At 70.9% G+C, this 53,406-nt stretch carries 60 protein-coding genes and 2 pseudogenes (2 of these 62 only partly in view); 39 read left to right on the top strand and 23 right to left on the bottom strand.

Annotation, left to right across the window (positions count from 1 at the left end; genetic code table 11):
- Positions 1-867: the 5' portion of a phenylacetate--CoA ligase PaaK gene (paaK, locus tag SACTE_RS01210; protein WP_014044197.1), read on the bottom strand. 423 nt of this gene lie to the left of the window's left edge; only the first 867 of its 1,290 coding nucleotides appear in the window; the start codon lies at positions 865-867; its stop codon lies beyond the left edge, outside the window.
- Positions 868-1,052: 185 nt separating this feature from the next.
- On the opposite strand from paaK, the gene SACTE_RS34795 reads away from it, so the two are divergent.
- The gene (locus tag SACTE_RS34795; protein WP_019992939.1) at positions 1,053-1,262 is read left to right on the top strand and encodes a hypothetical protein; all 210 of its coding nucleotides are present in this window, start codon (positions 1,053-1,055) and stop codon (positions 1,260-1,262) included.
- 11 nt (positions 1,263-1,273) lie between these two features.
- Here SACTE_RS34795 and SACTE_RS35540 read toward each other — a convergent pair.
- A pseudogene (locus SACTE_RS35540) lies at positions 1,274-1,810 on the bottom strand (alpha/beta fold hydrolase); the annotation flags it as partial.
- 151 nt (positions 1,811-1,961) lie between these two features.
- Positions 1,962-3,596 (bottom strand): FAD-dependent monooxygenase, encoded by a 1,635-nt coding sequence (locus SACTE_RS01200; RefSeq protein WP_014044196.1) that lies wholly within the window; start codon positions 3,594-3,596, stop codon positions 1,962-1,964.
- Positions 3,597-3,865: 269 nt separating this feature from the next.
- On the opposite strand from SACTE_RS01200, the gene SACTE_RS01195 reads away from it, so the two are divergent.
- The 7 genes from SACTE_RS01195 to SACTE_RS01165 all read left to right on the top strand — a co-directional run bounded on the left by SACTE_RS01195 (position 3,866) and on the right by SACTE_RS01165 (position 9,126).
- Entirely contained in the window at positions 3,866-4,984 is a 1,119-nt protein-coding gene (locus SACTE_RS01195) for a TcmI family type II polyketide cyclase (protein ID WP_014044195.1), read from the top strand.
- Positions 4,985-5,059: 75 nt separating this feature from the next.
- On the top strand, positions 5,060-5,512 hold the full coding sequence (locus SACTE_RS01190) for a cupin domain-containing protein (RefSeq protein WP_014044194.1): 453 nt from the start codon (positions 5,060-5,062) through the stop codon (positions 5,510-5,512).
- Positions 5,509-6,777 carry a beta-ketoacyl-[acyl-carrier-protein] synthase family protein gene (locus SACTE_RS01185; RefSeq protein WP_014044193.1) on the top strand — a complete coding sequence of 423 codons (1,269 nt, stop codon included), beginning with the start codon at positions 5,509-5,511 and terminating at the stop codon, positions 6,775-6,777. The genes SACTE_RS01190 and SACTE_RS01185 overlap by 4 nt, the downstream gene beginning before the upstream one ends.
- Positions 6,774-8,024, top strand: a complete 1,251-nt coding sequence (locus tag SACTE_RS01180) for a beta-ketoacyl synthase N-terminal-like domain-containing protein (RefSeq protein ID WP_014044192.1) — start codon at positions 6,774-6,776, stop codon at positions 8,022-8,024. Before SACTE_RS01185 ends, SACTE_RS01180 begins: the two co-directional genes overlap by 4 nt.
- A gap of 15 nt (positions 8,025-8,039) precedes the next feature.
- Positions 8,040-8,294: an acyl carrier protein gene (locus SACTE_RS01175; RefSeq protein ID WP_014044191.1), complete on the top strand. Its 255-nt coding sequence runs from the start codon at positions 8,040-8,042 to the stop codon at positions 8,292-8,294.
- 1 nt (position 8,295) lies between these two features.
- A complete protein-coding gene (locus tag SACTE_RS01170; protein WP_014044190.1) occupies positions 8,296-8,775 on the top strand; it encodes an SRPBCC family protein in 480 nt (159 codons plus the stop codon).
- Between the two features lie 18 nt (positions 8,776-8,793).
- Entirely contained in the window at positions 8,794-9,126 is a 333-nt protein-coding gene (locus SACTE_RS01165) for a TcmI family type II polyketide cyclase (RefSeq protein ID WP_014044189.1), read from the top strand.
- A gap of 70 nt (positions 9,127-9,196) precedes the next feature.
- Here SACTE_RS01165 and SACTE_RS01160 read toward each other — a convergent pair whose 3' ends face one another.
- Positions 9,197-10,291: a methyltransferase gene (locus SACTE_RS01160; RefSeq protein WP_014044188.1), complete on the bottom strand. Its 1,095-nt coding sequence runs from the start codon at positions 10,289-10,291 to the stop codon at positions 9,197-9,199.
- Between the two features lie 34 nt (positions 10,292-10,325).
- Positions 10,326-11,405 (bottom strand): right-handed parallel beta-helix repeat-containing protein, encoded by a 1,080-nt coding sequence (locus SACTE_RS01155; RefSeq protein WP_014044187.1) that lies wholly within the window; start codon positions 11,403-11,405, stop codon positions 10,326-10,328.
- A 158-nt stretch (positions 11,406-11,563) separates the two neighbouring features.
- Here SACTE_RS01155 and SACTE_RS01150 point away from each other — a divergent pair, with 158 nt between their 5' ends.
- Positions 11,564-11,962, top strand: coding sequence for an ACT domain-containing protein (locus SACTE_RS01150; RefSeq protein ID WP_026359063.1), 399 nt, complete (start codon positions 11,564-11,566; stop codon positions 11,960-11,962).
- A gap of 107 nt (positions 11,963-12,069) precedes the next feature.
- On the top strand, positions 12,070-12,570 hold the full coding sequence (locus SACTE_RS01145; protein WP_019992943.1) for a hypothetical protein: 501 nt from the start codon (positions 12,070-12,072) through the stop codon (positions 12,568-12,570).
- Here SACTE_RS01145 and SACTE_RS01140 read toward each other — a convergent pair.
- The gene (locus tag SACTE_RS01140; protein WP_014044184.1) at positions 12,533-14,770 is read right to left on the bottom strand and encodes a family 2 encapsulin nanocompartment cargo protein terpene cyclase; all 2,238 of its coding nucleotides are present in this window, start codon (positions 14,768-14,770) and stop codon (positions 12,533-12,535) included. The two genes, SACTE_RS01145 and SACTE_RS01140, sit on opposite strands and share 38 nt — an antisense overlap.
- A gap of 236 nt (positions 14,771-15,006) precedes the next feature.
- On the opposite strand from SACTE_RS01140, the gene SACTE_RS01135 reads away from it, so the two are divergent.
- Positions 15,007-16,341, top strand: coding sequence for a peptidoglycan recognition family protein (locus tag SACTE_RS01135; protein ID WP_019992944.1), 1,335 nt, complete (start codon positions 15,007-15,009; stop codon positions 16,339-16,341).
- A 107-nt stretch (positions 16,342-16,448) separates the two neighbouring features.
- On the opposite strand, the gene SACTE_RS01130 is transcribed toward SACTE_RS01135, so the two are convergent.
- Complete coding sequence (locus SACTE_RS01130) at positions 16,449-17,576, bottom strand: aminoglycoside phosphotransferase family protein (protein ID WP_014044182.1); 1,128 nt, start codon at positions 17,574-17,576, stop codon at positions 16,449-16,451.
- A gap of 231 nt (positions 17,577-17,807) precedes the next feature.
- Between SACTE_RS01130 and SACTE_RS01125 the strand changes: the two genes are divergently transcribed.
- Positions 17,808-19,301, top strand: coding sequence for a hypothetical protein (locus SACTE_RS01125; RefSeq protein ID WP_014044181.1), 1,494 nt, complete (start codon positions 17,808-17,810; stop codon positions 19,299-19,301).
- 60 nt (positions 19,302-19,361) lie between these two features.
- Here the strand turns inward: SACTE_RS01125 and SACTE_RS01120 are convergent, their stop codons facing one another.
- On the bottom strand, positions 19,362-20,792 hold the full coding sequence (locus tag SACTE_RS01120; RefSeq protein WP_014044180.1) for a SpoIIE family protein phosphatase: 1,431 nt from the start codon (positions 20,790-20,792) through the stop codon (positions 19,362-19,364).
- A 385-nt stretch (positions 20,793-21,177) separates the two neighbouring features.
- Here SACTE_RS01120 and rpmG point away from each other — a divergent pair, with 385 nt between their 5' ends.
- Positions 21,178-21,342, top strand: coding sequence for a 50S ribosomal protein L33 (rpmG, locus tag SACTE_RS01115; protein WP_014044179.1), 165 nt, complete (start codon positions 21,178-21,180; stop codon positions 21,340-21,342).
- 211 nt (positions 21,343-21,553) lie between these two features.
- Here rpmG and SACTE_RS01110 read toward each other — a convergent pair whose 3' ends face one another.
- Complete coding sequence (locus SACTE_RS01110) at positions 21,554-22,054, bottom strand: tetratricopeptide repeat protein (RefSeq protein WP_014044178.1); 501 nt, start codon at positions 22,052-22,054, stop codon at positions 21,554-21,556.
- A 62-nt stretch (positions 22,055-22,116) separates the two neighbouring features.
- Here SACTE_RS01110 and SACTE_RS01105 point away from each other — a divergent pair, with 62 nt between their 5' ends.
- Positions 22,117-22,770: a VanZ family protein gene (locus SACTE_RS01105; protein WP_014044177.1), complete on the top strand. Its 654-nt coding sequence runs from the start codon at positions 22,117-22,119 to the stop codon at positions 22,768-22,770.
- Here the strand turns inward: SACTE_RS01105 and SACTE_RS01100 are convergent.
- Entirely contained in the window at positions 22,767-24,527 is a 1,761-nt protein-coding gene (locus SACTE_RS01100) for a glycoside hydrolase family 6 protein (protein ID WP_014044176.1), read from the bottom strand. The two genes, SACTE_RS01105 and SACTE_RS01100, sit on opposite strands and share 4 nt — an antisense overlap.
- Before the next feature lie 1,056 nt (positions 24,528-25,583).
- Here SACTE_RS01100 and SACTE_RS01095 point away from each other — a divergent pair.
- From SACTE_RS01095 to SACTE_RS01060, 8 genes are all read left to right on the top strand, one after another.
- On the top strand, positions 25,584-28,421 hold the full coding sequence (locus tag SACTE_RS01095; protein WP_226995138.1) for a glycoside hydrolase family 48 protein: 2,838 nt from the start codon (positions 25,584-25,586) through the stop codon (positions 28,419-28,421).
- A 107-nt stretch (positions 28,422-28,528) separates the two neighbouring features.
- A complete protein-coding gene (locus SACTE_RS01090) occupies positions 28,529-29,044 on the top strand; it encodes a DinB family protein (RefSeq protein ID WP_014044174.1) in 516 nt (171 codons plus the stop codon).
- A gap of 79 nt (positions 29,045-29,123) precedes the next feature.
- Positions 29,124-29,822, top strand: coding sequence for a DUF4230 domain-containing protein (locus SACTE_RS01085; protein WP_014044173.1), 699 nt, complete (start codon positions 29,124-29,126; stop codon positions 29,820-29,822).
- Between the two features lie 88 nt (positions 29,823-29,910).
- Positions 29,911-30,333, top strand: a complete 423-nt coding sequence (locus SACTE_RS01080; RefSeq protein ID WP_014044172.1) for a nuclear transport factor 2 family protein — start codon at positions 29,911-29,913, stop codon at positions 30,331-30,333.
- Between the two features lie 70 nt (positions 30,334-30,403).
- A complete protein-coding gene (locus SACTE_RS01075; RefSeq protein ID WP_014044171.1) occupies positions 30,404-31,081 on the top strand; it encodes a TNT domain-containing protein in 678 nt (225 codons plus the stop codon).
- Positions 31,082-31,087: 6 nt separating this feature from the next.
- Positions 31,088-31,321, top strand: a complete 234-nt coding sequence (locus SACTE_RS01070; RefSeq protein ID WP_014044170.1) for a hypothetical protein — start codon at positions 31,088-31,090, stop codon at positions 31,319-31,321.
- A gap of 109 nt (positions 31,322-31,430) precedes the next feature.
- Entirely contained in the window at positions 31,431-32,438 is a 1,008-nt protein-coding gene (locus SACTE_RS01065) for an alpha/beta hydrolase (RefSeq protein WP_014044169.1), read from the top strand.
- Positions 32,439-32,512: 74 nt separating this feature from the next.
- Positions 32,513-33,022, top strand: a complete 510-nt coding sequence (locus tag SACTE_RS01060) for a DUF664 domain-containing protein (RefSeq protein WP_014044168.1) — start codon at positions 32,513-32,515, stop codon at positions 33,020-33,022.
- On the opposite strand, the gene SACTE_RS01055 is transcribed toward SACTE_RS01060, so the two are convergent.
- Positions 32,983-33,819: an AraC family transcriptional regulator gene (locus SACTE_RS01055; RefSeq protein ID WP_014044167.1), complete on the bottom strand. Its 837-nt coding sequence runs from the start codon at positions 33,817-33,819 to the stop codon at positions 32,983-32,985. The two genes, SACTE_RS01060 and SACTE_RS01055, sit on opposite strands and share 40 nt — an antisense overlap.
- Positions 33,820-33,909: 90 nt before the next feature.
- On the opposite strand from SACTE_RS01055, the gene SACTE_RS01050 reads away from it, so the two are divergent.
- On the top strand, positions 33,910-34,341 hold the full coding sequence (locus SACTE_RS01050; RefSeq protein WP_014044166.1) for a DUF2000 domain-containing protein: 432 nt from the start codon (positions 33,910-33,912) through the stop codon (positions 34,339-34,341).
- 122 nt (positions 34,342-34,463) lie between these two features.
- Positions 34,464-34,751 carry a hypothetical protein gene (locus SACTE_RS01045; protein ID WP_014044165.1) on the top strand — a complete coding sequence of 96 codons (288 nt, stop codon included), beginning with the start codon at positions 34,464-34,466 and terminating at the stop codon, positions 34,749-34,751.
- 16 nt (positions 34,752-34,767) lie between these two features.
- Here the strand turns inward: SACTE_RS01045 and SACTE_RS01040 are convergent, their stop codons facing one another.
- A complete protein-coding gene (locus tag SACTE_RS01040) occupies positions 34,768-35,208 on the bottom strand; it encodes a protein-tyrosine phosphatase family protein (protein ID WP_014044164.1) in 441 nt (146 codons plus the stop codon).
- 108 nt (positions 35,209-35,316) lie between these two features.
- Complete coding sequence (locus SACTE_RS01035) at positions 35,317-35,568, bottom strand: DUF6296 family protein (RefSeq protein ID WP_014044163.1); 252 nt, start codon at positions 35,566-35,568, stop codon at positions 35,317-35,319.
- 271 nt (positions 35,569-35,839) lie between these two features.
- Between SACTE_RS01035 and SACTE_RS01030 the strand changes: the two genes are divergently transcribed.
- A complete protein-coding gene (locus SACTE_RS01030; protein ID WP_014044162.1) occupies positions 35,840-36,085 on the top strand; it encodes a DUF5133 domain-containing protein in 246 nt (81 codons plus the stop codon).
- Positions 36,086-36,298: 213 nt separating this feature from the next.
- The gene (locus tag SACTE_RS01025; RefSeq protein ID WP_014044161.1) at positions 36,299-37,120 is read left to right on the top strand and encodes a PepSY domain-containing protein; all 822 of its coding nucleotides are present in this window, start codon (positions 36,299-36,301) and stop codon (positions 37,118-37,120) included.
- 94 nt (positions 37,121-37,214) lie between these two features.
- Here SACTE_RS01025 and SACTE_RS01020 read toward each other — a convergent pair whose 3' ends face one another.
- The gene (locus tag SACTE_RS01020; RefSeq protein WP_014044160.1) at positions 37,215-37,715 is read right to left on the bottom strand and encodes a GNAT family N-acetyltransferase; all 501 of its coding nucleotides are present in this window, start codon (positions 37,713-37,715) and stop codon (positions 37,215-37,217) included.
- 341 nt (positions 37,716-38,056) lie between these two features.
- Here SACTE_RS01020 and SACTE_RS01015 point away from each other — a divergent pair, with 341 nt between their 5' ends.
- The 3 genes from SACTE_RS01015 (at position 38,057) to SACTE_RS01010 (ending at position 40,233) form a co-directional block, all read left to right on the top strand.
- Complete coding sequence (locus SACTE_RS01015) at positions 38,057-39,169, top strand: hypothetical protein (RefSeq protein ID WP_014044159.1); 1,113 nt, start codon at positions 38,057-38,059, stop codon at positions 39,167-39,169.
- Positions 39,170-39,522: 353 nt separating this feature from the next.
- The gene (locus SACTE_RS34485) at positions 39,523-39,699 is read left to right on the top strand and encodes a hypothetical protein (protein ID WP_014044158.1); all 177 of its coding nucleotides are present in this window, start codon (positions 39,523-39,525) and stop codon (positions 39,697-39,699) included.
- A gap of 162 nt (positions 39,700-39,861) precedes the next feature.
- Positions 39,862-40,233: a VOC family protein gene (locus SACTE_RS01010; RefSeq protein ID WP_014044157.1), complete on the top strand. Its 372-nt coding sequence runs from the start codon at positions 39,862-39,864 to the stop codon at positions 40,231-40,233.
- 57 nt (positions 40,234-40,290) lie between these two features.
- Here SACTE_RS01010 and SACTE_RS01005 read toward each other — a convergent pair whose 3' ends face one another.
- Positions 40,291-41,304, bottom strand: a complete 1,014-nt coding sequence (locus tag SACTE_RS01005; protein WP_014044156.1) for a zinc-binding dehydrogenase — start codon at positions 41,302-41,304, stop codon at positions 40,291-40,293.
- Positions 41,305-41,420: 116 nt separating this feature from the next.
- Between SACTE_RS01005 and SACTE_RS01000 the strand changes: the two genes are divergently transcribed.
- Entirely contained in the window at positions 41,421-42,014 is a 594-nt protein-coding gene (locus SACTE_RS01000; RefSeq protein ID WP_026359065.1) for a TetR/AcrR family transcriptional regulator, read from the top strand.
- A 54-nt stretch (positions 42,015-42,068) separates the two neighbouring features.
- On the opposite strand, the gene SACTE_RS00995 is transcribed toward SACTE_RS01000, so the two are convergent.
- The gene (locus SACTE_RS00995) at positions 42,069-42,467 is read right to left on the bottom strand and encodes a VOC family protein (protein WP_014044154.1); all 399 of its coding nucleotides are present in this window, start codon (positions 42,465-42,467) and stop codon (positions 42,069-42,071) included.
- Between the two features lie 94 nt (positions 42,468-42,561).
- Between SACTE_RS00995 and SACTE_RS00990 the strand changes: the two genes are divergently transcribed.
- Complete coding sequence (locus SACTE_RS00990; RefSeq protein ID WP_014044153.1) at positions 42,562-43,578, top strand: YafY family protein; 1,017 nt, start codon at positions 42,562-42,564, stop codon at positions 43,576-43,578.
- Positions 43,579-43,706: 128 nt separating this feature from the next.
- Here SACTE_RS00990 and SACTE_RS00985 read toward each other — a convergent pair whose 3' ends face one another.
- Together SACTE_RS00985 and SACTE_RS00980 are read right to left on the bottom strand one after the other, a co-directional pair.
- Positions 43,707-44,597 carry an LLM class F420-dependent oxidoreductase gene (locus tag SACTE_RS00985; RefSeq protein ID WP_014044152.1) on the bottom strand — a complete coding sequence of 297 codons (891 nt, stop codon included), beginning with the start codon at positions 44,595-44,597 and terminating at the stop codon, positions 43,707-43,709.
- A 128-nt stretch (positions 44,598-44,725) separates the two neighbouring features.
- Complete coding sequence (locus SACTE_RS00980) at positions 44,726-45,619, bottom strand: NADP-dependent oxidoreductase (protein WP_014044151.1); 894 nt, start codon at positions 45,617-45,619, stop codon at positions 44,726-44,728.
- A gap of 70 nt (positions 45,620-45,689) precedes the next feature.
- Between SACTE_RS00980 and SACTE_RS00975 the strand changes: the two genes are divergently transcribed.
- The gene (locus tag SACTE_RS00975) at positions 45,690-46,277 is read left to right on the top strand and encodes a TetR/AcrR family transcriptional regulator (RefSeq protein ID WP_014044150.1); all 588 of its coding nucleotides are present in this window, start codon (positions 45,690-45,692) and stop codon (positions 46,275-46,277) included.
- Positions 46,278-46,310: 33 nt separating this feature from the next.
- Here SACTE_RS00975 and SACTE_RS00970 read toward each other — a convergent pair whose 3' ends face one another.
- Entirely contained in the window at positions 46,311-46,862 is a 552-nt protein-coding gene (locus tag SACTE_RS00970) for a hypothetical protein (RefSeq protein ID WP_014044149.1), read from the bottom strand.
- A gap of 149 nt (positions 46,863-47,011) precedes the next feature.
- On the opposite strand from SACTE_RS00970, the gene SACTE_RS00965 reads away from it, so the two are divergent.
- The 3 genes from SACTE_RS00965 (at position 47,012) to SACTE_RS00955 (ending at position 48,518) form a co-directional block, all read left to right on the top strand.
- Positions 47,012-47,524: a VOC family protein gene (locus SACTE_RS00965; protein ID WP_014044148.1), complete on the top strand. Its 513-nt coding sequence runs from the start codon at positions 47,012-47,014 to the stop codon at positions 47,522-47,524.
- 89 nt (positions 47,525-47,613) lie between these two features.
- Positions 47,614-47,880: a hypothetical protein gene (locus tag SACTE_RS00960; protein ID WP_026359066.1), complete on the top strand. Its 267-nt coding sequence runs from the start codon at positions 47,614-47,616 to the stop codon at positions 47,878-47,880.
- A gap of 107 nt (positions 47,881-47,987) precedes the next feature.
- Entirely contained in the window at positions 47,988-48,518 is a 531-nt protein-coding gene (locus SACTE_RS00955) for a GNAT family N-acetyltransferase (protein ID WP_014044146.1), read from the top strand.
- Positions 48,519-48,545: 27 nt separating this feature from the next.
- Here SACTE_RS00955 and SACTE_RS00950 read toward each other — a convergent pair whose 3' ends face one another.
- A complete protein-coding gene (locus tag SACTE_RS00950; protein ID WP_014044145.1) occupies positions 48,546-49,163 on the bottom strand; it encodes a TetR/AcrR family transcriptional regulator in 618 nt (205 codons plus the stop codon).
- A gap of 188 nt (positions 49,164-49,351) precedes the next feature.
- Here SACTE_RS00950 and SACTE_RS00945 point away from each other — a divergent pair, with 188 nt between their 5' ends.
- Positions 49,352-50,113: a glucose 1-dehydrogenase gene (locus tag SACTE_RS00945; RefSeq protein WP_014044144.1), complete on the top strand. Its 762-nt coding sequence runs from the start codon at positions 49,352-49,354 to the stop codon at positions 50,111-50,113.
- Between the two features lie 120 nt (positions 50,114-50,233).
- Positions 50,234-50,368, top strand: a complete 135-nt coding sequence (locus SACTE_RS35355) for a hypothetical protein (protein WP_256059287.1) — start codon at positions 50,234-50,236, stop codon at positions 50,366-50,368.
- 26 nt (positions 50,369-50,394) lie between these two features.
- Here the strand turns inward: SACTE_RS35355 and SACTE_RS00935 are convergent, their stop codons facing one another.
- Positions 50,395-51,039, bottom strand: a complete 645-nt coding sequence (locus tag SACTE_RS00935; RefSeq protein WP_014044143.1) for a dihydrofolate reductase family protein — start codon at positions 51,037-51,039, stop codon at positions 50,395-50,397.
- 23 nt (positions 51,040-51,062) lie between these two features.
- On the opposite strand from SACTE_RS00935, the gene SACTE_RS00930 reads away from it, so the two are divergent.
- Positions 51,063-51,953 (top strand): NAD(P)-binding domain-containing protein, encoded by an 891-nt coding sequence (locus tag SACTE_RS00930; protein ID WP_343236533.1) that lies wholly within the window; start codon positions 51,063-51,065, stop codon positions 51,951-51,953.
- A gap of 114 nt (positions 51,954-52,067) precedes the next feature.
- On the opposite strand, the gene SACTE_RS00925 is transcribed toward SACTE_RS00930, so the two are convergent.
- Positions 52,068-52,388 carry a DUF2795 domain-containing protein gene (locus tag SACTE_RS00925; protein WP_014044141.1) on the bottom strand — a complete coding sequence of 107 codons (321 nt, stop codon included), beginning with the start codon at positions 52,386-52,388 and terminating at the stop codon, positions 52,068-52,070.
- A gap of 334 nt (positions 52,389-52,722) precedes the next feature.
- Between SACTE_RS00925 and SACTE_RS00920 the strand changes: the two genes are divergently transcribed.
- A complete protein-coding gene (locus SACTE_RS00920) occupies positions 52,723-53,229 on the top strand; it encodes a DinB family protein (RefSeq protein ID WP_014044140.1) in 507 nt (168 codons plus the stop codon).
- Positions 53,230-53,247: 18 nt separating this feature from the next.
- On the opposite strand, the pseudogene SACTE_RS34480 reads toward SACTE_RS00920, so the two are convergent.
- Positions 53,248-53,406: pseudogene (locus SACTE_RS34480) on the bottom strand (IS5/IS1182 family transposase); its annotated part runs 6 nt beyond the window's last position; the annotation flags it as partial.

Genomic DNA, 53,406 nt, shown 5'->3' with positions numbered 1-53,406 from the left:
GAGCGAGGTGAACACCAACTCGCCCTCCTCCCCGTCCGGCAGCACCTCCCCGGTGAACGGATCGACGACCTCGGGATAGAAGTGGTCCTCCCAGACGTGCAGACCGTCCTTCGTCTCGACGCACTCCTGCGCCACACCCGGGCCCATCACCTCGGACAGCCCGTAGATGTCGACGGCGTCGATCGCGAACCGCTCCTCGATCTCCTCCCGCATCCCCTCGGTCCACGGCTCGGCCCCGAAGATCCCCGTCCTCAGCGACGTCGAACGGGGATCGACCCCCTGACGCTCGAACTCGTCCAGCAGGGTCAGCATGTACGAGGGCGTGATCATGATGATCTCGGGCCGGAAGTCCTGGATCAGCTGCACCTGACGGGACGTCATCCCCCCGGACGCGGGGATCACGGTGCAGCCGAGCCGCTCCGCGCCGTAATGGGCCCCGAGGCCGCCGGTGAACAGCCCGTACCCGTAGGCCACATGGATCTTCTGGCCCGGCCGCCCCCCGGCCGCCCTGATCGACCGGGCGACCACATCGGCCCAGATGTCCAGGTCCCGCTCGGTGTACCCCACCACCGTGGGCCGCCCGGTGGTGCCGCTGGACGCGTGGATCCGCCGGATCCTCTCCTCCGGGACCGCGAACATCCCGAACGGGTAGTTGTCCCGCAGATCCGCCTTGACGGTGAACGGGAAACGGGCGAGATCGGCCAGGGAACGGCAGTCCTCGGGCCGCACCCCGGCCTCGTCGAACGCCTTCCGGTAGAAACCGACGTGGTCGTACGCGTGCCGCAGCGTGGCTCTCAGCCGCTCCAGCTGCAGCGCCTCCAACTCCTCGCGACCGAGCCGCTCGGCGTCGTGCAGCAGCGGCGTCATGCGGATGCTCCTCTCCCCGAAAACGGACGACCGATCATTCGGTCGATCTTCCTGAGAGCAGTAATTCAGGACGAGAGTCTTCCTGGCAAGGGGGAGGGCGGCACCTGTGGAAAACTTCGCGTGCCTCTCCCCTTCGCTGTGCGCGTACGCCGCCGACGGCCGGACCGCCTGTTTGGACAGCGGTCATGCCGACCCTCAGCGCGTACGACGGATACGAACTCGCCTACCACCTCGTGTGGGAGGGCGAGCCGCTGATCTGTCTGCCCGGTGGCCCCATGCGGGCGTCCGCCTACCTGGGCGCCCGCGGAGATCTCTCCCGCGTGCGCCGACTGGTCCTGCTCGACCTGCGCGGCACCGGCGGATCCGCGGTCCCCGGCGTAGGTCCTGGTCGGTGACGGGGAGCCCGACCGCGCGTGTCCCCGGGGGTGACGAGTGTGAGGGAGCGCAGCCGCTGAGGGTGGGCCGCCGCGTAGAGCGCCGCCGAGTTCCCTGCGGTGGAGTGGCCCAGCAGGTCGATCCGTTCGAAGCCGAGGTGGGTGCGGAGCGCCTCGATGTCGTCGACGAGCCGGTCGCACCGGTAGGACGAGGGGTCCGACACCGTTACGGCACACGCCCACGAACCCTGGTACCCCGACGCCTGAGCCGCACCGGAAGAACTCCTCGCCGGGCGGGCCACGGCCGGGGCCCGGCCTGAACGCCGCTGTCCTACGGCCGCTGGGACGCGAAGGCCCAGGCGCACGCCGCCACACAACCCGCCGAAGACGCCGCCGCTCTCTTCCACCCGGGTGAAGGCTTCGATCCAGCCCCCCACCGTCGCCGCCCTGAGGAATGTGACGGCACCGGTGCTCGTCGTCGGAGGGCCCGCAGCCACGTCGACCAGCGGCAACTGGCCTGGCTCGCGGAGCAGACAGGCGGGCGGTACGTCCCGGTCGACGCGAACCATCTTGTGCACACCGACAACCCGGACGGGTTCCTCACCGCGCTGCACGCCTTCGGAACCGGCTGAGACCCAGGCCCGCCGCCGCACCCGGTGCGCCGGACGGCCGGCCCGGCGTGTCGCCCCGCGAGCCGGGCCGCGCCCGGGGTCCGGCGGGTCAGGCCCGGTGCAGCAGAGCCGTGAGAGCGTCGCGGAGCACGGCGTCCGCGTCCGGCACCGCGCCCGGCGATCGCCAGGCCACGAAGGCGTCGGGCCGCACCAGCACGGCGCCCTCCGCACCCGTGCCGTGCGCGGCCGCCCAGTCCGCCCCGTCCTCGGTCACCAGATCGGCCCCGGGGCCCGGACCGACGGTGTACGCGTCCAACCGGACGCCCATCCGCTCCGCGACCCGCTCCGCCGCCGCCCGCCACCGGTCCTGCCCGGCGCCGCAGAGCAGCACGAACGACCGCTCGTACAGATCCAGGGTCGACACCCGCGCCCCGCCCCGGCTCACCCACAGATGCGGGGCGCGGGTACCGGGCTCGCCCGACAGGTCCATGCCCTCGGGTACCACCGGCCGACCCGGATCCACCCCCAGTACCGCACCCCGCGCATACCGGTAACCCAGGGCCACCGTGAGCATGCCGCCCTTGCGCCCGCCGACCGGGCCCGGCGTCCCCGCGTACCCCGGATGGCTGTGCTCCTGCGACCGGGCCGACGCCCGCGCGCTCGTCGCGCGCGCCACCGGAAGCCGTTCCGCCTCGTACGTCTCCAGAAGCCCGGGACCGGCCTCCCCGGCCACCACGGCGGCCAGCTTCCACGCCAGGTTGTGCGCGTCCTGGATACCGGTGTTGGAGCCGAACGCCCCGGTCGGAGACATCTCGTGGGCGGAGTCGCCCGCCAGGAAGACCCGGCCCGCGCCGTACCGCTCGGCCACCCGCTCCGCGGCGTGCCACGGCGCCTTGCCCGTGATCTCGACATCGAGACCGGGCGCACCGACCGCCTTGCGGATGTGCTCGGCGCACCGCTCGTCGGTGAAGTCCTCCAGCGTCTCGCCGAGGTCCGGCTTCCACGGCGCGTGGAACACCCAGCGCTCCTCGTTGTCCACCGGCAGGAGCGCCCCGTCCGCCTCCGGGTTCGTCAGGTAGCAGACGATGAACCGCCGATCGCCGACCACCGACGCCAGGTCCCGGGACCGGAAGGTGATGCTCACGTTGTGGAACAGGTCCCCGGGACCCGACTGCCCGATCCGCAGCTGCTCCCGGATCGGGCTGCGCGGTCCGTCGGCCGCCACGAGGTAGTCGGCGCGCACCGTGGTGTGCTCCCCGGTCTCCCGGTCCTTCACGACGGCGCTCACGCCCTCAGGGTCCTGGTCGAAGCTGAGCAGCTCGGCGGAGAACCGCAGGTCGCTGCCCTGAGCACGCGCGTGCTCCACCAGTACGGGCTCCAGGTCGTTCTGGCTGCACAGGCACCAGCCGCTCGGGCTGAACCGGGCCAGCCCGCCGCCCGGGTCGATCTCCTTGAACAGCCACTCCTGGTCGTCCCCGGTGAGCGAGGCCGCCTGCAGGATGCCGTGGTTGTCCGCCAGCACCGAGGCGGCGTCCCGGATCAGCCGCTCCGCCCCCGCGGTCCTGAAGAGCTCCATCGTGCGGACGTTGTTCCCGCGTCCCCGCGGGTGGGTCGAGGTGCCCGCGTGCTTCTCGACCAGGAGATGGCGGACGCCGAGCCGGCTCAGGAAGAGGGAGGCGGACAGGCCCACCAGGGAGCCGCCCACGATGAGGACCGGTACACGGTGGTCGACGTTCTCGTTCATCAGTTGCTCCAGCTCGGACGCAGGACGGATGCAGTGTCCATGCCCTCGTACGAGGGCTTCGGCGACCTCCTCACCTGAACGGTTCATAAATCTCGCGCGGCCCGTGACGGCGTTCCACGATCAGTCGCGGGAGCGATGCTCGCGATGCCGGGGCGGAGACGAACGCATCAGCGGGGAGGACCCTGCTCCGCTTCCACTCCACCGATACCGACGGATGACGACAGACCACCGGACGTGGCCGTACGCACCGTCTCGAAGGAGAGCGAAAGATGACAACCCTCTCGGAACGCATATCGCAGTCCGCCTTCGACGGTTCCAGGCTCCGGGTCATACTCCTGCTGGATCTGCACGACGGCGCTCAGAACCAGTTCCTCGAGGCGTACGAGCACATGCGCAACCAGGTGGCGTCGGTTCCCGGACACATCAGCGACCAGCTCTGCCAGTCCATCGAGAACCCCTCGCAGTGGCTCATCACCAGCGAGTGGGAGAGCGCTCCCCCCTTCCTCGCGTGGGTCAACAGCGAGGAGCACGTCAAGACGGTCCAGCCCCTGCACAGCTGCGTACGCGACACCCGTTCGCTCCGCTTCAGCGTGCTGCGCGAGACCGGTGCCGCGTTCGAGAACGCGCCCGAACCCGTCAAGGGCCGCCTCCAGTCCGCCCCGCGCCTGGGAGACGGCATCGTCCGCCACGCGCTCACCTTCACGGTGAAACCCGGCACCGAGGACATCGTCGCGAAGATCCTCGCCGACTACGACTCCCCGCAGGCACGGGTCGACGAGAACACCCGGCTGCGCCGCACCTCGCTCTTCATGTACGGCAACCGCGTCGTGCGGGCCGTCGAGGTCGAGGGCGACCTGATGGCCGCGCTGCGCCACGTCTCCCGCCAGCCCGAGGTCAGGGCCGTCGAGGAAGCCATCAACCCGTACCTGGAGCAGGACCGGGACCTGTCCGACCCGGACTCCGCCCGGATGTTCTTCACCCGGGCCGCCCTGCCGACCGTCCACCACGTGAAGGCGGGACGGCACGCCGCGACCGAGGTCCAACGGCACGCGCTCTTCTACCAGGCGAAGGAAGGCTGCGGCATGGCTCTGGCCCGGCTGCTCGCCGGCCAGGACGAGGAAGCGGCGGAGGACGTCGCCGGCCCCATCGAGAGCAGCACCATCTTCCAGCGTGACGACGTGGTGGTGCGCCTGCTCGAAGTCAGTGGCCCCCTCGACGCGCAGCCCGCGCAGGCGCTCGGTATCGGCGGTCCCCGCAAGGCTGCCATGCTCGGCCGGCTCCTCGAAGGCGGCGCGAACGGCCTGCCGACGACCGATCCGGAGGCCGCCCGGTTCCTCGCCCAGTCGGAGATGGACCTGATCACCGACCGTCGGGCCACCGAGTCCTGACGTGTCCCACCGGCAGCCCCGGGCACGGGCCCGCGCTGCCGTCACCTCGCACAACGCGCCCGGAGGAGAGCAGTCATGACCACGCACCGGCCTCGCATCGTGGACCTCAGCGAGACGCAGCCCAACCGCAGGCGCGGAGGGGATCTGCGCGCCCTGCTCACACCAACAGCAGTGGGAGCCACCAGCGGCTTCATGGGACTGGCCATCGTCCGCCCCGGTGAGCGCATCGGTGAGCATTACCACCCGTACTCCGAGGAGTTCGTGTACGTCGTGGACGGCCTCCTCGAGGTCGACCTGGACGGCGAGGCGCACGCCATGCGGCCCGACCAGGGGCTGCTCATCCCGCCGCACGTACGCCACCGCTTCCGCAACGTGGGTGACGTGGAGGCGCGCATGGTCTTCCACCTCGGACCGCTCGCCCCGCGCCCGGAACTCGGCCACGTGGACACCGAGGTCACGGACAGCGCCGAGACCGTACAGGCCGCCGAGCGCGGAGCACCGCCAGAACGAACGGGGGCCGCGTCGTGAGCCGGCGTGTCGCCGTCACCGGAGTCGGCGTCGTCGCACCCGGCGGCATCGGGACCCGGGCGTTCTGGGACCTGCTGTCGAACGGCCGCACCGCCACACGCGGCATCACCCTGTTCGACCCCGCGCCCTTCCGTTCACGTATCGCCGCCGAGTGCGACTTCGACCCGGCCACACACGGCCTGGACGACGAACTGGTCGCACGTTCCGACCGGTACATCCAGTTCGCCCTGGTGGCGGCCAGGGAAGCGCTGGGCGACGCCGGCCTCGACCTCGAGAAGGAAGACCCCTGGCGCATCGGGGTCTCCCTGGGCACCGCGGTCGGCGGCACCACCCGCCTCGAACACGACTACGTCGCCGTCAGCGACAGCGGGGCGCGCTGGGACGTCGACCACCGGCCGGCGGGCCGCCACCTGGAACGGGCGTTCTCGCCCAGCACCCTCGCCTCGGCGGTCGCCGAGGAGGTCGGCGCGCACGGACCCGTGCAGACCGTCTCCACCGGCTGCACCTCCGGCCTGGACGCGATCGGTTACGCCTTCCACTCCATCGAGGAAGGGCGGGTCGACGTCTGCGTCGCCGGCGCGTCCGACACCCCGATCACCCCGATCACCGTCGCGTGCTTCGACGCCATCAAGGCCACCTCCGCGAACAACGACGACCCGGAGCACGCCTCCAGGCCGTTCGACGCACGCCGCGACGGCTTCGTCATGGGCGAGGGCGGAGCCGTCCTCGTGCTCGAGGAGCTGGAGCACGCGCGGGCCCGCGGGGCGACCGTCCTCTGCGAGATATCGGGCTACGCCACCTTCGGCAACGCCTACCACATGACCGGGCTCACCAGCGAAGGCCTCGAAATGGCAGAAGCCATCAACACGGCACTCGCGCACTCCCGTATCGACCCCACACGGATCGACTACGTCAACGCGCACGGCTCGGGCACCAAGCAGAACGACCGGCACGAGACCGCCGCGGTGAAGAAGGCCCTGGGCTCACACGCGTACAAGGTGCCGATGAGCTCGATCAAGTCCATGGTCGGTCACTCGCTCGGTGCCATCGGGGCGATCGAGATAGCGGCGTGCGTCCTGGCGCTGAAGCACCAGACGGTGCCCCCGACGGCCAACTACGAGACCGCGGACCCCGAGTGCGACCTCGACTACGTGCCGCGCACCGCACGGCCCCTCAAGCTGCGCAGCGTGCTCTCGGTGGGCAGCGGGTTCGGCGGGTTCCAGTCCGCCGTCGCCCTCACCCGACCAGGCGGGAGGACACCATGAGCAACCCGGCACACCGGCGGTCCGTTATCACGGGCATCGGCGTCGTCGCCCCCAACGGGACAGGCACCGGTGCCTTCTGGAAGCAGACCCAGGAAGGGGTCAGCGTCCTCGACCGGGTCTCCCGCGAGGGTTGTGAACACCTACCGCTGCGGGTCGCGGGCGAGGTCCGGGACTTCGACCCGGTCGCCTCCGTGGAGGAGCGCTACCTCGTCCAGACCGACCGGTTCACGCACTACGCGATGGCCGCCGCCGACCTGGCCCTGGACGACGCGCGGCTCGGCCGCGCCGACTACCAGGACACGCCGTTCAAGGTGGGTGTGGTGACGGCCGCCGGGTCGGGCGGCGGGGAGTTCGGCCAGCGCGAGCTGCAACGGCTGTGGGGTCAAGGATCCCGGTTCGTCGGCCCCTACCAGTCCATCGCCTGGTTCTACGCCGCCAGCACCGGCCAGATCTCCATCCGCGGCGGATTCAAGGGACCGTGTGCCGTCGTGGCCAGCGACGAGGCCGGTGGCCTGGACGCGCTCATGCACGCCGCGCGGTCCGTCCGGGGTGGCACGGACGCCGTGGTCGTCGGCGCCGCCGAGGCACCCCTGGCCCCGTACTCGGTCGTCTGCCAGCTCGGCTACGAGGACCTCAGCGTCTGCGACGAACCGACCCGCGCCTACCGGCCGTTCACCGCGGACGCCTGCGGCTTCGTGCCGGCCGAGGGTGGTGCCATGCTGGTCGTCGAGGAGGACACGGCGGCCCGCGCGCGCGGTGCCCGGGTCCGCGCCGAACTCGTCGGCCACGCCGCCACCTTCACCGGCGCCGGCCGCTGGGAGCAGTCCCGCGAAGGGCTGGCCCGGGCCATCGAGGGTGCACTGCGCGAGGCGGACTGCGCGCCCGAGGAGATCGACGTCGTCTTCGCCGACGCACTCGGCGTGCCCTCGGCCGACCGGGCCGAGGCGCTGGCACTCGCCGACGCGCTGGGCACCCACGGCCGACGCGTCCCCGTGACGGCGCCCAAGACCGGTATCGGCCGGGCCTACTGCGGAGCGCCCGTGCTGGACGTCTCCGCGGCGGTGCTCGCCATGGAGCACGGCCTGGTCCCGCCGACGCCCAACGTCTTCGAGGTGTGCCACGACCTCGACGTGGTCACCGGCCGCGCCCGCCCCGCGGAACTGCGGACGGCGCTGGTGCTGAGCCGGGGCCTCATGGGGTCGAACTCGGCCCTCGTGCTGCGGCGCCCCACCGACACCCCCGACTGACAAGGAGCGACTCTCATGTCCGACCGACTGACGTACGAAGAGCTGGCCGTGCTGATGAAGAACGGCGCGGGCCTCACGGTCGACCCGTCCGAGATGGAGAGCAGTCCCGGCTCCGCCTTCGAGGAGTACGGCCTCGACTCGCTCGGCCTGCTCGGCATCGTCGCCGCGCTCGAGAACCGGTACGGGCGCCCGCTGCCGGCCGACGCCGACCGGTGCAAGACGCCCGGGGAGTTCCTCGACCTCGTGAACAACACCCTGACAGGAGTCTGACGTGTCCGGACACACCGAGAACGAGATCACCATCGCCGCGCCCCTGGACCTGGTCTGGGACATGACGAACGATCTCGAGAACTGGCCCCAGCTGTTCAGCGAGTACGCGGCCGTCGAGGTGATCGACCGCAAGGGCGAGACGACCACCTTCCGGCTCACGATGCACCCGGACGACAACGGCAAGGTGTGGAGCTGGGTCTCCGAGCGCACCACCGACCGCCGTACGCGCACCGTGAACGCGCGGCGCGTGGAGCCGGGCCCGTTCCAGCACATGGACATCCGCTGGGAGTACGCGGAGGTCCCCGGCGGCACCGAGATGCGCTGGCGCCAGGACTTCGCCATGCGGCCCGACGCCCCGGTCGACGACGCGTGGATGACCGACAACATCAACCGCAACTCCCGCGTCCAGATGGAGCTCATCCGCGACAAGATCGAGCAGCGGGACCGGGAGCGGCGCTCCGCCTCTGTCCCCGCCAACTGAGGCCCGAAAGGCAACCGGATGCACCACGCACTGATCGTCGCCCGGATGGCGCCCGAGTCCGCCCCGGACATCGCCGAGCTGTTCGCCGCCTCCGACAACACCGAACTGCCCCACCTCGTGGGGGTCAACAGGCGCACCCTGTTCCAGTTCGGGGACGTGTACCTGCACCTGATCGAGTCCGAGCAGCCGCCGGGGCCCGAGATCGCGAAGGTCACGGAGCACCCGGAGTTCAAGGCCATCAGCGACCGGCTGACCGCCTACGTGAGCCCGTACGACCCGCAGACCTGGCGCGGTCCCAAGGACGCGATGGCGCAGCAGTTCTACCGGTGGCAGCGGGACGGCTCCGCCTGACGCACCGACGTGTCGCCCCGGGCCCGGCACCTGAGTGCCGGGCCCGGGGCGGTCGTCGTACCTGAGGAGATCAGTCCGGGACGACGCACTCGAACGCGTGCAGGTACGGGTTGACCGGCCGGACCTCGCCGATCTCCAGACCGGCGTCCGCGATCCGGGTCACCAGGCTCTCCCTGGTGTGTTTGGCCCCGCCGACGTTGAGGAGCAGCAGGAGGTCCATGGCGGTGGTGAACCGCATGGAGGGCGTGTCGTCGACGAGATTCTCGATGACCACCACCCGGGCGCCGGGGCGGGCCGCAGCCATCACGTTGGCCAGCGTCCTGCGGGTGCTCTCGTCGTCCCACTCGAGAATGTTCTTGATGATGTAGAGATCCACTTCGAACGGGACGCCCTCACGGCAGTCACCGGGCACGATCCGCACCCGGTCGGCGAGCGCGCCGCCCTCGCGCAGCCGGGCGTCCGCCCTCGCCACCACGCCGGGCAGGTCGAGGAGGATGCCGCGGACCGAGGGGTGCTTCTCCAGCAGGCTCGCCAGGACGTGCCCCTGGCCCCCGCCGATGTCGGCGACCGAGGACACCCCGGTGAGGTCGAGCAGTTCGGCGACGTCCCGGGCCGACTGCACGCTGGACGTGGTCATGGCCCGGTTGAACACCTGGGCGGACTCGCCCGCGTCCTGGTGGAGGTAGTCGAAGAAGCCCTTGCCGAACGCGTCGGGGAAGACGCTCGAGCCGGAGCGCACCGCGTCGTCGAGCCGCGGCCAGACCTCCCAGGTCCAGGGCTCGGTGCACCACAGGGAGATGTACCGCAGGCTGTGCGGGTCGTCCTCGCGCAGCAGCCGGGACATCTCCGTGTGGGCGAACGTCCCGTCCTCCGTCTCGCTGAAGACGCCGTGGCAGCACAGCGCGCGCAGCAGTCGGCGCAGCGGTACCGGATCGGTCCGTACGGCCTGGGCGAGCTCCTCGGCCGAGGCAGGCGACTCGCCGAGCGCGTCGGCGACACCCAGTCTCGCCGCCGCGCGTACGGCCGCGGCGACAGCCGCTCCGAACGCGAGCTCCCTCAGCCGCATGGCGGGCGGCGGGGCCTGAGCCGTCACGGAGGCTGCCGTGGGGGTGGTGACGGGTGTGGTGAGGGTGGTGGTGTCGGGGGTGGGACTCACGGTGGTCATACCGTCTCGATTCTCCTGGTGCGGCGGGGAGCCGTTACTCGGCACACATCCCGGCGGGCACGGACGTCCCGCACTCGTTGCTGACGAAGGTGTTGCCCGTGCCGGAGGTGTCCCGGTCGGCCAGGTCGGCCGGCCGGTTGTCCCGCACGAGGTTGCCGCTGATGGTGTTGCCCGTGTTGAGGGCGCCCACGAAGCTCTTGAACAGCACGATCCCGCCGGAGTGGGGGGTGGTGCCCACGTTGCCGCGTACGACGTTGTCGCGGACGACGGTCTTCTCGCTGCCGGTGAGCACGACACCGGAGCCCTGAAGGGCCGTCAGCCGCTCCGTGGCCGCGCAGAACTTGTTGTTCTCCACGATCTCGTTGCCGGTGACCGTCATCGCCCCGGCCGCGGGCTTGGACTCGTCACCCACGACGAAGACACCGCTGCAGTTGCCGGTGATGTGGTTGCCGCCGATCACCAGGTTCCTGACCCGCCGGGCGGTGACCCCGATGCGGTTGTCGCTCAGTGTGTTCTCGGTGACCCGGGTGCCCTGTGTGTCGGTGGCCCCGCCCTCCTCGCTGACCGAGTTCGCGACGAAGATCCCGGCGTCACCGTTGCCGGTGGCGGTGTTGTGCCGGAAGTCGCCACGCGTCGAGCGCTCCTGGGCGATGCCCCAGGTGCCGTTGTCGCTCGCTGTCACCTCGCTGACGGAGAGACCGTCGGTCCAGGACGCCCAGACACCGTTCCCGGAGAACCCGGAGACCGTGAGCGAGCGGATGGTGACGTCGTCGACCGTGCGGCTCGCGCTGCCGACCACGCAGATCCCGTTGCCGCCCGTCGCGCACGCGTGGGCGGTCTTCGCCCCGGCGGCCGGCGGCGTGATCACGGTGCGCCCGCCGGTACCGCGCAGGGTCAGGCCGGGCTTCGTGATCTGGACGCTCTCCCGGTAGGCGCCGGGCAGGACGACGACGGTGTCACCGGGGGCCGCCGCGTCCACCGCGCGCTGGATCGATTCGCCGGGGCGCACCACGTGGTGGCCCGGTACGGACGCGGAGGAGGGGACCGCCGCGAGACCGAGGGCCGCCGTGGCGACGGTGACGGCCGCCGAACAGGTGATGTGTCTTTTCCTCATGAGCCGAAGCTAGGGGCGATCACCGGGCACTGCCACGCAAGGTGAGCGTGTGCACACATGGCGTGCCTGAATGGCTTACGGCGGTACGGGGGCCTACCGCCCGGACGCGGGAGGCCCGTAACGGCGCGGCGGCCCGGGAGAGCCGTAACGTGGCCCCCATGACGGGCGAACGCGATCTTCGAACACTGCTGCGCGGCATGCGGCCGGAGCTGAATCCCGGCCGCTTCGTCTTCACCACCCTGCGCGGCGTCGAGACGCCACCGGGCGTCACTCCCGTGGTGACCGTCGTCGAGCCCGAGGGGCTGACGCTCGTCCTGCCCGAGGCCCAGGCGGTCGAGTCGCGGCTCGCGTACGACTTCGTGGCCGGATGGATCACGCTCCGCGTCCACTCCTCCCTGGACGCCGTCGGACTGACCGCGGCGGTATCCCTCGCCCTCACCGATGCCGGGGTGAGCTGCAACGTGGTCGCGGGACACCACCACGACCACCTGTTCGTCCCGTACGAGCGGGCGGCCGAGGCCGTCAGGGTGCTGGAGGCGCTCGCCCGGGAGTCCTGAGCCCTTCTCGGGGCGGGCCGCGCCCGCTCGGGGCGGGCGCGGCCCGCCCCGAGGCACCGGGTCCGCCCGGCTCCGCAACGTGAGCCGGGCCACGTAACATGGCACCCATGTCCTTCCTCCGCCGCCGCAGCGCCGCCACACCCGCGGGCCCGGACTTCGATGTCCTGGCCATGGACCCCGGGGACTGGCCCGGCAACCTCGGCGCCGGTCTCCTCCCCGCCCCGGACGGGAGCTGCCAGGGCGTCTTCCTCCGCTACGACCTGTACGGCGGCCGCGGCCCGGCGATGATCATCGGCAACCTCCCGGAGGGCTCGCCCGCCCGCGAGACCGAGGAGGGCCAGGTTCCCTTCGAGGTCGCCCAGCTCCTCCTCGCCCTGGAGAACGACGAGCCGGTCGAGGTGACCGCCACCGAGGACGTGCCCGTCATGCAGGGTGACAGCCTCCTGATCGTCCGCCGCGTCAAGCTCTCCGAGAGCCGTATCTCCTGCGTTCAGTTCGACCGGAGCGACGGTGTGCTGGTCACCATCGCCAGCTGGGACCGGCCGATCACCGACGACCTGTACGCACTGCTCAAACCGCTGCCGGCCGAGCTGTTCCAGCAGGGCTGAAACGTCCCTGCGTCAACAGCCTGGTCACCTGCGCCGCCGACGTACCGAACCCCGTGGGGCCGCTGAGGTGCCACGGGGTTCCCGTTCCCCGCCGCAGATCCTCCTCGCGGTAGCGACGGCAGTCCCGGTGCCAGATCAGGATGCCGGCCAGCCAGTGCTGGAGCTCCACCACATAGCCCGCCAGGATCTCCCGCGCCTCCGCGTCCAGCCCGAAGTCGTCGTACAGCACGGGCAGCTCGTGCTCGGCCACGTGCTGGAACTGGCGCATCCGGCCGTTCATCAGGTCGTGCACGATCGCCACGCCCGTCGGGTAGTCCACCCCGAAGAAGTTCTGCACGACCAGGACGCCGTTGTGCACCTCACCCTCGTACTCGATCTCCTTCTGGTACGAGAACAGGTCGTTGAGCAGGCACGCGTAGTCCGCCGCCGCGTTCTCCAGGGAGCGCAGCGGACCGCTGCGGTAGACCGCCTCGGGCACCTTCCTGCCGTGCCCCAGCCGGCACAGGCTCATCGTCAGGTCCGAACCGAAGGTCGCGCGCCGCATCTCCACGTAGTCCACCGGGTCCGGGATCCGGTTCTGCGCCTGGTTCGCCAGCTCCCACAGCCAGCTCGCCGTCATCGACTCCACGGCCTCCCGGAACGTACGGCGAGCGCTCTCGTCCATCGGGCCCGCGGTACGCCGCCACAGGTCGGCGAGCCCGCGCTCCAGCGCGTTCACCGGCTCCGGCACCGATGTCCCGTCCAGCGGCATGAACAGCGACAGCCGCTCGTTGGCCAGCCGCGCCCCGGCCAGGTCACGGGAACGGCCGTGCACCACCGGGAACCAGTCGTCGCCGTACGTCCCCCACGTCAGCCACCCCGAGGACAGATCCAGCTCCTCCGGCGTCGCGTCCGGATGCAGCCCCGCCGCGCACAGCGGCAGATCGGTGGCGATCAGCCGCTCCTCGTCCCAGATGTGCGAACCCGGCACCCCCGGCTGCGCCTCCAGCAGCCCCATCCGCCGCGACCAGTCCACGATCCGCACCCGCGCCCCGTCCAGGTACGGACTCAGGGTCGTGGAGAACGGCATCTCGAAGTCGGGCAGCAGCGACGGGCCCACGTGCTGGTAGGGGACGTGGGTGTGGCTGCGCAGCCTGGCCGACTCCGACCGGGGGGTGAAGCGGATGGATGCCGCCGCCATCGCGAAACCGGGCGCCGCCTGGGCCGCGCCGCCGTCGTTCATGTAGCGGCTGGAGCGCATGTGCCACTCGTGGCCGCCGGACTGCCAGTCCTGCAGGCCCTTGACGTACGCCATGACGGCGACCGTCTCGTCGGGGCTGAGGCCCTTCTCCGCGCACAGCGGCGGCAGTTCGGTCAGGGCGGTGTTCTCGAACTGCTGGAGACGAGAGGTCAGCAGGTCGTTGACCGCATCGGCGGCCTCCTGGGTGGAGCACCCCAGGAACCTCTCCAGCACCAGCACGCCGTTGCTGTTCTCGCCCTCGTCCTCGACCTCGCGCTGGTACGAGAACAGGTCGTTGCGCAGATGCACGCCGTCCGAGAAGGCGTCCCGCAGCACCCGCAGAGGGCGCGCGTCGGCCAGCGAGGCGGGCACCTCGGCGTGCGCCGCGTACTCCACCAGACCCGCCGACCACGGCGCGCCGCCCACCTTGCGCCGCATCTCGATGTACTCGACGGGGTTGGCGATCCGCCCCTCGTTGATGTTCGCGAGCTCCCACAGGGACTCGTTGAGCAGGTTCTCCGTCGCCTCGGCGAACCTGGCCCGCCAGGCGTCCGACATCGCCGGGACCGTCCTCGCCCAGAGGTCGGCCAGACCCGCCTCGACCGGGTTGGTGGGCTCCGGTGTCGGGGCGCCCCGCTCCATCGGCATGAACGCGGGCAGCCGGTCCAGGTACCGCTTCCCGCCCTCACGGTCGGGCGTGCGCTTGAACAGCTCCAGGAAGTGGTCGTCGAAGAAGAAGACCCACACGTACCAGTCGGTGACCAGGGAAAGGGCCTCGTCCGAGCAATCGGGATGCGTGTACGCGCACAGCAGCGCGTAGTCATGGGACTCGAGGTCCTTCTCCTCCCAGATCCCGGAACCCTCCAGCATCCCCATCCGCCGGGCCCACGCGCGGGTGTGAGTCCGGGCCGCCTCCAGATGGGGGTTGAGACGTGCCGGGTACGGCACGTAGAAGTCCGGCAGGGTGAAGGGCTGTGCCATGTACGTCCGGCCTTTCCGAGAACTCCGCGCGTTGCACGCGGATCGGTGCTGTCGGCGCCAGCACTACCCCTCCGCCATTCGGGGCACGCATCGCGCGAATTAGTCACACAAGCTCAGGGGGCTGTGGACAACGCTCTTGACGCACCATCACCCTCGGTCACAGAGTGTGCGCGGACGACGGAACGATGAGATCACCCCAGGAACGGGCCGGTGCCACCGGTCCAGAAAGGGTCGCCATGAAGCCCGACCAGAGGACCAGGACCGCGCTCGCCCTGATCAGCGCGGGCGTGCTGGGCGTCGCCCTGCTCACCCCCTCCGCCGAGGCCGGCGCCGAGACCGTACGGCCCGAATGCCCCCGCGGACTCGCCTGCGACTGGGTCCCCGCGGCCTACCGGCAGACCGGCGATCCGGCCGACAAGGAGGCGTACGGCAACTACGACACGGCCGACCGGCCCCGCAGCAACGCCGTCGAGTTCATCGTGCTGCACGACACCGAGGTCGACTACGACACGACCCTGAAGATCTTCCAGGACCCGGCCAACAAGACCTCGGCCCACTACGTGGTGCGTTCCGCCGACGGCCACGTCACCCAGATGGTGAAGAACAAGGACGTCGCCTGGCAGGCCGGCAACTGGTACCTGAACACCCACTCCATCGGTATCGAACAGGAGGGCGTCGCGGCCGAGGGGGCGAAGTGGTACACCGACGCGATGTACCGCTCCACCGCCCGGCTCGTACGCCACCTCGCGGCGGTGTACGACATTCCGCTCGACCGGCAGCACATCCTCGGGCACGACGGCGTGCCCCCCACCAGCGCCGCCGGGACGCAGAACATGCACTGGGACCCGGGACCCTACTGGGACTGGAACCGCTTCATGGCACTCCTCGGCCGACCCACCGTGCCGAGCGCGCCGGGAGGCAGCCGACTGGTGACCGTGAGCGCCGACTTCGCCAAGAACACGCAGTCCTTCCGTGACTGCGAGAAGGACATCGACCTGCCGGTACAGGGGAGCAGCGCCGTGCCCCTGCACACCGCGCCGGCCGAGGACGCGCCGCTCTTCTCCGACCCCGGGCTGCACCCGGACGGCGCCCCCGGCACCGACTGCGCCGCCGACTGGGGCAGCAAGATCAGCGCCACCCAGCAGGCCGTCGTCGCCGACCGCGCGCCCGGCTGGACGGCGATCTGGTGGTACGGGCAGAAGGCATGGTTCCGGACCCCGGCGGGCACCCGTGTCACCACACCCACCGCCGGACACATCGTCCGGCCGAAGGCGGGCAAGGGCGACGTCCCGGTGTACGGAGTGGCCTATCCGGAGAAGGCGGAATACCCGGGGGACTTCACCGAGCCGGCGGTCGGCGCCCCGCTCGTCTACACGATCAAAGCGGGGCAGGCCTACCCGGGCGGTGGCCTCGCTCCCACCGGATACTTCTACGCACCGACCATCGACTCCTCCCTGCCGTACGACCACACGTACTTCCGGGGAACCGAGAGGTATGTGACCGTCCAGATCGGGCACCGGATCGGCTTCGTCAAGGCATCCGACGTGGACGTGGTGCGGGCCCGCTCATGAACGGGGCCCGCACCGCGTGAGACCGTCCCGGCGTGCTGCGTGCTGCGTGCTGCGTGCTGCGGGACCCGTGTGTCGGCACCGGCCCCGCAGCACGCGTCCCCCGTCGGTCAGCGGGTCCCCACTGCGGCGCGCACGGCTCGGCGTGCCATCGCGCAGTCGTCGTGCAGCCGGCGCAGCAGCAGCCGCTGCTCCTCGCTGGAGGAGAGGGCACCCGGACGGGCCGGTGCCGCGGCTCCGTCCCGCATGGCCCGCTGGACCGCCGTCTCGTACGTACGGATCTCCCGGGTCAGTACGAGCATGAGGTTGACCAGGAAGGCGTCCCGAGCCGCGGCCCCCTGCGACTGGGCGAGCTGGCTGATCTGGCGCCGCGTCGCCGGGGCGTCACCGAGCACCGTCCACAACGTCGCCAGGTCGTAGCCCGGCAGGTACCAGCCCGCATGCTCCCAGTCCACCAGGACCGGGCCGGTGGGCGGCACCAGGATGTTGGAGAGCAACGCGTCTCCGTGGCAGAACTGGCCCATGCCCTGCCGGCCGCCCGCGTGGGACAGACCGTGCAGCAACTTCTGGAGGTCGCCGAGGTCCCGGTCGGTGAAGAGACCCAGCTCGTGGTAACGGGCGATGCGCGAGGCGTAGTCCAGGGGCGCGCCGAAGAGGCCGGCCGGCGGCCGCCACGCGTTGATCCGCCTGATGGCATCGAGGACCGCGCGGATGTCCGCACGGGGCGGCGCTTCCACCGGGTGCCTCGTCAGTGCCGCGACCCGGCCAGGCATCCGCTCGATCACCAGTGTGCAGTTCTCCGGGTCGGCCGCGATGAGCCGCGGGACCCGCACCGGCGGGCGATGCCTGACGAAGGCGCGGTATGCAGCTATTTCGTGCCTGAACCGTTCCGTCCACGCGGGGGAGTGGTCCAGTAAACACTTGGCCACGGCCGTCGCGCGGCCGGTGGTGCCCACGATGAGCACCGAGCGGCCGCTGCGCCGCAGCACCTGGACCGGGTTGAACTCGGGACAGATGCGGTGCACCGAGGCGATCGCCATCCTCAGCTGCGCTCCCTGCGGACCCGAGAGGTCGAGCCGTCCGCTGAGCGGTTGGGTGCCCGGCCCCGCCGCCCGCCGGGTCCGACCCGTGCCGGACGCCGGTGAAGCGGCGCGGGGGTCGAGATACGGCCCGCCGCCCGCCCCCATGGGACGAAGCGGCCGGGGCGGGGCGGACACGGAGGACGATGCTGTGTACATGGGCGAGACAGATCCCTTCGTGCGCCGACAAGTTGCGTACGCCGCCCCGGCCGGCGGCCGTTCGGCACCCTGGGGAGTACCGAGGGCTGCCGGGCGGGGTGGCGCTTTCCTACCTGACACCGGAGCACGGGTGGCAGACCATCTGGCGGACCCTGGCGAACCCTGGCGAATAGTCCCTCAGCATCTGACAGGGGGTTAGTGTCAAGTCAGCCGAGAACCTGGGGGCTTGAAGTGACCGGAGAACCCAACACCCGCCTCTCCGACCTGTTCGGCCTGGCCGGCTGGTCCAAGGGGGAGCTCGCGAGAATGGTGAACCGGCAGGCGGCGGCCATGGGCCACCCGCAGCTGGCGACCGACACCTCGCGGGTCCGGCGCTGGATCGACACGGGGGAGTCACCCCGCGATCCCGTGCCCGAGGTGCTGGCAGCTCTGTTCACCGAGCGGCTCGGCCGTGTCGTGACCATCGAGGACCTCGGGTTCGGCCGGCGCGGGCGTGTGGGGAAGCGGCGAGAGGCCGGGACGCAGGAACATCCCGACGGAATGCCGTGGGCGCCCGAACGGACGGCAGCGGTCCTCACCGAATTCACGGGAATGGACCTCATGCTCAACCGACGCGGCTTGGTGGGCGCGGGCGCCGCGCTCACCGCCGGCTCAGCCATCACCGGTGCCATGTACGACTGGCTCCACTCCGATCCCGCTCCGGCGGCCCACAACGCCCGTACCAACGAACCCCAGCACGCGGAGAACGCCGGTTTCGACCGGTACGAGGCCGCACCCGTCGGGTCGGAGGAGATCGAGGCCCTGGAGCGCTCCGTCGAGGTGTTCCGTGCCTGGGACGCCTCCCGCGGCGGCGGGCTCCAGCGCAAGGCGGTCGTGGGACAGCTCAACGAGGTGGGCGGCATGCTGGCCTACCGGCACCCCGAACACCTGCAGCGCCGTCTGTGGGGCGTCGCCGCCAACCTCGCGGTACTCGCGGGATGGATGTCCCACGACGTCGGCCTCGAACCGACCGCACAGAAGTACTTCGTGATCGCGGCCCACGCGGCACGCGAGGGCGGCGACCGTCCGCGCGCGGGTGAGGCACTCTCCCGCGCGGCCCGCCAGATGGTCCATCTGGGCCGCCCCGACGAGGCCCTGGACCTGATGAAGCTGGCCAAGTCCGGTTCGGGCGACGAGACCCTGCCGCGTACCCAGGCCATGCTGCGCACCATCGAGGCGTGGGCCCAGGCCGCCATGGGGCACGGGCAGGCCATGCGGCGCACCCTCGGTGAGGCCGAGGAGCTCTTCGTCTCCGACAAGGGCGACGTGCCGCCCCCGAGCTGGATGCAGATGTTCGACGAGGCGGACATGCACGGGATGCAGGCCCTCGCCTTCCGTACGCTCGCCGAACACGACCCGGCCGCCGCCAACACCGCCCAGCGACACGCCAAGCAGGCGCTCGATCTGCGGAAGAACGGTCGTCAGCGGTCCAAGATCTTCGACTACATCTCGCTCGCCTCCGCCTGCTTCATCGCCGACGACCCCGAGCAGGCCGACCGCTACGCGCGGCTGGCACTGGTGTCGATGGGGGAGACCTCCTCGCACCGCACATGGGACCGGCTCCGCGAGATGTACCGCCTCACGGGTCAGTTCGCGGGATACGCCAAGATCGAGGACCTCCGGAAGGAGATCGAACTCGTTCTGCCGCAGAGCGTGTTCAAGAAGGCGAAGGGTTCCCAGATCTGAGGGCCCACACTGTCGCGGCCGGCGGACCGGCCCGCCGGATCCATGCCGTCCGGCGCGTCATCAGGCCCCGACGCGGGCCACCAGTACGCATGCGTCGTCCAGCCGTTCGGCCGTGCCGAACTCGTCGAGGAGCGTGCGGAGACAGTCCTGTGCCGTGTCGCCGTGCGCGAGTCGCGGGGCGAGGCCCGGCAGCACCTCGGGGCCGGCATCCGTGTCACCTCCGCGCGTCAGTCCGTCGGTGTGCAACACCAGCACGTCGCCGGGCGACAGGACCACCTCGTCCTGCTCGTAGACGACTCCGGACGCCGCGCCGAGCAGCACCCCGTCCGGAGCCGGGAGCGGACGCCCCACCCCGCCGCGGAACAGCAGCGGTGCGGGGTGGCCCGCCTGGGCCCAGGTGAGCCTGCCGGTCGCCGGGTCGAAGAGGCAGCACAGGGCGCTTCCCAGCACGGGCTGTGCGGAACACTGGATCAGCTCGTTCAGATAACTCAGCACCGCTCCCGGCTCGATGCCCGCGACGGCCATCCCGCGCAGTGCGCCGAGCAGGGTCGCCACGGCCGAGGTCGCGGGGATCCCGTGGCCGGTCAGGTCCCCGACCGTGAGGAGCGTCCTGCCGTCCGGCAGGCGCAAGGCGTCGTACCAGTCGCCGCCGATCAGGTCGTTCGTCCGGGCGGGGAGGTGGTGGGCGGCCACGTCCAGCCGGTCGGGGCCCTGCGCCGACGGGGGCAGCGAACCGCGCCAGGACGGCAGCACGGCCTCGCGCAGCTCGACCGCCATCCGGCGCTCCGCCCTGGCCCGGTGTTCCTGGCTGTGGAGCGAGGAGCGGGACCGGTCCACCAGGTGCTGGCTGCGCCTGAGCCGGCTGACGTCGCGCAGGACCGCCCACATCGAGGCGGTGCAGCCGTCCGCGTCGAGCACGGGCTCGCCCGTCATGTGCAGGGTCCGCATCCGCCCGTCGGGGAGGAGGATGCGGACCTCGCCGTCTATCGGCCTGCCGTCCACCAGGCAGTCCGTGACCATCGACGTCAACAGCGGCTGATCCTCGGCGAGGAGTACGGACGGGAGCTCGTCCAGGGACAGCGCACCCGTCGCCGGGTCCCTGCCGAAGATCTCGTACAGCTCGTCGGACCAGCTGACCTCGTCCGTGAGCAGATTCCATTCGGCACTGCCGACCCTGCTGAGCAGCGAGCTCTGCGGGCGGGCCTCGGGAGACTGCCGCGCGGTCCCGTCCGCCGGCTGTGCGGGCTGCGCCGGAACCCCGTTCCTGAGCTGTCCCAGCTGCTCACCGAGGTCGTCGAGCTGGTTCACGGCCAGCTCGCAGAGTGCGCGCTGCCAGCGCAGCTGAGGGTCGTCCTCGTCCGTTGCGGAGCCGTCCCGCCGCACGGCCGCCACGTCCCCACGCAGCCGACGGGTGCGGCTGATCAAGGCGTCGACGGCGTCCCGCTCGGGCGGTCGCGTGGCGGGGCGGTCCGCAAACAGATGGGACGGCATCTCGTACTCCGATACAGACACGGCACGGCCGGTTCATGGGGGTGGACCGGACACGACTGTTGCACAGGCCGGGGGAGCCCGTAAGGGGTTTGGCAACACTCGACAGGTTGTTGCTTCTGGCATATGCCTTCGGCTGCGCGGAGTGCGGTTGCGCCGAACACCCTTGCCCGTGTGGTCGAGTTGACGCAAGCCGCCCGGCGCGATCCGAGGCCCTCGCGCCCGCGCGTGCCGCCCCCGCGCGGCGCGTCCGGCGGGGGAGGGGGCACGTTCGGCGCCGGCGCGTGGACGGGAATGACGGTGCACGCCGGCGTGTTGTCAGGGCAGCAGGAAAACGATACCCATTCCCATCAGGGGGACGGGGTCGGAATCCACGCCTGGAGGTCCCATGGCACGCAGCGAGACCAGGCCCGTCGTACTCCTTCGGTCGACGGCGGGAACCGGCCACACCTACGTCACGCGCAAGAACCGCCGAACCAGCCCCGACCGGCTGGAGCTGCGCAAGTTCGACCCGGTCGCGGGCCGGCACCTGCTGTTCCGCGAGGCCCGCTGACGGAGCGGCCGCACGACGCCGGTCCGACCGTTGTCGCAGGTCGCCGTGGTGTGGATCACAAGAGGTTCCGCCGATTCCCGGGAACGGACCTGGGTGGTTTATCGTTCATATATACGTGGGAGTGAGCGGGCACAGTCCGCCCGGGCGGCACCGTCCGCCCCACCCGCGTGTGAGCCGCCCCGGCTGGATTCCCCCGATCCGGTCGGGGCTTTCACATGGTCCGGGTCAGGTCGTCCGCGTAGTGCTCGATGGCCGGCCGGTACCGCCGAACCTCAGGACTTTCACTCGTCGAGGCGACCAGGCGCAACAGGATCTGCATCGCTTCGTGGTGGTCGCCGGTGTTGAACAGCGCCATGGAGAGGAAGGTCCGCAGCGCGCCGTCGTCCGGGAACTGCGCGACACCGCCGCGCAGCGTCTCGGCGGCCTGGCCGAACCGGCCCAGCACCCGGTAGGTGCTGCCGAGACCGAGCAGCGCCCCCCGGCGCTCCTCGTCGCTCAGGCCGTCCCCCTGGAGACTCCGCTCGTAGTAGGGCACGGCCTCGGCCTCCAGGCCGAGCACGTCGTGCACCCACGCCGTCTGGTATGCCACGTCGGCGGCGTCGGGGAAAGAGGCCGTCAGGGAGAGCAGTCGCTCCCGGGCCTGCTCCGGGTGGCCCTGCTCGCGGAGCCGTACGGCCTCGGCGAGCAGTTCATCCTTGTTCTGAGCACTCATGGGCACATCGTCGCATTCCAGGATCCGGGTGTGGCCGTCACGGTCCGGGGAAGACGCGGGCCATGAACACAGAGGCGAAGCCCCGGGCACGACACGGAAGTCCAGGCCGTCTCCTGCTGCGGGCCGCAGTGCTCGTGGTGGCGTTACTGGGCCTGGTGGCGTTCTCGATCGCCCTGGCGAAGGTCACGTTGACCCCGTCACCCGCCTCCGAAGGCATCGTGACGTCCAACTTGCGCCCCGGCCGGTCGCTGCGGCAGTACGCGGAGGAGTACACGTTCCTCGCCGCGTGCAAGCAGGCGGGAGGCAACCTCCTGCTCGGCGTCCCGTTCGGGGTGCTGCTCCCGATCCTGGTGCCTCGCCGGCTGCGGATGATCCGGATGGTCCTGCTGACCGCCCTGGTCATGGCGGTCATCGAACTCGTCCAGGGCGCGCTCGTCACCGGCCGCGCCTTCGACATCGACGACGTCATCCTGAATACCACCGGTGCCCTGCTGGGATACGTCCTGATCGGCCGGAGGATCAGCCACCGCTACCACGCACTGGCGGACGTCCCGGCGGCCGAGGCGCCGCCCGGCGCCGTCGCGGAGCCGGCCGAGGGCGGCCGACCTCCGGCCGTGAAGCCGTCCACCCGCGGAAGCGGCCTGGTGGAGAAGTGGCGCAGCCGTCGGTCCGGTCCGGGCGGGGAAACACCCGGACCGGACCGACGCGGTGCCTAGAGCGCCGGGTAGGCGTTCTTCATGAGCTCCTGGAACTGGGCCGAGAACCACTTCCCGGAGACGGGGGCGCCACCCAGCGCCCCCGACATGTTGTTGTTGTTACGGGCGTTACCCGTGTAGGTCGGGTCGCACATCCGGTCGAATCCCTTGCCCTCGTCGTTCGGGATCTCCGAGCTGGAACCGTCGGACTCCCCCGGGGGCTTCATCCAGACGTACGCGTCGATCCCCGGCTCGGGGGCGGCCTGCGGCCGTTCGCCGAGACCCGCTCCTGCCTGGTTGCACCAGTTGCCCAGGTGGATGCGGCGGTCGTAGCGCCCGCCGTCCACATAGGTGTCGACGCTGGTGTTCGCGCCCGGTCCGCTCGGCCGGTTCGCGCCGCCCCAGCCGTTGCGGGAGGTGTCGATGAGCATGCCGATGCCGGAGTTGAAGCCGACGGAGACCAGCTCGTTGCGGAAGGCCTGCGCGAAGGACAGCTCGTCCGTGTAGCGGTTCCAGTCGACCCACTTCGACTGCCGGACCGACGTGCCGTTCACGGCGTCGTCGATGGAGAAGTTCTCCTCCTTCAGCGCGCTGTAGTTGGCGGTGTTGGTGATGAAGCCGTGCACGTCGTTGACGGTCGCGCCCTCGGCGGTCGCGGCCTCGTGGAAGATCTCCGCGGAGGCGCCGAAGTTGTCGTCCCAGCCGATCCAGCCGTGGTGGCCCGCGTCGATGTAGTTGTAGACGTTGGGCGCGTCGCCGAGCTTGTTGAGCGCGTAGCCGACGCCCTTGACGTAGTTGCCGTTGGCCTTCATGACGTCACAGGCCGGAGTGGCCGTGGGGCGGCCGCCGGCGTTGGTGACGAGGTTCGGCAGCGAGTCGATCTCGACCGTGGTGACGATGCGCAGGCCCGCGTACTTCGGGTCGCCGAGGATCTCCGCGATCGGGTCGATGTACTCGGTCTTGTAGCGGCCGATCTCGGTCGGTCCGAGCTCACCGTTGGAGGCCAGCGCCGCGCAGTCTCGCCCGGGCAGGTTGTAGATGACGACCTGGACGACGAGTTCGCCGGAGCCCTTCTGCGTCAGGGCCTCGTCGAGATGGTCGCGCAGACCCATCGAACCGTTCGCGCCCTCGATCGCGGCGATGCGGTCCAGCCAGACGCCGGTGGGCTGGTCGGCGATTCTGTCGCCGCCCGGCTCGGCCGCGGCGTTCGCCGACCACTCCGGGTTCACATAGACCTTGGCTCCCTGGTAGGGGTTGTCCACACGGTTGCCCGCGGGCGGGTCGGTCGGGTCCGTCGGGTCCGTGGGGTCCGTGGGATCGGTCGGGCCCGTGGTGCCGCCGTTGCAGGTGACGCCGTTCAGCTTGAACGTCGCGGGGACGACGCTGTTGCCGTTGCCCGTCGCGTTGAAACCGAAGGAGGCCGATGCCCCGGTGGCCAGGGCGGCGTTGTAGCCGGCGTCCTTGGCGGTGACGGCGGAGCCGCTCTGAGAGACGGTGGCGTTCCACCCCTGGCTGACCTGCTCGCCGCCGGCGAAGCTCCACTGGAGCTGCCAGCCGGAGATGGCGTCCCCGTTGTTGGTGACGCTCACCGAGGCGGTGAGCCCGCCGTTCCACTGGTTCTGGATCTTGTAGTCGACGGTGCAGCCGGCCGCCGCGGCGGCGGTGGCACCGAAGGGTGCCGCGGCTGCGGCGGAGCCCGCGGCTGCGGCGACGAGGGCGCCCGCCGCCATGAGTGCTGTTCGGGATCGGCGCAGGGTGGTGCGGCTCGTGCGGCTCATACGAATTCCGTTTCCTCAGTTGTCGAGGGCGCGCGGTGGTCGCGCGGCCCGATTCCGTACGGGTGGGGTTCCGTCGTGGTCGCTGATCGGGGAGGGACCCGTGGAGCGGTCCCTGTGTGCGGAGTCCCTCCGGGACAGGTAGGTCCGTGGTCAGGCGGTTTCGCCGAACACACCCGGGACGAGGGCGGTTTCGGCGGTCGTGGAGCCGATCACGGATGGTCCGGCGGTGTCCGCTCGCACGGACGTCGGCCGAGGGACGTGCCGAATCGTGGCGGGGCCACCGGGGCGGCAGTCGTCGCCCGCCGGCAGGTCCGGTTGCGGATGATGCCGTTCTCTTCCGCTTTCCGCGGATCTCTGGTCAAGGCCAGCCGGGCACTCCTCGTTCGGGGAACACGGACGGTGGGGCGTGCGGTCGGCCTGATCGGCCGGATCGGTCCGGATCCCGTGAGGGATCCGCGGTGCGCGGCGTGCCGTTGGGCAGGAGTACGCCGGGTGCGGGCCCGCCGTCGCCCCTGGGCCCGTGGAGCGCCGTCCCCTGGGTGTCACGGCACGGCGTTCCACCGCGCTTACGGAAGGCGGATCCGGGGCTGCCGCCACGAGGCCGGCTGCGCGGCCGGCCGTGGCGAGCACTGCTCGCGGGAGCAGCTGGTACAGGTGCGAAACGTGCGGGGTGTCGCCTGAGCGACTCCTCACAGGCCCGGCGTACCCCCTACGGCACGTCGTCCGGTGGAACCGCTCCCACTGGTGTGGCTTGACCGTAGAGCGTCAAGTCTCGTCGGTCAACACACCGGTTCCGAACTCTTGTTGTCGAAACAATTCGACTCTTCAAGTCTCTTGACTCTCTTTTTCCTCGTCCCCATTCTGGGAGCGCTCCCACTGGTTCAAGGCTTGTGCTCGGCCCCGCACGCCCCCCATGTCTCCGAGCCGCGAGGAGGTACGCGCATGCCATCGGGTAGCGCACGAAGAAGTTGGTCACCGGGGAGACCCGGCAGAACCGGAGCCGGAACCAGACGCTTGTGGACGGCCCTGGTGGCCGCCCTCGCCCTCCCCTTGGGAATGACCGCAGCGGCCGGCACGGAGGCCCAGGCCGCCGCCGTCGCGTGCAGCGTCGACTACACGACCAGTGACTGGGGATCGGGGTTCACCACCGAACTCACCCTGACCAACCGGGGCTCCGCCGCGATCGACGGCTGGACCCTGACGTACGACTACGCCGGGAACCAGCAGCTCACGAGCGGCTGGAGCGGCACCTGGTCCCAGTCAGGCAAGACCGTCAGCGTGAAGAACGCAGCCTGGAACGGTGCGATCGCCGCCGGTGCCGCCGTCACGACCGGCGCGCAGTTCACCTACAGCGGCGCCAACACCGCACCGACCACCTTCGCCGTCAACGGCACGGTCTGCGCGGGGGCCCACCAGCCGCCGATCGCCGTCCTCACCTCCCCGGCGGCGGGCGCCGTCTTCTCCGCCGGGGACCCGGTTCCGCTGGCGGCGACCGCCGCGGCCGCGGACGGGGCGACGATCAGCAAGGTCGAGTTCTACGACGACACGACCCTCCTCGGCACCGACACCACCTCCCCGTACAGCTACGAGGCCGGGCAACTGGCGGCCGGCAGCCACTCCGTGTACGCCAGGGCCTACGACAGCCTCGGCGCCTCCGCGGATTCCCCGCCCGCCGGCATCACCGTCGTCACCGGCCCCGCGGTCGTCGTCTCCCCCGCTCAACTCGGCGTCCAGCAGGGCAGGTCGGGAACCTTCGACGTCTCGCTGTCCACCGCGCCCGCGGCGGACGTCACCGTCACGGCCGCCCGGTCCGCGGGTAACACCGGGCTGAGCGTCACCGGCGGGTCGACCCTCACCTTCACCCCCGCGAACTGGTCCACACCCCAGAAGGTGACCGTCACGGCCGACGGCTCCGGCACCGGGGCCGCGACCTTCACCGTCACGGCCCCCGGCCACGGCAAGGCCGAGGTCACCGTCACCCAGCTGGCGGCGGCGAAGGAGTACGACGCCCGTTTCCTCGACCTCTACGGGAAGATCACCGATCCCGCGAACGGCTACTTCTCGCCGGAGGGAATCCCCTACCACTCCGTCGAGACGCTGATCGTCGAGGCGCCCGACCACGGGCACGAGACCACCTCGGAGGCCTACAGCTACCTGATCTGGCTGCAGGCGATGTACGGCAAGATCACCGGCGACTGGACCAAGTTCAACGGTGCGTGGGACACCATGGAGACGTACATGATCCCCACCCACGCCGACCAGCCCACGAACTCCTTCTACGACGCGTCCAAGCCCGCCACCTACGCGCCCGAGCACGACACCCCGAACGAGTACCCCGCGGTGCTCGACGGCTCCGCCTCCTCCGGCTCCGACCCGATCGCGGCAGAGCTGAAGAGCGCGTACGGCACCGACGACATCTACGGCATGCACTGGATCCAGGACGTCGACAACGTCTACGGATACGGCAACGCGCCCGGCACGTGCGCGGCCGGCCCCACCCAGGCCGGTCCGTCCTACATCAACACCTTCCAGCGCGGCTCGCAGGAGTCGGTCTGGGAGACCGTCACCCACCCGACCTGCGACAACTTCACGTACGGCGGCGCCAACGGCTACCTCGACCTGTTCACCGGGGACTCCTCGTACGCCAAGCAGTGGAAGTTCACCAACGCCCCCGACGCCGACGCCCGCGCCGTGCAGGCCGCCTACTGGGCCGACGTCTGGGCGAAGGAGCAGGGGAAGGCGGGCGAAGTCGCCGACACCGTCGGCAAGGCGGCGAAGATGGGTGACTACCTGCGCTACTCCATGTTCGACAAGTACTTCAAGAAGATCGGCGACTGCGTCGGCCCGACCACCTGCCCGGCCGGCTCCGGCAAGGACAGCGCGCACTACCTGATGTCCTGGTACTACGCCTGGGGCGGCGCCACCGACACCTCGGCCGGCTGGTCCTGGCGGATCGGCTCCAGCCACGCCCACGGGGGATACCAGAACCCGATGGCGGCCTACGCGCTGAGCTCCGTGGCCGACCTCAAGCCCAAGTCGGCCACCGGAGCGCAGGACTGGGCCAAGAGCCTGGACCGCCAACTGGACTTCTACCAGTGGCTCCAGTCCGACGAGGGTGCCATCGCGGGCGGTGCGACCAACAGCTGGAAGGGCAGCTACGCCCAGCCCCCGGCCGGCACGCCGACCTTCTACGGCATGTACTACGACGAGAAGCCCGTGTACCACGACCCGCCGTCCAACCAGTGGTTCGGCTTCCAGGCGTGGTCCATGGAGCGCGTCGCCGAGTACTACCACGAGTCGGGTGACGCCCAGGCGAAGGCCGTGCTCGACAAGTGGGTCGACTGGGCCCTGTCCGAGACGACCGTCAACCCGGACGGCACCTATCTGATGCCCTCCACCCTCCAGTGGTCGGGCGCGCCGGACACCTGGAACGCCTCGAACCCCGGTGCCAACGCCCAGCTCCACGTCACGGTCGCCGACTACACCGACGACGTCGGCGTGGCCGGCGCGTACGCCCGGACACTGACCTACTACGCCGCCAAGTCCGGTGACACGGAGGCCGAGGCCACCGCCGAGGCGCTGCTCGACGGCATGTGGCAGCACCACCAGGACGACGCCGGCGTGGCGGTGCCCGAGACCCGCGCCGACTACAACCGGTTCGACGACCCGGTCTACGTCCCCGGTGGCTGGACGGGCGCCATGCCCAACGGTGACACCGTCGACGAGGACTCGACGTTCCTCTCCATCCGCTCCTTCTACAAGGACGACCCGAACTGGCCCCAGGTGCAGGCGTACCTGGACGGCGGTGCCGCCCCGGTCTTCACCTACCACCGGTTCTGGGCGCAGGCCGACATCGCACTGGCCCTGGGGGCGTACGCCGACCTCCTGGAGTGAGTGACGGCGCCCCAGCGGGTGCCCCGGCCGCCGACCGGGGCACCCGCCACTGCGCCCCGGACGAAAAACGGGGGACCGCCGACCGCGCCGGCGGGCATCATGGGCCCATGACATGGACCGCTCCCGAAGCCACCCGCACCCACGGACCCCTCACGGGCGGTGAGCGGGAGACGCTCACGGGCTTCCTCGCCTTCTACCGTGCCACTCTCCTGCAGAAGTGCGCCGGGCTGACCGGGCAGCAACTCGCCGACCGGACCGTCCCGCCCTCGACCCTCACGCTGCTCGGCCTCGTCCGGCACATGGCCAAGGTCGAACGCGTCTGGTTCCGCGAGGGATTCGCCGGGCTGGAACTCCCGCCGATGTACGAGCCCGGGAAAGGAAAGGACGCGGACTTCGAGGACCTCGACCCGGCACACGCCGAGCACGACTACGCCCGCCTCGTCGAAGAGATACGCCTCGCGGACGAGGCGGTCGCCGGCGCCTCGCTCGACGACGTGTTCACCCGGCGGGGCACGGTCTACTCGCTGCGGCTGGTACACATCCACATGATCAGCGAATACGCCCGCCACGTGGGCCACGCCGACCTCCTGAGGGAACGTCTGGACGGGGTCACCGGGGCCTGACCCCCCGGCCCGTACATCCTCTGACGTAGTCACGTCCCGGGGGCGGACTGAAACGGCGGTACCGGGTCACACGGAGGACATGACGTCCACTGACGTAAGGACAGACGGCGCTCCCGACCCCGAGGGAACGGGACGAAACAGCCGCGCACGCACCCGGGGCTGCCTCCCGTTCGCCGGTGTCTGCGCCGCGGCCCTGGTCCTGCTCCTGCTGGGTACGCGCATCGGCCTCCTGCCCGGCTTCGGCGACTTCTTCGGCGAGCGGGCCACGGACCGCTCCGGCCCGGCCGTGCTCAAGGCGGTCCAGGACATGAGCTCGTACGAGGCGGCCTCCGGCAACTTCCAGGTCGTCGTCGATCTGGAGAAGGACACCAAGTTCCTGCCCGACGCCATCCGTGGCACCCGCACCCTGTACGTGGGCGCGGGCACCGTGGGCGCCTCGGTGGACCTCGGCCAGATCGCCGAGGACGGCGTGAAGGTCAACGAGGACCGCACCGAGGCCGAACTCCGCCTTCCGCACGCGGTCCTGGGCAAGCCCGCCCTGGACCCGGACCGCTCGTACGCCGTGTCCAAGCAGCGCGGCCTCCTCGACCGGCTCGGTGACTTCTTCTCCGACAACCCCGGCAGCGAACAGGCGGTCAACAAGATGGCCGCCCAGCACATCGGAGAGGCGGCCGAGGAGAGCGAACTCACCGCGCGGGCCGAGAAGAACACCACCGCCATGCTCCAAGGGCTGCTCGGTTCCCTCGGATTCGAGAAGGTCACCGTCCACTACGGCTGAGCTGTTCCGCTCACGCCAGATCGTGCCGCATACTCAACGAATTGAACAGTCACCTTGTTGAGTGCCAAGGATCTGGGGAGTGGTGTCCATGACCGCCGCCGACACCGCGGAACGCTTCCGCGCCGCCGTGGAGAAGCGCGAACTCGCGTCGATGGAGGCCCTGTTCACCGAGAACGTCCGCCTCCTCAGCCCGGTGAAGTTCACCCCGTTCGAGGGGCGGCCCATGGTGCTCGGACTCTTCGGCGTCCTCCTGCGTACCTTCCAGGACTTCCGCTACATCGGACACTTCGAGGGCGCAGCCCTCACCAGCACCGATGACACCGAACAGCCGTCGGAAATCCTGTTGTTCAAGGCAGCGGTGGACGGCAAGGAGATCCACGGGATCGATCTCCTCCAGTTCGACGAGGACGGCCTGATCAAGGAGTTCACGGTGATGGTCCGCCCGATGTCCGCTGTGCAGGCGCTCGGCGCGGCGGTCCTGGCGGGTCTGACCGAGGACGGCATGGCGTGAACACCCGTTGCGTTCAACGGATTACCCTTCGTAGCTGACCGAGCAGTGTCGGCAACCGAGGGAATCCCGAATGAACCGTGTCCGCACCGTACTCGCCGCGATGGGCGTCACCGCGGGGCTGGTGGCCGCCCCCGCCGCGAACGCCGCGCCCCACCAGGAGCGCGCCCCGTCGACGGCGGTCGCACACCATGACCCCTGCACCGGCAAGTTCCGCGACGACGCCCGGCTGGGCCCCCAGTGGCTGCCGAGCACCACCCAGGCGCCCGTCGGCCCGCTGCTCAAGGGATACAAGCGCACGGGCGCCCTGTCGCCGGCGAACTTCCTGAAGAAGTACTGGGAAGGCCCTGAGGACACCGGCAGCTGGAAGTACCCGCCGAACGACGGCTTCGCCGAGGTCAACGGCGAGATCGACAAGGAGCCCACCAAGCTGCGCCCCGGCCAGCGCCTGGACCGCTTCGGCTCCGAGTACGGCGGTTACCTGGCACCGGCGGGCGACGCCTACGCGGAGCGGGCACTGCCGCCGCAGAACCTCAACACCCGCGAGACGGCGACCCCGTGCGACTACCGCGTCTACAAGGTCGCCAAGCCCTTCTGGGTCTGGCAGGGCGGCATCGCCCCGTGGTTCGAACAGCCCGGCGGCGGTCAGCAGATCAAGCTCGACGCGGTCTTCCTCGACCCGGGCGAGGGCGAGCGCCTCAACGTGAAATGGCTGCTCGACCACGACTACCTCACGCCCGCCGGGGTGTGACCCGCCATGGACCGCCACGGACTGCGGTCCGCGCTGATCGCGGCGGGGGTGCCCGACGGCTACTACCGCGTCGAGGGTGTCCACGAACCGGTTCCCACGCCTCCGGACTTCCTGTTCGTCCGACAGGCGCCCGACGGGACCTGGGAGACCGGCGCGTACGAACGAGGTGTGTACGACGCGTTCGCCCGGCATCCGGACGAGGAGACGGCCTGCCGTCACCTGCTGCACCTGCTCGTCTGAGCCGGGCGTCACAGGGGGCCGGTTCGCCGGACCGGTGAGTTCCCTTGCCCGGCGGCCGGTCGCCGGATGATCGTTGATCCGCAGCCCTGGCCACCACCAAGGAGACCCCATGCGGCAGCCCGCTCCCTCGTCCACCCCCTCACGATCCGTCCCCGGGGCGGTCCACCGGCTGGTGGACGTCCCCGGAGGCCGGATCCACCTCCTCGAACAGGGGACCGGCCCGCTCGTCCTGCTGATCCACGGCTTCCCCGAGACGTCGTACTCCTGGCGCCACCAGCTTCCGGCCTTGGCCGAGGCGGGCTTTCGCGCCGTCGCCGTCGACGTGCGGGGGTACGGCCGCTCCTCGGCCCCCCGCGCAGTGGACGCCTACCGGATGACGGCCCTGGTCGCCGACAACGTCGCGGTGGTCCACGCCCTGGGGGAGGAGACGGCGACCGTCGTCGGCCACGACTGGGGCTCGCCCATCGCCGCCAACAGCGCGCTGCTGCGGCCCGACCTGTTCACCGCCGCCGCGTTCCTCAGCGTCCCCTACTCCCCGTGGAACCCGGTCCGGCCCACCGAGGCCTTCGCGCGCATCGGAGGGGGCGAGGAGTTCTACATCAGCTACTTCCAGGAACCGGGCCGTGCCGAGGCCGAGATCGAACCCGACGTGCGCGGCTGGCTCGCCGGGCTCTACGCATCGCTCTCCGCCGACACGATGCCCCCGCCCGACCAGGGCAGCCCCTACTTCGTGCCGCCCGGCGCCCAAATGCGGGACCGCTTCACCGACGGACCGCTGCCGTCCTGGCTCACGGAGGAGGACCTCGACGTCTACAGCGCCGAGTTCGAGAGGACCGGGCTGACCGGCGGACTCAACCGCTACCGCAACGTCGACCGGGACTGGGAGGACCTGGCCGCCTGGGACGGCGCCGTCCTCAGCCAGCCCTCCCTCTTCCTCGGCGGATCCCTCGACTCCTCGACCACCTGGATGGCCGACGCGATCGCCGCCTACCCCGACACGCTGCCCGGCCTGGTCTCCTCACACCTCATCGAGGGCTGCGGCCACTGGATCCAGCAGGAACGCGCGTCTGAGGTCAACACCCTGCTGACGCGGTGGCTGCACACGGTGCACGCCTGACCGCAACGCCCTGTCCCGGCTCCGGCCGCGTGTCGGAGCCGGGACCCCGTACCGGGACCGGCCATGGTGGGTTCATGAACAGTGCTGGGATTCTCGCCGAAGCGTTCGAACGCATCAAGGAAACGGTGCACGCGGCAGTCGAAGGTCTCCCGCCCGACATGCTCAACGCCAGGCTCGACGAGGACGCGAACTCGATCGCCTGGCTCGTGTGGCACCTCACCCGGGTCCAGGACGACCACGTCTCCGACGCCGCGGGCACCGAGCAGGTCTGGTTCTCCGAGGACTGGGCCTCCCGGTTCGAGCTCCCCCTCCCCGAGGACTCGACCGGTTACGGGCACAGCAGCGAGCAGGTCGGGTCCGTCGAGGTGGCCTCGGGCGACCTGCTCCTCGGCTACTACGACGCCGTCCACGAGCAGAGCCTCGCCTTCGTCCACGGGCTCGACGGCCGGGCACTGGACCGCGTCGTGGACGAGGCGTGGTCGCCGCCGGTGACCCTCGGGGTGCGACTGATCAGTGTTCTCTCCGACGACCTGCAGCACGCCGGTCAGGCGGCGTTCGTCCGGGGAGCGCTGGAACGCCGGTAGGCCGGCCCGGTGCGCGCGTAGCGGCCCGGACTCGTGCCGACCACGCGCTTGAAGTGCCGGGAGAAGTGCGACTGGTCGTAGAAACCGGCAGCCACCGCCACGTCGGACACACGCATCCCGCCCAGCAGCAGGCGCCGTGCCAGATCGACCCGACGGCCCGTCAGGTACTGGTGCGGGGCCATGCCGAACTCGCGGCTGAAAGCCCGCACCAGATGCGTGTGGTGGGTGTGCAGGCGCCGAGCCGCGTCCCGCAGGCTCAGCCCCTCGACCACATGACCGTCGAGCAGGTCGCGCAGCTCACGGGCGATCTTGGGGTCACGCACCGGCGGCGGCGCGCCGAGGCGGTCGAGCAGGTGAGCGGCGAGCCGTTCGCGTACGAGGGCGAGACGGCTCTGCGCCTCCAGTTCGTCACCGGGGTGCGCGAGGGTCTGATGGAGCTGGTGCACCCGGTGCCGCAACCACGGGTCGTGCAGCACGGGGCGGTCGACCGCCCGGCCCACGAGGTCCACGTCGATCTGCGCGGTATTCAGGTACAGGACACGCTTGCGGAAGCCGTCCGGCGTGACCGCGTCGCCGTTGTGCGGGACGTGCGGCGGCAGCAGAGTCACCACCGGACGCGGGGCGCCGTGCTCATGGCGGTCCAGGTCGTAGCGGACCATGCCCTCGTCGACGACGAGCAGCGTCCAGGAATCGTGCGTGTGCATCGGGTACGCGTGATCGGCGAAGCGGGCGTGGAAGACCTCGTCGATCCCCTCCACCCGCGGACGCCATGCGGTGACCTCCGGGCGTGCGGCCATACCGGAAGCGTACAAGGGCGGCCCCGGTGGCCGGACAGCCTGCAAACTTCGTACAAGATTCGCGCGCGCGGCCCCGGCAGGCTCTCGTACATGAACGACGACAACGCACCCGTACGCTTCGAGACCAAGATCGCCGTGCTGCTCCGTGACGACCTCCTGACGTGGCAGCGCCTCAATGTCACCGCCTTCCTGGTCAGCGGTCTCGGCACACACGCCCCGGAAGTGGTCGGCGAGCCGTACGCCGACGCCGACGACACCCCGTACCTGCCGATGTTCCGGCAGCCGGTCATGGTCTTCGCCGGGTCGAAGGAACTGCTCACCACCGCGCACGGCAGGGCGGTGACCCGGGGCACGGCGACCGCGGTGTTCACCGGCGACCTCTTCGCCACCGGCCACGACGCCGCTAACCGGGCCGCGGTCCGCGCGGTGACGCGGCAGGGCCTGGACCTGGTGGGGCTGGCGGTGTACGGGCCGCGCAAGGACGTGGACAAGATCGTCAAGGGCGCCTCGATGCACCCCTGACGACCGCGCTGCGCTACGCCCGGGATACATGCGGGCACATGTGTGCGAATGGAGTTGCGCGGTGCCATACTCGGAAGCAGTCCGCTCGACAGGCTTGTCAACGTCCCGAAAGGTGACGCGTCATGAACTGGGCATCGTGGACTACCTGCGGTGTCTTCGCGGGAACCGGCGGAGTGCGCACCGAAGAGGTAGGCGTCGTCAACGGCGATCTGACCGTACACACCACATGGTCCGACGGGCAGGCGGAGGTGGCCGTGCAGTACAGCGGGGCCTCCGACTGGTTCACCATGGCGGGAAGCCCCGTGCCCTGCCCGTCGGAGGAGGACAGCCGCTCCTTCCACCAGAACGTCGTCGAGGCGGTCCGTGCCGGAGGCGCGGCCACCGTACCCGTGCCGTACACGGTGGACTGAAGCGGCCGGGCGGGCCTCAGCGTCCGCCGTCCCCGAAGCGCCTCACGTACCGCCGCTGCCACGGGGTCTCGACGGCTCCGGGGTGGTAGTGCCGTCGTACGTACGACACGGCCTGCTCGGCCGGGACCCCGTCGAGGACCGCCAGGCAGGCCAGCGCCGTACCCGTACGCCCGCGCCCGCCACCGCAGGCGACCTCGACGCGCTCCCGTGCCGAGCGGTCCCATGCCTCCTGAAACACACGGCGGGCCTCGGACCGGTCGGCGGGGAGCCTGAAGTCGGGCCAGCGCAGCCATCGCGCCTCCCAGTCGACGGCCGGTGGCCGCCGGCCGAGGAGATGGACCGCGTAGCCGGGTGCCGGACCGTCGGGGAGCGGCCGCCGCAGGCCGCGCCCGCGGACCAGCCGCCCCGAGGGCAGTCGCATCACACCCGCACCGGACTCGTCCCACGTATCGGCCACGCCGCCCACCCCTCCGCCGTCTTGCGCCCCTGGGCGCCGCTGTCCACAGGCCCAGTAAACAGGCCGGAGCGCGGCGACGGGGCCGCTTGTGGGGATGGGAGTGGCCGCTCAGTCCGCCCTCGGGCCGCTGCCGTGGCTCAGCGGCCTGGCCAGCAGCGGCACGCGCGGGGCCTGGTGCCCGCCGCTCGCCTGCATGCGAACCTCGCCGCGCTCGCTGATCTCGGCGCGCACGATGCCGGTCTCGTCCTCGTAGACCGGGTAGCCGCCGGCTCCGGACCGGGCGGTGAGATGGACGACGACCACGTCGTCCTCGGCGCCGGTCGTCTGGAATATCAGCTCGTAGCTTTCCGGGTAACCCATGTATGCCTCCCGACCGGGCACGGGACACAGCCGTGCACCCGTCCTCTTCATTGTTTCGCACCGGCGCGCATGGTGCACTCGGCGCGTGTTCGTGTCACTACCGGTGACTGCGGATGCGGATTCGGTGAGGCGGGGCGACCATCACTGCAAGGGACCGGACGTGTGCTGACCTTCGCACCGCCGCCCGTGACGCCAGGCGGATCGCCGGCGCGATCGTCCTTCGTCGGCGCGGGGCCACGCGCTCCCGGCCGCCCTGCAGAGAGGAACTGCCGTGCTGATTGCCCATCCCGCGACGCTGCGGAAACTCGTCAAGCGCTACGAGGCCCTGCGAAGTGCCCACGCACGGCTCGGTACTTCCGAGAGCAGCCGCCACCTCGAGGACGTGTCCTACACCCTCTGCGTCACCACGGGAACGAGGACCGTCCCCGACGCGCTGCTCGCCGCGGAGACGCAGCTGCGCGCCGTGCTGCCGGCAGGCTCGCCGTCGCCCTTGTCCGAGGTTGAACTCACCGCCTGACAGCCGCGCGGAGCCCCGCCGGACGACGCCGGTCCTCTCGGACCGGCGTCGTCCGCTGTGCGCGGGCCGGGAGCCGTGCCGGTCGCCCCGGTGCCGTCCGGGCGCCACACGCGGTGTGGTGACGACGGCGAACGGGCGGACCGCGCCGTCGATCGGGTGACAGGCGCCTGTCGGCCAACATGACCGATCGGCCGGGCGGCTAGTGATGCGGGTATGAGATTTGAGTCCCCACGAAACAAGTCCGTCTCCCCGCGCACCCGCCGCCTCCGCCTCGTCGGCGCCCTGGGCGCCGTCCTCGCCGCCGCCCTCGTGACCGGCTGCGGCCAGGACAGCGGCGGGACGTCCTCGGCGACCTCCGAGGCCGCGAAGGTCATGCCGAACCAGTCGACCAGCCCCTCCTCCAGCGTCTCCGGCAGTCCCACCAGCACGGCGCAGCTGACCGAGGACCAGGCCAAGCGCAAGGAGACGCTCTCGGCCGTCAAGGTCACCTTCTCCAAGGCTGCCACGACCGCGGTCGGCGAGGTGTCGGGCGGCAAGCTGACCGAGCTGGAGCTCGAGGGCGTCGACGACAGCAGCAGCAGCGCGAGCCCGAGCGCCGACGCCAGCGGCAGCGCGAGCCCGTCGGCCTCCGCCAGCGCGAGCCCCGGGGGCAGCACCAGCCCCAGCCCGAGTGGCAGCTCTGCCGGTCCCCAGTGGAAGGCAGAGGTCGTCGAGGAGAACGGCACCGCTCACGTCGTGACCGTCGACGCGGTGTCGGGGAAGGTGCTCGACTCCAAGCCGGACGATGACCAGAGCGAGTCCGACAAGCAGCAGATGGCCGACCGGATCGCCAAGGCGAAGCAGACGCCGCAGCAGGCGGCCAAGGTCGCCACGGACAAGAAGAAGGGCACGGTCACCTCGGTCAAGCTCGACGAGAACGACAGCCAGGCCCTGGTCTGGCAGGTCGACGTGGTCACCGAGGACTGGAAGAAGACGACCTTCGACGTGGACGCCGAGAACGGCAAGATCACCAACGAGGAAGTCGACAACGACTGATATCCACTCCACCCACTCGGATCGGTGGCGGACCGCGCGGCGGTTCGCCACCGATCCGCGTTCGCCGCCCCGCGTGTACCGGACGGCGATGGTCTCAGACGTCCGCGTCCTCGTCGTCGAGGTCCCGTGCGTAACGCAGTCCGGGACGTCCGCCCAGGGTGGTCCCACCGCCCACGACGAAGCCCGCACGGGCCAGCACGGCCTGCGAAGCGGGGTTGTCCACGGTCGTCACAGCCCGGAGGGAGCGCAGGCCGTACCTGGAGCGTGCGAGGCCGCAGACCTCCCGGACCGCCGAGGTGGCCAGGCCCTGCCCCGCGGCCCGCTCGGCGATCCGGTACCCCACCTCCGCCGAGCCGTCCGCCACATCCACGAGATTGACCCGGCCCAGGACCGCGCCCGAGGTGTCGGCGAGGATGTGGAAATGGTGTGCCCCGGCAGCCTGTTCCGCCAGCAGCTCCGCGTGGCGCGCGTCGAACCGGGTGAAGTAGACATCGCCGCGGTCCGGGACGAAGGCCGCGAAATACGCCCTGTTCTCCCGCTCGAAGGCCAGCAGGGCGGGGGCGTGGTCGGCCCTGAGTCGCTGCAGCATGGTCATGGGCGGACGGTAATCGGTCGGGACCGCCCGCCACCACGGATTTCCTCCGCGGCCGGGAGCGGCGGAGATCGGCCGGCCGGGGTTGGAGGGCCGCGTCCGGACCGGGACGCCCCCGGTTCCGTCCGGACGGGGGCAGCCGTCCGGACGGGGGCCGTCTTCCGGGCGGGCGTCGTCCTCGGGGCGGTGCCGACAGGGGCTCGGCGCTCGCGGGTCCCTGTGCCCGGCCCCTCGGGTGGCCGAAAAGCGGCCCACCGGAGTCCGCCCGCAGGGCTCGACAGTGACCTCTGCGCCGGGCCGGCGTTGTGCACGGCGTGCCCTGCCCATCACCCAGCCCGATCTCTGTGACCGCGACCACGGGTGCCCCGTCTCCGGTCCCGTTCCTGCTGACCCCTCAGCAGGGAGAGGCCGCCCGCCGGCTTCTTTCGTACGTCACCTCCCTGCCGCTGCGCGCGGCGGACGCCCAGCTCCTCGCCGTGGTCGTCGCCATCCGTGCCGCCCAGAAGGGCGTCGGCAACCTCACCGGCCAGGACCTGCGGTCACTGCGCCTGGCCGACGCCGAAGGCGCGGTGGCCGCGGTCACCGCCCTGGGGTGGCAGGTGCGGGGCGACCTGATCGGGGGCAACCCGGACATCCCCGTCGGCATCGCCGTGCCCGGCCTCGCCGACGGCCCCGATCGCCTGCTTCCCTTCGGCAAGGTGAAGCGGTCCCGGGTGTCGGGCTGGACGAGCCGTACGCTCAACGCCAAGCCGGTCAAGAAGACACCGCCCGCGATGCGGTTGGCCGCCCTGTACCTGGCCGCTCACGCCAAGCCCGACCTGCCCGGCGCCCTGCCCGCGGATATGCCCGAGCACTGCCGGGCGGTCCTCCCCGACCTGTTGGCCAAGGGTTTCCTCAAGGAGCTGGACGGCACCACCTATCTCTTGGCCGATGCCGTACGGCATCTGTCGGGCATGCGCCCACCGCCCGCGCCCGCGGTCCGCGCCCGGGAAGAGGACGTGGCGGAACCGCTGAGCTGGGACGCGTGGAAGGCGCAGGCGAGCGTGGCACTGCGCCGGCACGTCGAGGCCGTCGAGAACTGCCCCCGGTGCTCGCTCTCGCCGGGCAGGGTGTCCGAGGCCTTCATGCGTAAGCCGGTCCCCGCCCAGCTCGACGACAAGGTGCTCGCCGCCTACGCCGCGTGGAGGCACAGCCACCCCCAACCGGGCCCGCGGGCGGCGCAGTTCGCCGCGGAATTCCGCGCGGCGCACGGTCATGGCCCGTCGGTCAAGCAGCTCTGCCAGGGTCTGGCCGACCGGAAGCAGTCGCGTCGGCTGCGGATCTACATCGTCCGGCAGCTGATCGCCGAAGGGTGGCTGACGAACACCGAACCCGTGCCCTGGACCCTGCGGCCCGGCAAGGCGGCCCAGCCCGGCGCACCGGTGAGCTCTGTGAGCACCCGTGCGCGGACGAGCTGACTCCGGTCGGCGCCGCCCGCTTCGGCCGGAGCCGGCCGGCCGCGCCGGGGGCGGGTGCGCGGAGGCTGTGCACCGCCCTGGTCGTATGCCGGCCGGTGCTGTGATTCCCGCCTGCCGTGCTGCGCGGCGTCCGCGGCGGCGACCTTCCGGAGCGGGGCGTCGTCCTCGTGACACCAGGCCCGTTCCCCGTCGGCTCGACCGGGGAGTTGACGGCGGGTCAACCGGTTGCGGCCGTTGGTCCGAGGCCCTGACGGACTCGGGCGGGTAGGGCGGGCATCGGTCGGCGCACATCGGTCTGACCGCGCTGTGCAGGGGTACACGTGCTGCACCACCACAGCGGAAGGAGCTCCATCGTGCTCGGTATCGTTGCCGCAGTGCTGTTTTTCATCGCTTTCTTGATCAATGCCGCCGACATCGGGACGAACGAGGTGTTCTCGTCGGTCAACGTCATGCTTCTCGGGCTCACCGTCCTGGCCCTTCACGTGGCGGGCGTAGGGGCCGGCTGGGGAGGACGTGGCCGTCGGCGGTGACGATGTGGGGCCCGCTCGTGCGGGAAGGGGGCGCGGCCGTCACGGCCGCGCCCCCTTCCCGTCCCCGCCTGCGCCCGGCCGATGGGGTGAGGGCCGAGCCGGGTGGCGTATCGGCCGGTGACGGCCGGTTTGGGGATGGGCGCGCGGGAAACCTGATCACCCATGGGTATCCGCCTGGGCAGCACAGTCGTCAACTGCGCCGACATCGACGCCATGACCCGCTTCTGGTGTGAGGCGCTCGGTCTCCGGCCGTCCTCGACGGCTCCGGGGGACACCTTCCGGCTTCTGCGAGGTGACCGCGGCACCATCTCACTGCAACGTGCGCTCACGCCCGTGACCGCCCGCGACCAGATGCACCTGGATCTCTACAGCGACGACATGGAAGCGCAGGTCGAACGGCTCGTCCGACTCGGCGCGCGGACGGTCCGGCACGTCACGGACGATCCCGAGGACGACTACGTCGTTCTCGCCGACCCCGAGGACAATCTCTTCTGCGTCTGCGCCAAGCCCGCCGCGCAGGTGGGCGGGCGCTGACGACCGTCCACCCGCTACCGCGTGGTGGTGCCGCACATCCGGGCCCCGGCGGCGGCGTCAGGGGCGCAGTACCAAGCGGATGGGGCTGGTCGTCCTGTCGTTCAGGATGTCGACCGCCTCGGCGGCCCGGGCGAGCGGCAGGACATCGCTGACCGATCCCGCGAAGTCGAGCCGTCCCGACTGGACGAGCCGCAGCAGCTGGGGCAGGGCGACCGGCATGTCGGAGCCGTAATGGCCCAGGATCTGCTGCTGGAGGTAGCTGAACCTGGTGCCGTCCGTGACCGTCAGGGGCCGGTCGGTCAGCCCGACCAGGACAAGCCTGCCCTTGGGGGCCAGGACGGTGAGCGCCTGTTCACGTACGGCCGGCACCCCCGCGAAGTCGAAGGCGGCGGCGAGACCTGTGCCGCCCGTCGCCGCGGCGACGGTCTCCCGCAGAGCGGAATCGGCCGGGTCCAGGGCGAGGTCGGCTCCGGCGGCCAGGGCCCGCTCGCGGGCGGTTCCGCTGGGGTCGACCGCGATGATCGGGCAGGCACCGATGGCGCGCAGCAGCTGGACGGCGTGTACGCCGAGCCCCCCGGCGCCCCACACGCCCACCGCCTCGGCAGGCCTGACGGCCCCGGTCGCGGTGATCGCGCCCCACGGAGTCGACACCGCGTCAGGAATGATCGCGCCCTGTTCGAAGGGGATGGAGTCCGGCAGTTCCGTCAACGCGGTCGCCGACGACAAGGCGTACTCGGCCCAGCCGCCGTCGTAGTCCACGCCGCGTGTGTAGGTGGCACCGTCGCGCACCTCGCCCGCGTACAGCACCACGCGCTGACCGACCGACCAGGCGGTGACGCCCGCGCCGGTTTCGGCGATCGTTCCGGAGACCTCGTGCCCGAGCGTGACGGTGTCGCCGTCCAGCAGCAGGGGGGTGAGCGTTCCGTCGATGAGATGCGCGTCCGACAGGCAGACCCCTGCCGCCTCCACCTTGACCAGCACCTGGCCGGGCCCCGGCTGAGGCCGGCGTATCTCCTCGATCCGCAGGGTGCGGCTCGGTATGTGCAGGCGGGCGGCGAGCATCTGGTCCATGGGGGCCTCCTTGGTGCGCGGCGGGTCCTGCGTTCACTGATTACGCAAGTCGCCTTGCGTTAAGGGTACGGCTCTCGAATCTCGTAAAGCAAGGAGCCTTGCTTTACGCTGGCCGGATGACGCCTTCGCAGCCCGCCGCGCAGCCGCTCCGCCGACGAGGGGAGCGCATGCGGCAAGCGGTGCTCGCCGCCGCGGTCGACATCCTCGCGACCGAAGGACTGGCCGGAGCGACCGTGGCCGCCGTCGCCCGCTCGGCCGGAGTCCACGAGACATCGGTGTACCGGCGGTGGAAGACGCGCGAGAACCTGATCCTCGACGCACTCACCACGGAACTCGACGCGGCCCTGCCGATCCCCGACACCGGTGACGTGCGCGAGGACCTGGAGCGTTTCTTCGGCGCACTGGCCTCCCTGCTGGCCGGCGCGCAGGGACAGGCGCTGCTCCGCCTGAGCGTCGAACGCGACGACACCCTGGACGACCGCCGCCGCGCCTACTGGACGGACCGGCTGGAGCGGGCCGCCGCCATGGTCGAACGAGGCGTCGACAGGGGCGAGCTGGCCCCGGACACGGACCCCGGCCTGCTGATCGAGTCGGTCAGCGGCCCCCTCTTCGCCCGTGTCCTGCTGAGCGGCACGTCCTGGGACGACACGCTCGTACCGAGGCTGATCACGTTGGCCCTGGACGGTTCACGGCCCCGGACGGGCGCCTGACGCGTCCCGGGGGGACGGTCGCGGCTTCGCGGCTCCGGGGCCGGTCGCGCGTCCTCAGCGAGCGAACTTCTCGATCGCGGCCGGAGTGACCGGGGTGAAGAAGTTGACGAGGTTGCCGTCGGGGTCGCGGAACAGGAGCGCGCGGTTTCCCCAGGGCATGGTGGTGGGTTCGTTGACGAAGTCCTCCACGAACCCGGACAGGTTCCTGTGGACGCCGTCCACGTCGTCGACGAGGAATTCGAGGATGACGCTGCGGTTGTCGGCCGGAGCGGCCGAGCCGGGGGCGAACAGGGGCACGGTACGGGTGCCGGCGATCGCGAGTGTGGCCGAGGCGGTCCGAAGCTCGGCGAAGTCCTCGGTGAACCAGTCCGCCCGTACGCCTGTGGCGCGCTCGTAGAAGGCGACGAGGCGGGCGACGTCGCCCGTGATGATGCGGATCGACACGAAGTCCATGGTTCTCTCCTGGTGGTGCGGGTTCTTCCTGTGCTCGCACGCTACGACGGATACCGGACAGAACCCGCCCGGTATGTGCGGCAGACTTTCGGACATGTCCCGTCCCGTGTCCCGCGTCCTCACCTTGCTGGAACTGCTGCAGTCGGGCGGTGTCCGGACCGTGTCCGAGCTCGCCGAGCGGCTCGACGTCGACGAGCGCACGGTGCGCAGGTACGTCGGCCACCTCCTCGACCTCGACGTGCCCGTCGAATCGGTGCGCGGCCGCTACGGCGGCTACCGGCTCACCTCCGGCTACCGCATGCCGCCGCTCATGCTCAGCGACGACGAGGCGCTGGCCGTGCTGCTCGGCCTGGTCGCGGGGCAGCGCGCCGGTTTGACGACGGCCGCGGGCACCGCGAGCGAGACGGCGGCGGCGAAGGTCCGGCGGGTGCTGCCCGAGCGGCTCGCCCGCAGACTCGACTCGGTGCTCGGCACTCTTGCCTTCACGGCCCCGTCCGGTGCGTCGGCCACCCCGGACGTCGGCGTCCTGCTCTCGACGGCCGATGCCGTACGCCATCACCGGCCCCTCACGATCCGGTACACCGCCGCCGACGGCCGGCGCAGCGAGCGCACACTGCACCCGTACGGGCTCGTCGCCCACTCGGGCAGGTGGTACGTGACGGGCTTGGACCCCGCGATCGACGAGAACCGCACCTTCCGGCTGGACCGCATCACCGGGGTGGCGACCCTGCCCGGCTCGTTCGCACCGCCTGCCGGACTCGATCCCGCGGAGCGCGTCCTGTCCGGGTTCGCGACGGCCGCCTACCGGCACGAGGTGGTCCTGCGGATCCAGGGGACGCCCGAGCAGATCCGTACCAGGCTTCCCGCGGGCGTCGCGACCGTGCGGGAGTCCCCGGCTCCGGGCCTGTCCCCGGCTCCGGGCACGGAGGCTCCGGGGGACGAACGCTGGTGCCGGGTGGAGCTGCGGGTGGAGCGGCTCGACTGGTTGCCGGGGGTGCTCGCCTCGCTGGACCGGCCGTTCGTCATCGAGCGACCGGACGAGCTTCGCGGCCTCGTCGAGGAACTCGCCGACCGGCTGGCCCGGTCCGCCCGGCGACGACCGTCTCCGTGAACGACGGGCAGGCCGCCGGGGACCGCCGTCGCGCAGGACGCTCCCGGCGGGGAGCCTCCCGCGGTCCCGGGCTCCGGCAGGGGAGGGCCCCGCCCGGGACGGCGCGGCCCTCCCCTACCGGCCGTCCGCTACAGCTCGTCGCCGAACGCCTCGGCCAGTTCACGCCACTCGGCCCGCGGCAGGCCGGAACCGCCCTCGTCGGCGGTGAGGACCTGGAGCGCGACATGGTCGGCACCGGCGTCCAGGTACTCCCGCGTCCGTGCCTTCACCCGCTCGGCGTCGCCCAGGGCGAAGAGGGCGTCGAGGAGGCGGACGCTTCCGCCGTCCTCGAAGTCGCTCTCCGCGAACCCCAGGCGCAGCAGGTTGTCGGTGTAGTTGGGGAGCCGGAGGTACATCGCCAGCATGGTCCGCGCGGTGGTACGGGCCCGGTCGAGGTCGGTGTCGAGCACCACCGACAGCTCGGGGGCCAGCAACGCGTCGGGGCCGAGCGCCTCGCGTGCCTCCGCCGTGTGCTCGGCGGTGACGAGATAGGGGTGCGCGCCCAGTGCCCGGCCGGCCGCGAGCTTCAGCATCTTCGGGCCGAGCGCCGCCAGGACCCGTGCTCCGGCACCCACGGGCGGGGTGGCGGCGTCCAGAGCGTCGAGGTACGCCACCATCGAGCTGTACGGCTTGGTGTACTGCGGCACCATCGGGCCATGGCTGACCCCCAGGCCGAGGACGAACCGCCCGCGCGCGTGCGCGTCGATCGCCGCGATCCGTGCCGCCACGTCCTGCGCGGTGTGGTCCCAGATGCTCAGGATGCCGGTGGCCACGGTGATCGTGCGGGTGGCGGCGACGACAGCCGCGGCGTCGTCCGGCGACGGGCTGCCCCCGATCCAGACGGTGCCGTACCCCAGCTCCTCGAGCTCTGACAGCGCCCGGGCGATCGCCTTCCTGCCCGCGTCGTCCACCCTCGACTCGTGCAGCGCACCGCTCCAGATGCCGACCCGTCCGAATGCCTCGCGTGTCTCAGAAGTCATGGTGTGATCAACACCGCCTCGTGGCCGCTATTCCCGGCAGGGCCCGATCGCTGCCTGGGGTACGTCGAACGGGTGGCCTCCCTCGTGGCCCCGCCCGGCACGGGGCCGGGGCCACGGGGGAGGACACCTCAGACGACGATGACCCGGCGTCCGCGTGTGTGTCCGGCCTGGCTGTCGATGTGTGCCGCCGCCGCCTCGTCGAGCGTGTACGACTTCTCGACCGGTATGTGGAGCCTCCCCCGCGCGATGAGGGCCGCTGCCTCGGCGAGCGCGTCCGGCACGCTCCCCGCCACACCGGAGAAGCGGACACCGAGCTTCGGTGCGTCGAGATCGGCGATGGACACCACCTTCCCCGGGTCCCCGGTCAGCTCCACGAGCTCGCGGATCACGCCCGAACCGGACAGATCCAGGGCCGCGTCGACGCGGCCGAGCTGCCGCACCCGCTCGGGCCAGCCCTCGCCGTACGTCGTGGCGAGGGCACCCAGACTCCGCAGATACTCCTGATTCGCGGCCCCGGCGGTGCCGATCACCGTGATGCCGCGGTCGCGGGCGATCTGCAGCACCGCCGATCCGACCCCGCCGGAGGCGCCGCTGACCAGCAGTGTCTGCCCGGGCCGTACACCGGCCTCGCGAACGATGCGCAGCGCGGTCTCCACCACCGAGGGGTACCCGGCGGCCTCCTCGTAGGTCAGACCCTCGGGCATCCGGGCCCAGGCGGACAGCACGGCGAACTCGGCGTAGGTGCTGGAGCCTTCGCCGAACACATGGTCGCCGACCTCGATCCCCTCGACGCCTTCGCCCACCTCGTCCACCACCCCGGCGGCGTCCAGCCCGACACCGGCGGGCAACTCGACGGGATGGGCCCCGAGGACCTGCCCTTCACGGATCCTCCAGTCGACGGGGTTCACACCCGCCGCCCGCACGGCGATGCGTATCCGGCCGGGGCCCGCATGGGGCTCCTCGGCATCTGTCAGTCGTAGTACGTCCGGGCCGCCGAACTCGGCGAAGCTCACTTTCTTCATGCGGTGGACCGTAGCACTAACCGTTAGCTTTTCGAAGTCGTTACGGGTTCGTAGCTGATAGCATCACCGCATGACCGAGCCGCCCGGACGCCGTGAACGCAAGAAGGCCGCGACCCGCCAGAAGATCGCCGACACCGCCCTGCGGCTCTTCCTGGAGCGCGGGTACGACGCGGTGGGCATCCGGGAAGTGGCCGCCGAGGCCGACGTCGCCGTCACCACGCTCTTCTCCCACTTCGCCTCCAAAGAGGCCCTGGTGTTCGAGCAGGACGAAGACTTCGAGCAACGCCTCGCGCGGGCGGTCACCGGCCGGGCGCCGCACGAGCCGCTCATCCCCGCGCTGCGCCGCGAGGTCCACGCCTTGGTGCGCCACTGCACGGCGGACGGCGCCGCCCCGATCTGGCGCATGATCGACGAATCGCCGGCCCTGAGGAGGTACGACGAGTCGATGCGGCTGCGCCACGCGGAGACGCTGGCAGCGGCCATCGCCGCCGATCTGGAACTGTCACGGACCGCGACGGTCGGCCGGACGATCGCGAGATTCGTGGTCGACGCCTATGCGCTGGCCCGTGAGGCGGCTGATCCGGAGGCCGCGGTGGACGAGATCTTCCCGATGATCGAGGCGGCCTGGGAGGCCGGGCGTTCTCGTGTACGTGCGTGAGGGTGACGGATCCGGAGAACCGGCGCGAGCGGATCAGCGGCTTCGCCGGCCCCCGAGCAGACGGCTCTGCTCCTGCTTGAGGCTCGCGAAGGAGCGCCGCGCGTACGCGGCCATCTCCTCGCTGGGGAAGGGCACCACGGACAGGTGCTGGTCGTAGTTGCCCTGCTCCCACCGGGCTGACGTGATCTCGTAGCCGGATACGTGAGCGCACAGCTGAAGCAGGATCGGCGGCATCTCCGATTCGCTCAGGAGGTCGGCGTGTCCGATGACCAGGTCGCGCATCGCCTGGATGTTCGGGAGGAAGACGGTGTCGACCCACAACCGCCATTCGGCGAGCTCGTGCTCCGAGGGCGGGATCTCGTGGACGAAGGGTGACCTGCCGTCAGGGCGGGCGTTGCGCTGGGTGAACGCGCCGAAGATGCGGCTGTTCGCCTCCGTGAGAGCGAACAGCGGTCCGTAGAAATCGCTGAGCTGGCGGTTCAGGCGGGCCAGGCGTTCCTGCCTCTGCGCCAGACGCAGCCCGTTGAGGTAGGTGGCTATGTAGCCGACGAACGCCAGCGTGACGGTGACGACAACGGTGCTCATGGGAGGCGATGCTATGGGCCACCCGGGCACACCTGAGTGGGCATCACCTCCGCCGGTCGGCCGGATGGGCCGTCGTGCGTCCGTCGCGGCGGGGAAGCCACACGCCCTCAATACGGGGGAGTGGCGGCGGCTTCGGAGAACATGCGTCCATGACTGTGCGAGGCATCGATCATGTAGGGGTCACGGTTCCGGACCTGGAGACCGCGACGCTGTTTCTCGGGAGGGCGCTGGGCGCCGAAGTGCTCTACGACACGCTGCGGAGGGACGAGGGTCCACGGACCGGTCCTGAGCTGGAACAGCGGCTCGGGGCGCCGGAGGGCACCGAGCAGCGAGCGGTTCGCATGCTGGCCCTGCCGAACGGACCGGGTCTGGAGCTCTTCGAGTTCCGCGCACCGCACCAGGAACCGCCCGCTCTGCCCACCGACTTCGGCTGGCAGCACGTGGCCCTGTACGTCGACGACCTGGACGCCGCCGTGACCCGCGCCGTCGAGGCCGGCGCCACTCCTCTCGCGCCTCCTCAGCCGCTCCCCGGGCCGGAGGAAGGGCCGCGCAACCGATTCGCCTATCTCCGCACGCCCTGGGGGAGCACCCTGGAGTTGCTGACCTACCCCGACCCGCAGCCGTACGAAGAGGGCTCGGCCAGGCGCCGCTGGAGGCCCTGAGGGGAGCGCGCCCCGTGCGGCGGTGCATGCCCGGCCGCCGCACCGGGGCCGCACCGGCGGTGTCAGTGGCCGGTGCGATCATGCCCTGCATGACTGAGCCCATGCGGCGGCGCGTGTACGGCGCCGACCACGACGACCCCGAACGGTACGAGCAGCCGGGCCGCGACTACGCGGAGCTGGTGGGAGGCCCCCTCGACGGATTGCTCCTCGATGTGACGGGACGGCCTCCGGAGTCCTTGACCACGGGGGCGGCGCTGACCACGGAGATCGGCATGCACGGACCGGGCGGCCGGGCGGAGTACCAGCCGCGGCCGGGTGACACGGGCCGCTGGGACTGGGTCGGCGACACCCCTTAGGCGCGGAACGCGCGGGGCCGGGCGACCGGACGCGAGCCGGTCACCGCGCGGAACCGCCGGGCCCGCCCGCGCACCCCGCCGGGTGGAGCGACATCTAGGCTTCCGCCGTGAACGACACCGCACACGACATACGCATCAGACCAGGCGGCCTGACCGACGCGCCCGCGATTCTTGCCATGCTCGACGCCGCCGTGGCCTGGATGAACGGCCGAGGCAACACCGAGCAGTGGGGCACGACGCCGTATTCGCAGAAGCCCGGCGGGGTGGCGCGGGTCGAGCGGTACACGACCGCGAACACCCCGTACATCGCGGAGCTGGCCGGAACCCCGGTCGGAGCCCTGGTGCTGGACTCAGGGCCCAGCCCTCAGGTGCCGATCCCTCCGGCCGAGGAACCCGAGCGGTATGTCCGGTTGTTGGTCTCCGACCGACGGCACGCCGGGAGGGGCATCGGGGCGGCCCTGCTGGACCATGCCGCCGAGGAGACCCGGCGGGCCGGCGTGCGGCTTCTGCGGGTCGACTGCTGGGCGGGGGGAGGGGGTGCACTGGTGGCGTTCTACGAGGGCACCGGTTTCACGCCCACCGACCGCTTCCTGGTCGGCTCATGGCCGGGGCAGGTGCTGGCCCGACGGGTCGGCTGAACCTCAGGCCGGATACCGCGGGGCCGTTCAGCGCTCGTGGGCCGTTGCGGTGCGGAGCTGGTCGATCCCGGTGTCGAGTGCGGCTCTGAGGTGGGCCGAGCTGCCGGTGGACATCATGATCGACACCCCGCCCTGGATACCGGCCAGCAGCGCGGCCGCGCTTCGGTCGACGTCCACGGAAGCAGGGATCAGCTCGCGGCTGCGGAGTGCGCGGATACCGTTGGCGATGCGTTCCTGCCACTGGCGCATCAGCTCGACGACGATCGCCCGCGTGCCCGGCTCCGAACGGCCGATGTGAAGGAACAGATTGCCCAGCGGGCACTGGTCGTTCTGCAGCTCGTAGCGTTCCACGACGGCGTCCCGCCACCGGTACCAGGACTCCCAGGAATCCAGGCGGTCCAGGTGGGGCTGCTGGTCCTCCAGTACGCGGCTCGCTTCGAACTCGGCCACCGCCAGGAGCAGTTCGTCCTTGCCGCCCGGAAAATAGTGGAAGAGCTGACTCTTGCTCGTGCTGGTGCGGGCGCGCACGTCGTCGAGCGTGGTGAAGGCGATGCCTCTTTCGCGCAGCACCTGCGCGGCGCCCTCGACGATACGGGCCTGTGTGGCACGCCCCTTCGCGGTCGACGCGGTCGACGCGTTCGGCATCGGGCACCCTCCTGGACTGGACTGATGAGTCCAGTATGGGGCACAGGCCGCCTGCTCGGGCTGGACTTGCCGGTCCATTTTTGGCGGAGCACAGTCGGTCCCGTGGTCCGGACCGCCGGGCCGCCCCGTGGAGCCGGTCGGCCGACTTCTCCGGCCGCGGGAGTGCGTACGAGAAGAGGAGACACGTCATGGGTGGACGGCTTCAGGGCAAGACCGCGCTCGTCACGGGATCGACGAGCAACATCGGGCGGGCGATCGTCACGGCGTTCGCCGCCGAAGGGGCCCATGTGGTCGTGTCGGGCCGCAGCCAGGAACGGGGGGCACGGATCGTGCAGGAGATCCGCGCCGCCGGGGGCCGTGCCGACTTCGTGGCGGCGGATCTCGACGGTACCGCCGCGGCCTCCGGCCGCCTGGCCGAGCAGGCGGCCGGGGCGCTGGGCGGCCGGATCGACATCCTGGTCAACAACGCCGGCATCTTCCCGGGGTCCACCACCACCGACACCGACGAGGAGACCTTCGACCGCGTCTACGCGGTGAACGTCAAGGCCCCCTTCTTCCTGACCGCCGCGATCGCTCCGGCCATGGTGCGGGCCGGGGGCGGGGCCGTCATCAATCTCGGGTCGTGGGTCGCCCGGCTGGGCATTCCGGTCGGCACCCTCTACAGCTCCACCAAGGGGGCGATGGAGACCCTCACGCGGGCCTGGGCCGCTGAGTTCGGACCTCAGGGCGTACGGGTGAACGCCGTCTCGCCCGGCGTGATCGTCACGCCCGCCGCCGAGCCGCACCCGGGCGAGAGCATGATGAAGGGCACTCCGGCGGGAGGGGTCGGCAGTCCCGAGGCCATCGCCCAGGCGGCGGTCTGGCTGGCGAGCGACGAGGCCGCCTTCGTGCACGGGACGGTGGTGGACGTCGACGGTGGACGCGTCGGTGTCGCGGTCCTGGCCGGCTGAGGCGCGGTTGTCCGGAGCCGACCGCACCGGTTGCAGGAGACCGGACGCGGCCGGACCGTATCCCGGGCGGCCGGGTCTTCCGGGTACGCGGCCGGGTCCGAACCGGCCGCGTGGACCGGCGTGCCCCCGAATCCGGCGGCCGGAGAACTGCCGCACCTTCGCCGCATCGAAGACGTATCCGCCTCCGAGCCGCCGGGTGACCTGTTCGAGTCGGTCCTGTCCATGCTCATCGAGGGTGTGACAGCGACGATGTGACCGCCCGGCAGACGGGGAACCTCGCCCTACTTCCGCCAGAACAGATGATGGGCCACGCCGCTCGGACTGGGCACGACTTCGAGCTCGAAACGGTCGAGCAACTCATCGGGAGACTCCCAGAGCCGTAGCCCGGATCCCAGCTTCACCGGGGCTACGGCCACGTGCAGCGTGTCGACGAGGTCGGCGTCCAGGAACTGCCGCACGGTGGAAACCCCGCCGCCGAGTCGGACGTCCTTGCCCTGCGCCGCCTCCCGCGCCTGATCGAGAACCGTGGCCGGATCACCGTCGACGAAGTGGAACGTGGTGTCGGCGAGCGTGAACGAAGGCCGCTGGTGGTGGGTCAGGACGAATACCGGGGTATGGAAGGGGGGTTCGTCCCCCCACCAGCCCTGCCACTCGAGGTCGTTCCAGGGGCCGCGCACGGGACCGAACTTGTTGCGCCCCATGATCTCGGCGCCGATGTTGTGGGTGAAGTCCCGCGTGAAGTAGTCGTCCAGACCGCGGCTCCCGCCGGGGTCGGTGCGCCCGGGCCAGCTCGCCGTGGCGCCGGCCCACGCGAACAGCCTCTGCGGATCGACGTGGCCGAACGGTCGATCGAGGCTCTGTTCCGCACCGGCACCGACCCCGTCACTCGAGACAGTGAAGTTCTGGACTCTCAGCAGTTGCGCCATGCTTTTTTTCTCCTAGGTCGTCGATGACACCGGTGAGACTCCCCGGGCCGGAAGAACTCATCGCTGGGTGCCCCCGCTGCCCCATGAGCGGCCCGGCAAGCGTATCCGCCGGGACCCGCCTCGTTTGCACCACCGGCACCGGCCGTCGCACGCTGGCAGGAGCGGACCGTGGCCGGCGGCAAGGTCGGCTCGGCCCCGCGCGAGGACAGGAGACGCGCATGAAGATCGGCATCATCGGCGCCGGCAACATCGGCGGCACGCTCACCCGTCGGCTCACCGCTCTCGGGCACGAGGTCGCGGTGGCCAACTCACGCGGACCACAGACCCTCGCCGACCTCGCGTCGGAGACAGGTGCGCGGGCGGTGTCCGTGAGCGAGGTGGCGCCCGGAGCGGATCTCGTCATCGTCACGATCCCGGAGATCCGGGTCCCCGACCTGCCGTCGGGTCTGTTCCAGGGAGTACCGGACAACCTGATCGTCGTGGACACCGGAAACTACTACCCGCGCCAGCGAGACGGCGAGATCGAGGAGATCGAAGCCGGCCTGCCCGAGAGCCGGTGGGTCGAGCGGCAGCTCCACCACCCGGTGATCAAGGCGTTCAACAACATCTACGCCCAGCACCTGGCCGAGAACGGTCGCCCGGCCGGCACCCCCGGACGTATCGCTCTGCCGGTCGCCGGTGACGACCCGAGGGCCAAGGCGGTCGTCATGGACCTCGTGGACGAGCTGGGCTTCGACTCGGTGGACACCGGTGGCCTGGACGAATCCTGGCGCCAGCAGCCCGGATCCCCCGTGTACACCGCCGACAAGGACGCCGAAGGCGTCAAGCGCGCGCTCGCCGACGCCGACCGGCAGAGGACGCCGGACTGGCAGGCGACTCCCGACAGCCCCGGCACCTTCGAGGCCCCCGCCTGACCACCGCTTGCCGGTCCGCACTTCGGATCGCCCCATGTCGGCAACTGCCGGGCCGTGCACGTGTCCCCACGTGCGCGGCCCGGCAAGGATCGCGGCGGTGCGGGCTTACGGGCGTTATCGCTCCAACTCCTCGTCGACCGGGGGCTTCGGCGTGTCCCGCAGATGCTGGGAGAGGCCCGGCTTGCCGCCCTGGCGGGCCTGCTGCCCCTTCTGGCCCGGGGTCCGGTCCATGTCCGAATCAGGGTCGAGGCGCACCGAGTGAGCCACGTCCTCGCGGTTGCCGTACTGCTCCGCCGGAATGCCTTGCAGCGCCTTGATCACCTCGTCTCGCGCGTTGGCGGCTTGCGCGGCCGTCAGCAGATCGTCCTTGCCCGCGGGGAAGTCAACCGCGTCCAATGCCTTCAGAACCTCGTGCACGGTGGTGTGCGCGGTCATGGAACACTCCTTGGTCTCATCGCGCCGAGCCGGGCCCGTCCTGCTCGTGATGCTCGTACCGGGCCTGGGAGGACATCCGTCGTCTGTGTGTCTCCGGTCGATGTTCGTGAGGGCAGGGTTTGCCGCTCTTTCTCATATTTTCCCTGGTTGATGCCGGTACGCGCACCTTGTGATGCCCGAGGTGCGGGCGACAGCGGGCCCGGTGGACCGTCGTCGCCGAGGCCCTCGCAGTCAGCGAACAGGCGGCCCGCTGGGAAAGGCGCTGGGTGGAGCAGGCCGGGTCCGGTGACAAACACCTCGACAGCGGGCGCGGTGATCAGGGACGCTTCGCGCGATGACCGGAATCGATGACACACCGCCCGCGTGGGATGAGCGCACCCAGCTCACCACGTTTCTCGACTACGCACGGGAAACCGCCCGCGCCAAGTGCGTCGGCGTCTCCTCGGAGAACGCACGCAAGGTGCTCCTGCCGGGTTCACCGCTGATGACGATGAGCGGAGTGATCAACCACCTGCGCTGGGTCGAGTACTACTGGTTCCAGGTGATCTTCCTCGGTGAGGAGGACCGGGCCCCCATGACGGAGGAGGACCCCGACCGCGAGATGCGTATCGCCGTCGACTTCCCGCTCACGCAGTTGCTCGACGAGTACGCGGAACAGAGCGCCCGCTACCGCGAACTGGTCGCCGGAAACGACCTGGACGAGCGGGCCGTGGGAACCATCCGCAACGGCCTCCACGTCGACCTGCGCTGGATTCTCCTCCACCTCACGGAGGAGACGGCCCGCCACAACGGCCACCTGGACATCCTGCGCGAGATGCTCGACGGCACGACCGGCTGGTAGATACGACGGAGCTGACGGGCGGAGCCGGAGTCGGATCGAGGCGACCGTGACGGTGCCGTGGAAGACGGAGCGGCGCTCGTCGAACCTTGTGGCCACGGTCCGGGAGTTCTTCGAGGCGTTGTTCGTCCGCTCGACCTCGTTCCTGCGCCTGTAGATCGTCTTGTCGAAGCCTGCGGG

This window comes from Streptomyces sp. SirexAA-E (assembly GCF_000177195.2).
Taxonomy (GTDB): domain Bacteria; phylum Actinomycetota; class Actinomycetes; order Streptomycetales; family Streptomycetaceae; genus Streptomyces; species Streptomyces flavovirens.
Note: the sequence above shows the minus strand (reverse complement) of the source record. Positions and strands in the feature narration are given on the sequence as shown.

Excerpts from the sequence above, each read along its gene's own strand:
- SACTE_RS34795 (WP_019992939.1), top strand. The coding sequence starts at position 1,053 with ATGCCGACCCTCAGCGCGTACGACGGATACGAACTCGCCTACCACCTC.
- SACTE_RS01200 (WP_014044196.1), bottom strand. The coding sequence starts at position 3,596 with ATGAACGAGAACGTCGACCACCGTGTACCGGTCCTCATCGTGGGCGGC.
- SACTE_RS01195 (WP_014044195.1), top strand. The coding sequence starts at position 3,866 with ATGACAACCCTCTCGGAACGCATATCGCAGTCCGCCTTCGACGGTTCC.
- SACTE_RS01190 (WP_014044194.1), top strand. The coding sequence starts at position 5,060 with ATGACCACGCACCGGCCTCGCATCGTGGACCTCAGCGAGACGCAGCCC.
- SACTE_RS01180 (WP_014044192.1), top strand. The coding sequence starts at position 6,774 with ATGAGCAACCCGGCACACCGGCGGTCCGTTATCACGGGCATCGGCGTC.
- SACTE_RS01175 (WP_014044191.1), top strand. The coding sequence starts at position 8,040 with ATGTCCGACCGACTGACGTACGAAGAGCTGGCCGTGCTGATGAAGAAC.
- SACTE_RS01165 (WP_014044189.1), top strand. The coding sequence starts at position 8,794 with ATGCACCACGCACTGATCGTCGCCCGGATGGCGCCCGAGTCCGCCCCG.
- SACTE_RS01160 (WP_014044188.1), bottom strand. The coding sequence starts at position 10,291 with ATGACCACCGTGAGTCCCACCCCCGACACCACCACCCTCACCACACCC.
- SACTE_RS01155 (WP_014044187.1), bottom strand. The coding sequence starts at position 11,405 with ATGAGGAAAAGACACATCACCTGTTCGGCGGCCGTCACCGTCGCCACG.
- SACTE_RS01150 (WP_026359063.1), top strand. The coding sequence starts at position 11,564 with ATGACGGGCGAACGCGATCTTCGAACACTGCTGCGCGGCATGCGGCCG.
- SACTE_RS01145 (WP_019992943.1), top strand. The coding sequence starts at position 12,070 with ATGTCCTTCCTCCGCCGCCGCAGCGCCGCCACACCCGCGGGCCCGGAC.
- SACTE_RS01140 (WP_014044184.1), bottom strand. The coding sequence starts at position 14,770 with ATGGCACAGCCCTTCACCCTGCCGGACTTCTACGTGCCGTACCCGGCA.
- SACTE_RS01135 (WP_019992944.1), top strand. The coding sequence starts at position 15,007 with ATGAAGCCCGACCAGAGGACCAGGACCGCGCTCGCCCTGATCAGCGCG.
- SACTE_RS01130 (WP_014044182.1), bottom strand. The coding sequence starts at position 17,576 with ATGTACACAGCATCGTCCTCCGTGTCCGCCCCGCCCCGGCCGCTTCGT.
- SACTE_RS01120 (WP_014044180.1), bottom strand. The coding sequence starts at position 20,792 with ATGCCGTCCCATCTGTTTGCGGACCGCCCCGCCACGCGACCGCCCGAG.
- rpmG (WP_014044179.1), top strand. The coding sequence starts at position 21,178 with ATGGCACGCAGCGAGACCAGGCCCGTCGTACTCCTTCGGTCGACGGCG.
- SACTE_RS01110 (WP_014044178.1), bottom strand. The coding sequence starts at position 22,054 with ATGAGTGCTCAGAACAAGGATGAACTGCTCGCCGAGGCCGTACGGCTC.
- SACTE_RS01105 (WP_014044177.1), top strand. The coding sequence starts at position 22,117 with ATGAACACAGAGGCGAAGCCCCGGGCACGACACGGAAGTCCAGGCCGT.
- SACTE_RS01100 (WP_014044176.1), bottom strand. The coding sequence starts at position 24,527 with ATGAGCCGCACGAGCCGCACCACCCTGCGCCGATCCCGAACAGCACTC.
- SACTE_RS01095 (WP_226995138.1), top strand. The coding sequence starts at position 25,584 with ATGACCGCAGCGGCCGGCACGGAGGCCCAGGCCGCCGCCGTCGCGTGC.
- SACTE_RS01090 (WP_014044174.1), top strand. The coding sequence starts at position 28,529 with ATGACATGGACCGCTCCCGAAGCCACCCGCACCCACGGACCCCTCACG.
- SACTE_RS01085 (WP_014044173.1), top strand. The coding sequence starts at position 29,124 with ATGACGTCCACTGACGTAAGGACAGACGGCGCTCCCGACCCCGAGGGA.
- SACTE_RS01080 (WP_014044172.1), top strand. The coding sequence starts at position 29,911 with ATGACCGCCGCCGACACCGCGGAACGCTTCCGCGCCGCCGTGGAGAAG.
- SACTE_RS01075 (WP_014044171.1), top strand. The coding sequence starts at position 30,404 with ATGAACCGTGTCCGCACCGTACTCGCCGCGATGGGCGTCACCGCGGGG.
- SACTE_RS01070 (WP_014044170.1), top strand. The coding sequence starts at position 31,088 with ATGGACCGCCACGGACTGCGGTCCGCGCTGATCGCGGCGGGGGTGCCC.
- SACTE_RS01065 (WP_014044169.1), top strand. The coding sequence starts at position 31,431 with ATGCGGCAGCCCGCTCCCTCGTCCACCCCCTCACGATCCGTCCCCGGG.
- SACTE_RS01060 (WP_014044168.1), top strand. The coding sequence starts at position 32,513 with ATGAACAGTGCTGGGATTCTCGCCGAAGCGTTCGAACGCATCAAGGAA.
- SACTE_RS01055 (WP_014044167.1), bottom strand. The coding sequence starts at position 33,819 with ATGGCCGCACGCCCGGAGGTCACCGCATGGCGTCCGCGGGTGGAGGGG.
- SACTE_RS01050 (WP_014044166.1), top strand. The coding sequence starts at position 33,910 with ATGAACGACGACAACGCACCCGTACGCTTCGAGACCAAGATCGCCGTG.
- SACTE_RS01045 (WP_014044165.1), top strand. The coding sequence starts at position 34,464 with ATGAACTGGGCATCGTGGACTACCTGCGGTGTCTTCGCGGGAACCGGC.
- SACTE_RS01035 (WP_014044163.1), bottom strand. The coding sequence starts at position 35,568 with ATGGGTTACCCGGAAAGCTACGAGCTGATATTCCAGACGACCGGCGCC.
- SACTE_RS01025 (WP_014044161.1), top strand. The coding sequence starts at position 36,299 with ATGAGATTTGAGTCCCCACGAAACAAGTCCGTCTCCCCGCGCACCCGC.
- SACTE_RS01020 (WP_014044160.1), bottom strand. The coding sequence starts at position 37,715 with ATGACCATGCTGCAGCGACTCAGGGCCGACCACGCCCCCGCCCTGCTG.
- SACTE_RS01010 (WP_014044157.1), top strand. The coding sequence starts at position 39,862 with ATGGGTATCCGCCTGGGCAGCACAGTCGTCAACTGCGCCGACATCGAC.
- SACTE_RS01005 (WP_014044156.1), bottom strand. The coding sequence starts at position 41,304 with ATGGACCAGATGCTCGCCGCCCGCCTGCACATACCGAGCCGCACCCTG.
- SACTE_RS01000 (WP_026359065.1), top strand. The coding sequence starts at position 41,421 with ATGACGCCTTCGCAGCCCGCCGCGCAGCCGCTCCGCCGACGAGGGGAG.
- SACTE_RS00995 (WP_014044154.1), bottom strand. The coding sequence starts at position 42,467 with ATGGACTTCGTGTCGATCCGCATCATCACGGGCGACGTCGCCCGCCTC.
- SACTE_RS00990 (WP_014044153.1), top strand. The coding sequence starts at position 42,562 with ATGTCCCGTCCCGTGTCCCGCGTCCTCACCTTGCTGGAACTGCTGCAG.
- SACTE_RS00985 (WP_014044152.1), bottom strand. The coding sequence starts at position 44,597 with ATGACTTCTGAGACACGCGAGGCATTCGGACGGGTCGGCATCTGGAGC.
- SACTE_RS00980 (WP_014044151.1), bottom strand. The coding sequence starts at position 45,619 with ATGAAGAAAGTGAGCTTCGCCGAGTTCGGCGGCCCGGACGTACTACGA.
- SACTE_RS00975 (WP_014044150.1), top strand. The coding sequence starts at position 45,690 with ATGACCGAGCCGCCCGGACGCCGTGAACGCAAGAAGGCCGCGACCCGC.
- SACTE_RS00970 (WP_014044149.1), bottom strand. The coding sequence starts at position 46,862 with ATGAGCACCGTTGTCGTCACCGTCACGCTGGCGTTCGTCGGCTACATA.
- SACTE_RS00965 (WP_014044148.1), top strand. The coding sequence starts at position 47,012 with ATGACTGTGCGAGGCATCGATCATGTAGGGGTCACGGTTCCGGACCTG.
- SACTE_RS00960 (WP_026359066.1), top strand. The coding sequence starts at position 47,614 with ATGACTGAGCCCATGCGGCGGCGCGTGTACGGCGCCGACCACGACGAC.
- SACTE_RS00950 (WP_014044145.1), bottom strand. The coding sequence starts at position 49,163 with ATGCCGAACGCGTCGACCGCGTCGACCGCGAAGGGGCGTGCCACACAG.
- SACTE_RS00945 (WP_014044144.1), top strand. The coding sequence starts at position 49,352 with ATGGGTGGACGGCTTCAGGGCAAGACCGCGCTCGTCACGGGATCGACG.
- SACTE_RS00935 (WP_014044143.1), bottom strand. The coding sequence starts at position 51,039 with ATGGCGCAACTGCTGAGAGTCCAGAACTTCACTGTCTCGAGTGACGGG.
- SACTE_RS00930 (WP_343236533.1), top strand. The coding sequence starts at position 51,063 with ATGACACCGGTGAGACTCCCCGGGCCGGAAGAACTCATCGCTGGGTGC.
- SACTE_RS00925 (WP_014044141.1), bottom strand. The coding sequence starts at position 52,388 with ATGACCGCGCACACCACCGTGCACGAGGTTCTGAAGGCATTGGACGCG.
- SACTE_RS00920 (WP_014044140.1), top strand. The coding sequence starts at position 52,723 with ATGACCGGAATCGATGACACACCGCCCGCGTGGGATGAGCGCACCCAG.